This is a genomic window from Burkholderia sp. BCC0398, assembly GCF_902833245.1.
GTDB lineage: Bacteria > Pseudomonadota > Gammaproteobacteria > Burkholderiales > Burkholderiaceae > Burkholderia > Burkholderia sola.
The window spans coordinates 57672-115342 of record NZ_CADFEM010000004.1; the positions used below are offsets into that span (position 1 = coordinate 57672).

Annotated in this window: 52 protein-coding genes and 1 pseudogene (2 of these 53 cut by a window edge); 16 read left to right on the forward strand and 37 right to left on the reverse strand. The window is 65.6% G+C overall.

What is annotated here, in order from left to right:
* The 10 genes from HWX76_RS09575 to HWX76_RS09620 form a co-directional block, all read right to left on the reverse strand.
* Nucleotides 1-87: the beginning of a DUF1326 domain-containing protein gene (locus HWX76_RS09575; protein ID WP_050014102.1), read on the reverse strand. The gene continues 558 nt to the left of window position 1, outside the view; the window shows 87 of its 645 coding nt (coding positions 1-87); it begins with the start codon at nt 85-87; its stop codon lies beyond the left edge, outside the window.
* A 167-nt stretch (nt 88-254) separates the two neighbouring features.
* Nucleotides 255-554, reverse strand: coding sequence for a hypothetical protein (locus HWX76_RS09580; protein ID WP_050014103.1), 300 nt, complete (start codon nt 552-554; stop codon nt 255-257).
* A 219-nt stretch (nt 555-773) separates the two neighbouring features.
* Complete coding sequence (locus tag HWX76_RS09585; RefSeq protein WP_050014104.1) at nt 774-1022, reverse strand: hypothetical protein; 249 nt, start codon at nt 1020-1022, stop codon at nt 774-776.
* Between the two features lie 199 nt (nt 1023-1221).
* The gene (locus tag HWX76_RS09590; RefSeq protein ID WP_080334270.1) at nt 1222-2691 is read right to left on the reverse strand and encodes an efflux transporter outer membrane subunit; all 1470 of its coding nucleotides are present in this window, start codon (nt 2689-2691) and stop codon (nt 1222-1224) included.
* Nucleotides 2692-2697: 6 nt separating this feature from the next.
* Nucleotides 2698-3828, reverse strand: coding sequence for an ABC transporter permease (locus tag HWX76_RS09595; RefSeq protein ID WP_089489396.1), 1131 nt, complete (start codon nt 3826-3828; stop codon nt 2698-2700).
* A 2-nt stretch (nt 3829-3830) separates the two neighbouring features.
* Nucleotides 3831-4757, reverse strand: coding sequence for an ABC transporter ATP-binding protein (locus HWX76_RS09600; RefSeq protein ID WP_050014107.1), 927 nt, complete (start codon nt 4755-4757; stop codon nt 3831-3833).
* The gene (locus HWX76_RS09605; protein ID WP_050014108.1) at nt 4754-5719 is read right to left on the reverse strand and encodes an HlyD family efflux transporter periplasmic adaptor subunit; all 966 of its coding nucleotides are present in this window, start codon (nt 5717-5719) and stop codon (nt 4754-4756) included. Before HWX76_RS09605 ends, HWX76_RS09600 begins: the two co-directional genes overlap by 4 nt.
* A 42-nt stretch (nt 5720-5761) precedes the next feature.
* Complete coding sequence (locus HWX76_RS09610; RefSeq protein WP_176015736.1) at nt 5762-6976, reverse strand: alpha/beta fold hydrolase; 1215 nt, start codon at nt 6974-6976, stop codon at nt 5762-5764.
* The gene (locus HWX76_RS09615; RefSeq protein WP_050014110.1) at nt 6969-8180 is read right to left on the reverse strand and encodes a phosphoadenosine phosphosulfate reductase family protein; all 1212 of its coding nucleotides are present in this window, start codon (nt 8178-8180) and stop codon (nt 6969-6971) included. Before HWX76_RS09615 ends, HWX76_RS09610 begins: the two co-directional genes overlap by 8 nt.
* Nucleotides 8177-9430 (reverse strand): hypothetical protein, encoded by a 1254-nt coding sequence (locus HWX76_RS09620; protein ID WP_150123330.1) that lies wholly within the window; start codon nt 9428-9430, stop codon nt 8177-8179. The genes HWX76_RS09615 and HWX76_RS09620 overlap by 4 nt, the downstream gene beginning before the upstream one ends.
* Before the next feature lie 1068 nt (nt 9431-10498).
* On the opposite strand from HWX76_RS09620, the gene HWX76_RS09625 reads away from it, so the two are divergent.
* Entirely contained in the window at nt 10499-11878 is a 1380-nt protein-coding gene (locus HWX76_RS09625; protein WP_176015737.1) for an MFS transporter, read from the forward strand.
* Nucleotides 11879-12384: 506 nt separating this feature from the next.
* Here the strand turns inward: HWX76_RS09625 and infA are convergent.
* The 4 genes from infA to HWX76_RS09645 all read right to left on the reverse strand — a co-directional run bounded on the left by infA (nt 12385) and on the right by HWX76_RS09645 (nt 14353).
* Entirely contained in the window at nt 12385-12648 is a 264-nt protein-coding gene (gene infA, locus HWX76_RS09630; protein ID WP_006483034.1) for a translation initiation factor IF-1, read from the reverse strand.
* Between the two features lie 464 nt (nt 12649-13112).
* Nucleotides 13113-13316, reverse strand: coding sequence for a cold-shock protein (locus tag HWX76_RS09635; RefSeq protein WP_006483056.1), 204 nt, complete (start codon nt 13314-13316; stop codon nt 13113-13115).
* A gap of 397 nt (nt 13317-13713) precedes the next feature.
* Nucleotides 13714-14130, reverse strand: a complete 417-nt coding sequence (locus HWX76_RS09640) for a type II toxin-antitoxin system VapC family toxin (RefSeq protein ID WP_235356229.1) — start codon at nt 14128-14130, stop codon at nt 13714-13716.
* Nucleotides 14117-14353 (reverse strand): DNA-binding protein, encoded by a 237-nt coding sequence (locus tag HWX76_RS09645; protein ID WP_050014174.1) that lies wholly within the window; start codon nt 14351-14353, stop codon nt 14117-14119. Before HWX76_RS09645 ends, HWX76_RS09640 begins: the two co-directional genes overlap by 14 nt.
* Before the next feature lie 509 nt (nt 14354-14862).
* Here HWX76_RS09645 and HWX76_RS09650 point away from each other — a divergent pair.
* Together HWX76_RS09650 and HWX76_RS09655 are read left to right on the forward strand one after the other, a co-directional pair.
* Entirely contained in the window at nt 14863-16140 is a 1278-nt protein-coding gene (locus HWX76_RS09650; RefSeq protein ID WP_244137957.1) for an acyltransferase, read from the forward strand.
* Between the two features lie 91 nt (nt 16141-16231).
* Entirely contained in the window at nt 16232-17620 is a 1389-nt protein-coding gene (locus HWX76_RS09655; protein ID WP_124639833.1) for a DHA2 family efflux MFS transporter permease subunit, read from the forward strand.
* A gap of 9 nt (nt 17621-17629) precedes the next feature.
* Here HWX76_RS09655 and HWX76_RS09660 read toward each other — a convergent pair whose 3' ends face one another.
* Nucleotides 17630-18010: a DUF4377 domain-containing protein gene (locus HWX76_RS09660; protein WP_089489398.1), complete on the reverse strand. Its 381-nt coding sequence runs from the start codon at nt 18008-18010 to the stop codon at nt 17630-17632.
* Between the two features lie 296 nt (nt 18011-18306).
* On the opposite strand from HWX76_RS09660, the gene HWX76_RS09665 reads away from it, so the two are divergent.
* Complete coding sequence (locus HWX76_RS09665) at nt 18307-19503, forward strand: tyrosine-type recombinase/integrase (RefSeq protein WP_124630215.1); 1197 nt, start codon at nt 18307-18309, stop codon at nt 19501-19503.
* A 129-nt stretch (nt 19504-19632) separates the two neighbouring features.
* Here HWX76_RS09665 and HWX76_RS09670 read toward each other — a convergent pair whose 3' ends face one another.
* The 7 genes from HWX76_RS09670 to HWX76_RS09700 all read right to left on the reverse strand — a co-directional run bounded on the left by HWX76_RS09670 (nt 19633) and on the right by HWX76_RS09700 (nt 24942).
* A complete protein-coding gene (locus tag HWX76_RS09670; protein ID WP_050012702.1) occupies nt 19633-19851 on the reverse strand; it encodes a YXWGXW repeat-containing protein in 219 nt (72 codons plus the stop codon).
* Nucleotides 19852-19908: 57 nt separating this feature from the next.
* Complete coding sequence (locus HWX76_RS09675; protein WP_176015738.1) at nt 19909-21072, reverse strand: DUF1501 domain-containing protein; 1164 nt, start codon at nt 21070-21072, stop codon at nt 19909-19911.
* Nucleotides 21069-22463 (reverse strand): DUF1800 domain-containing protein, encoded by a 1395-nt coding sequence (locus HWX76_RS09680; RefSeq protein WP_124630214.1) that lies wholly within the window; start codon nt 22461-22463, stop codon nt 21069-21071. Before HWX76_RS09680 ends, HWX76_RS09675 begins: the two co-directional genes overlap by 4 nt.
* A 231-nt stretch (nt 22464-22694) precedes the next feature.
* A complete protein-coding gene (locus HWX76_RS09685; protein WP_050012705.1) occupies nt 22695-23198 on the reverse strand; it encodes a periplasmic heavy metal sensor in 504 nt (167 codons plus the stop codon).
* Nucleotides 23195-23614 carry a hypothetical protein gene (locus HWX76_RS09690; protein ID WP_176015739.1) on the reverse strand — a complete coding sequence of 140 codons (420 nt, stop codon included), beginning with the start codon at nt 23612-23614 and terminating at the stop codon, nt 23195-23197. The genes HWX76_RS09685 and HWX76_RS09690 overlap by 4 nt, the downstream gene beginning before the upstream one ends.
* Nucleotides 23611-24405: an RNA polymerase sigma factor gene (locus HWX76_RS09695; RefSeq protein WP_176015740.1), complete on the reverse strand. Its 795-nt coding sequence runs from the start codon at nt 24403-24405 to the stop codon at nt 23611-23613. The genes HWX76_RS09690 and HWX76_RS09695 overlap by 4 nt, the downstream gene beginning before the upstream one ends.
* Nucleotides 24406-24642: 237 nt before the next feature.
* Complete coding sequence (locus tag HWX76_RS09700) at nt 24643-24942, reverse strand: YXWGXW repeat-containing protein (RefSeq protein WP_050012707.1); 300 nt, start codon at nt 24940-24942, stop codon at nt 24643-24645.
* 293 nt (nt 24943-25235) lie between these two features.
* Here HWX76_RS09700 and HWX76_RS09705 point away from each other — a divergent pair, with 293 nt between their 5' ends.
* The 3 genes from HWX76_RS09705 to yddG all read left to right on the forward strand — a co-directional run bounded on the left by HWX76_RS09705 (nt 25236) and on the right by yddG (nt 28444).
* A complete protein-coding gene (locus HWX76_RS09705; protein ID WP_050012708.1) occupies nt 25236-26921 on the forward strand; it encodes a metallophosphoesterase family protein in 1686 nt (561 codons plus the stop codon).
* Nucleotides 26922-27027: 106 nt separating this feature from the next.
* Entirely contained in the window at nt 27028-27315 is a 288-nt protein-coding gene (locus HWX76_RS09710; RefSeq protein ID WP_124640311.1) for a hypothetical protein, read from the forward strand.
* A gap of 184 nt (nt 27316-27499) precedes the next feature.
* Entirely contained in the window at nt 27500-28444 is a 945-nt protein-coding gene (yddG, locus tag HWX76_RS09715; RefSeq protein WP_143328916.1) for an aromatic amino acid DMT transporter YddG, read from the forward strand.
* 76 nt (nt 28445-28520) lie between these two features.
* On the opposite strand, the gene HWX76_RS09720 is transcribed toward yddG, so the two are convergent.
* Nucleotides 28521-29147 carry a LysE family translocator gene (locus HWX76_RS09720; protein ID WP_124640309.1) on the reverse strand — a complete coding sequence of 209 codons (627 nt, stop codon included), beginning with the start codon at nt 29145-29147 and terminating at the stop codon, nt 28521-28523.
* 116 nt (nt 29148-29263) lie between these two features.
* Nucleotides 29264-30160, reverse strand: a complete 897-nt coding sequence (locus HWX76_RS09725; protein WP_050012712.1) for a LysR family transcriptional regulator — start codon at nt 30158-30160, stop codon at nt 29264-29266.
* A 222-nt stretch (nt 30161-30382) separates the two neighbouring features.
* Here HWX76_RS09725 and HWX76_RS09730 point away from each other — a divergent pair, with 222 nt between their 5' ends.
* Entirely contained in the window at nt 30383-30640 is a 258-nt protein-coding gene (locus HWX76_RS09730) for a hypothetical protein (RefSeq protein ID WP_006478949.1), read from the forward strand.
* 281 nt (nt 30641-30921) lie between these two features.
* The gene (locus HWX76_RS09735; RefSeq protein ID WP_050012713.1) at nt 30922-31221 is read left to right on the forward strand and encodes a DUF4148 domain-containing protein; all 300 of its coding nucleotides are present in this window, start codon (nt 30922-30924) and stop codon (nt 31219-31221) included.
* An 84-nt stretch (nt 31222-31305) separates the two neighbouring features.
* Here the strand turns inward: HWX76_RS09735 and HWX76_RS09740 are convergent, their stop codons facing one another.
* Nucleotides 31306-33078 carry a GGDEF domain-containing protein gene (locus HWX76_RS09740; protein WP_176015741.1) on the reverse strand — a complete coding sequence of 591 codons (1773 nt, stop codon included), beginning with the start codon at nt 33076-33078 and terminating at the stop codon, nt 31306-31308.
* A complete protein-coding gene (locus tag HWX76_RS09745; protein WP_050012715.1) occupies nt 33075-34202 on the reverse strand; it encodes an extracellular solute-binding protein in 1128 nt (375 codons plus the stop codon). Before HWX76_RS09745 ends, HWX76_RS09740 begins: the two co-directional genes overlap by 4 nt.
* 137 nt (nt 34203-34339) lie before the next feature.
* Between HWX76_RS09745 and HWX76_RS09750 the strand changes: the two are divergent.
* The 5 genes and pseudogenes from HWX76_RS09750 to HWX76_RS09770 form a co-directional block, all read left to right on the forward strand.
* A pseudogene (locus tag HWX76_RS09750) lies at nt 34340-34585 on the forward strand (MFS transporter); the annotation flags it as partial.
* Nucleotides 34586-34715: 130 nt separating this feature from the next.
* Nucleotides 34716-36149, forward strand: a complete 1434-nt coding sequence (locus tag HWX76_RS09755) for a PLP-dependent aminotransferase family protein (RefSeq protein WP_176015742.1) — start codon at nt 34716-34718, stop codon at nt 36147-36149.
* Nucleotides 36150-36244: 95 nt separating this feature from the next.
* A complete protein-coding gene (locus tag HWX76_RS09760) occupies nt 36245-36634 on the forward strand; it encodes a hypothetical protein (protein WP_050012718.1) in 390 nt (129 codons plus the stop codon).
* 195 nt (nt 36635-36829) lie between these two features.
* A complete protein-coding gene (locus HWX76_RS09765) occupies nt 36830-38614 on the forward strand; it encodes a nitrite/sulfite reductase (protein ID WP_050012719.1) in 1785 nt (594 codons plus the stop codon).
* Complete coding sequence (locus HWX76_RS09770; RefSeq protein ID WP_050012721.1) at nt 38611-39048, forward strand: DUF934 domain-containing protein; 438 nt, start codon at nt 38611-38613, stop codon at nt 39046-39048. Before HWX76_RS09765 ends, HWX76_RS09770 begins: the two co-directional genes overlap by 4 nt.
* Nucleotides 39049-39131: 83 nt before the next feature.
* Here the strand turns inward: HWX76_RS09770 and HWX76_RS09775 are convergent, their stop codons facing one another.
* The 4 genes from HWX76_RS09775 to HWX76_RS09790 form a co-directional block, all read right to left on the reverse strand.
* A complete protein-coding gene (locus HWX76_RS09775) occupies nt 39132-40412 on the reverse strand; it encodes a virulence factor family protein (protein ID WP_176015743.1) in 1281 nt (426 codons plus the stop codon).
* Nucleotides 40409-43003 (reverse strand): bifunctional lysylphosphatidylglycerol flippase/synthetase MprF, encoded by a 2595-nt coding sequence (gene mprF / locus HWX76_RS09780; RefSeq protein WP_050012723.1) that lies wholly within the window; start codon nt 43001-43003, stop codon nt 40409-40411. Before mprF ends, HWX76_RS09775 begins: the two co-directional genes overlap by 4 nt.
* A 425-nt stretch (nt 43004-43428) precedes the next feature.
* Complete coding sequence (locus tag HWX76_RS09785; RefSeq protein WP_176015744.1) at nt 43429-43863, reverse strand: hypothetical protein; 435 nt, start codon at nt 43861-43863, stop codon at nt 43429-43431.
* 79 nt (nt 43864-43942) lie between these two features.
* Nucleotides 43943-44857: a LysR family transcriptional regulator gene (locus HWX76_RS09790; protein WP_050012725.1), complete on the reverse strand. Its 915-nt coding sequence runs from the start codon at nt 44855-44857 to the stop codon at nt 43943-43945.
* 105 nt (nt 44858-44962) lie between these two features.
* Between HWX76_RS09790 and HWX76_RS09795 the strand changes: the two genes are divergently transcribed.
* Nucleotides 44963-45406, forward strand: a complete 444-nt coding sequence (locus tag HWX76_RS09795) for a heme-binding protein (RefSeq protein WP_050012726.1) — start codon at nt 44963-44965, stop codon at nt 45404-45406.
* 4 nt (nt 45407-45410) lie between these two features.
* Complete coding sequence (locus HWX76_RS09800) at nt 45411-46187, forward strand: SDR family oxidoreductase (RefSeq protein ID WP_050012727.1); 777 nt, start codon at nt 45411-45413, stop codon at nt 46185-46187.
* A 205-nt stretch (nt 46188-46392) separates the two neighbouring features.
* On the opposite strand, the gene icmH is transcribed toward HWX76_RS09800, so the two are convergent.
* The 7 genes in view from icmH to HWX76_RS09835 are tightly spaced (at most 53 nt apart) and all read right to left on the reverse strand, a layout consistent with a single transcriptional unit that may run on beyond the window.
* Nucleotides 46393-47607, reverse strand: a complete 1215-nt coding sequence (gene icmH / locus HWX76_RS09805; RefSeq protein WP_176015745.1) for a type IVB secretion system protein IcmH/DotU — start codon at nt 47605-47607, stop codon at nt 46393-46395.
* 18 nt (nt 47608-47625) lie between these two features.
* Complete coding sequence (tssM, locus tag HWX76_RS09810; RefSeq protein WP_176015746.1) at nt 47626-51735, reverse strand: type VI secretion system membrane subunit TssM; 4110 nt, start codon at nt 51733-51735, stop codon at nt 47626-47628.
* A gap of 25 nt (nt 51736-51760) precedes the next feature.
* The gene (gene tssL, locus HWX76_RS09815; RefSeq protein WP_089489409.1) at nt 51761-53023 is read right to left on the reverse strand and encodes a type VI secretion system protein TssL, long form; all 1263 of its coding nucleotides are present in this window, start codon (nt 53021-53023) and stop codon (nt 51761-51763) included.
* A gap of 53 nt (nt 53024-53076) precedes the next feature.
* On the reverse strand, nt 53077-53340 hold the full coding sequence (locus HWX76_RS09820) for a PAAR domain-containing protein (protein WP_080334197.1): 264 nt from the start codon (nt 53338-53340) through the stop codon (nt 53077-53079).
* A 16-nt stretch (nt 53341-53356) separates the two neighbouring features.
* A complete protein-coding gene (locus HWX76_RS09825; RefSeq protein WP_244137958.1) occupies nt 53357-54547 on the reverse strand; it encodes a DUF6396 domain-containing protein in 1191 nt (396 codons plus the stop codon).
* Complete coding sequence (locus HWX76_RS09830; RefSeq protein ID WP_244137959.1) at nt 54544-56205, reverse strand: DUF6396 domain-containing protein; 1662 nt, start codon at nt 56203-56205, stop codon at nt 54544-54546. The genes HWX76_RS09825 and HWX76_RS09830 overlap by 4 nt, the downstream gene beginning before the upstream one ends.
* Nucleotides 56202-57671 carry the 3' portion of a tetratricopeptide repeat protein gene (locus tag HWX76_RS09835; protein WP_176015747.1) on the reverse strand. 66 nt of this gene lie beyond the right edge of the window, so only the last 1470 of its 1536 coding nucleotides appear in the window; its start codon lies beyond the right edge, outside the window; its stop codon occupies nt 56202-56204. The genes HWX76_RS09830 and HWX76_RS09835 overlap by 4 nt, the downstream gene beginning before the upstream one ends.

The following is a 57671-nucleotide window of genomic DNA, read 5'->3' on the forward strand; positions in this document are numbered from 1 at the left end:
GGTCGGCAACGCATTGAACTGGCAAGGGCAACCGTATGAGCAATTGCAACTGATCATTTCGGTACCCTGAATCTCCCACGGCGTCATGGCTTCACCTCGCGCTCGGAAACGGACGAACGCTTCGAATCTAGTGCACGCGACCGGGGAAAGCAAAGCGATAACGACAGCATGAAAACCGCGGGTTTCGGCCTCACGTAAGACGTTTCGGGATGGGTTCGCGCGGTTGTGCCGGCAACCGTCCGGTCACCCCGTTCTCACACGAACAGCGACACGACGATTGCACACCACACCGCGCTCGCGCCGCACAGAAACACGCGTCGCGCGACGAACATTCGCGACTCGTCGTCGGGCGTTTTCATCGGCGACGTCGCGAGAAACGGCACGCTGGCGAGGCACGCGAACCCGGCCAGCGCGGGAACGATCACGACGTAGTCGCCGAACCGCCAGGGCAATGCTTCGTGCCATCCCCAGTAGCCGAGAAACAGCATGCCGATCGAGAACATCGTCGCCGCGGCCGAGCTGAGCGCGACCACCGATCCTGCTGGAAATTGCACGGGAACCTCCCCTCGCGCAGCGCGCGATGCAACGCCTGTCGCCGGAGATCAGCATGATCTCGTCCGCCGGCAGCGGAATCAGCGTTCGTTTGGGACGCGAATGCATCGAGCGCACCGTCTCCACTCGTCAGCGAATGCGCGTTGTCACGGATTGACGGATTCGATCCGGTCGAGCGGTATTTCGTGCCCGTTCAATCGGGCAGCACCTGCATGACGTGGCTAACCCGGTTTCTTCGTGCCCTGCGCAACGGAAATCCACCCGACCACCGCCGCGGCGACCCAGCAACAAGTGATCATCAAGTCCAGATCCATCCAGCCCTGGAAATTCGTGCTGTTTTCGAAGCTGCAGCGCTGATGGCCCCTGACCCACATGCAGCCGCTGATCAACTGCTGGACGTGCATGTAGATGCTGTACACGGCAACCGCCGACGCGATGACGGCGACCCGCAGGCTTAGGCTCTTTTTCATTGACGCTGAAGGCGTGGGATGGTCGTGGGATGGTCTCCCGACGATCTTAAGCCAATGGCGATGCGTGACGCAATCGATCCGGTGTCGACCCGATTGACCGGCACGCGTAAAGAGCGTCGATTCCGACAGCGGCGAGCGGATGCGGGACGGCGCGGGTCGGCGCTCGCCGACTCTGGCCCCCCGCCCGGCGTCCGGACTGTCAATCCGGACGAGACGCATCGCCACCGACGGCGGCAAAGAACGAAACCGTACTGGCCATTCTCGCCGCGCGAACGCGAGCGACCTCGATCCGCGTCAGGTCGTATGCATACTCGTCCCGTAGCACACGGAGCCGGTCCGAACTGCCGTTATCGAACTGGCGACGGGTCATCTCCAGAACGGTCCGTTGCCGTCGCGCGACCGCGCTACGGGCCTGCAGCGCGGTCGCATCGCGATCGATTTCGGTCATCGCATCGGCGACGCTCTGCAACGCGCCCAGCACGACCTTCCGGTAGTCTTCGAACGTGGCATGGTAAGCGGCAACCGCCGCATCCCGCGCCGCACGCAATTCTCCACCATGAAAAACCGGTGCGCTGAGCTGAGCACCGATATTCCAGATCGTCGTACCGCCGGCGAACAACTGACCGAGCACCAGCGGTGACGACCCAATGCGCGCATCCAATTCGATCCGCGGGTAAAGATTGGCCGTGGCAATGCCGGCCAGCTCGCCGGCTATATGCAGGCTCGCCTCCGCTGCGAGAATGTCGGGCCGTTGCCGCACAAGCTCCGACGGAACCACCGATGGCAGATCCTGCGGCAACTGCAAATCGTCCAAGCGAAACTGCGGCAGCGATACGGGCGATGGAACACCGGCATAGACCGCAAGTTGAAACCGAACCTGCAGCAGTTCCGCGCGCAATACCGCCAGTTCTGCCTCGATTCGATCAGCGTCCGAATCGCCATCGATCGTTTCCCGATACGCGACGCTGCCGATTTCATGCCGTTCGTGCAGCATCTGCCGAACGGCTTGCCGGTTCTGCAACACTGCGTCGGTCAATTCGATTTCGTCGCGCAGCCGCCCTTCCCGGACCACCGCAGCGATGATATTGCTGGCCAGTGTCAAGCGTGCAGCGTCTGCCTGATGCTGTCTCAGAGCCGCTTCGTACCGTTTCGCCGCGATCCGATGGCGCTGCGCACCGAAGAAATCGAAGTCGTATCGGACGTTCACGTTCGTGTTGTAGAGCATGAACGGGGACGGGTTCGGAATCATCGGCAAGCCGGCAGCTGCGGTATTCAACTGCTCCCTTTTGGCCGACGCGCCGAGGTCGATCTGCGGATAGCGACTGGCACCGTGTTGTCCCGCAAGATACTTCGTGGCCTCGATCAACCGCGACTCCGCGCTCTTTACGGACGGACTATCCTGCATCGCCTGCTCGACGAGTGCATCCAGCGCCGGCGAGCCAAAGCGCCGCCACCAACGCGGATCGGGTTCGCCACGCACACCCGCGTCATTGCGATCGATCGACCTGGCACTCATTCCCATGAAGGTGGAAGGCAATGCCAGCTCGCCCGCGGAGCGTGGGATAAACGCGGGATGGCTGCACCCCTGCACCGCGACGATGGCAACCGCGATCAACAGGACCGCAATCGCACGGCAGGCGCGGCGGCGTGGAGAGGTTCGTTGTGCCATCGTCGTTCAATCGAGCGTGGTTCGGTACGCGAGCAGGCCGACCGTCATCGCAACCAGCGCGAAAACGACCATTGTCGCGGCATCGGGCCATACTTCGTTCCATCCGCTCCCCTTCAGAAGGACACCTCGAATGGCCCGGTTGAAATAGGTCAACGGCAATCCGTTGCCGAGCAGACGCGCCCAGCCCGGCATGCCTGCAAACGGAAACATGAATCCGGAGAGCAGGACGCTCGGCAGGAAATAGAAGAACGTCATCTGCATCGCCTGCAACTGGTTGCGTGCGACCGACGAAATAGCGATGCCAACCATCAGGTTCGCGACGATCAGCAACGATGCGAGGCAATAGACCGTTACAGGATTGCCTTCAAACGGCACGCCGAACACGAACCGGGCCGCCAGCAGGATGATCGTGCATTGCAGGAGGCCAATCAGAATGTACGGCACGATTTTTCCGCAGATCACCTCGATCGAGGTTGCCGGTGACGCGAGGATGTTCTCGATCGTTCCGCGTTCACGTTCACGCGTGATGGCGAGGCTCGTCATCATGACCATCGTCATCGACAAGATGACGCCCATCAATCCGGGGATGATGTTGTACTGCGTAATGCCGGCCGGATTGTAGATCCGGTGCACGCGGGCCGAGAATATTTGCGGTGACGCAGTTGTCGCCAAGGCCCCCGTCAAATCCTTGTTCAACACCGTCTGCGTCATCGTATTGAACGCGGCGATCGCATTTCCCGTTGCCGCGGGATCGGTCGCATCCGCCTCGACCAGAATTTCCGGACGCTCGTTGCGCACCAGCCGGCGCGAGAAGTCGTGCGGCACGCTGACTACGAACTGCACGGTGCCCTTTTGCAGCGCGTCACGGGCCGCCCGTTCGGAAAACAGGCCGCCCCGGACATCGAAATATCCCGTGTTGCGCATACCGGCGACGAGCGATCGCGAAAATTCGCTTGTGTCGTCAGCGAGCACGATCGTCGGAAGATGCCGAGGGTCGCTGTTGATCGCAAAACCGAACAGCGCCAGCTGCACGATCGGCAACACGGCGATCATCCCGAGCGTCACGCGATCGCGACGGATCTGAAGGAATTCCTTCGTCACCATGCTCCACCAGCGGGAAATCGAGAATTCGATCATGATCAGCCGGGCTCCCCCGATGCGTCCTTCATCAAATGCAGGAAAACGTGCTCGATATTCGTCGCGATTCTGTGAACCTCGACACCATCGCCGCAGACGGCTGCGAGACTCGCCGCAAGCATGGCCTCGTCGCGTCCCGATACGTGCAGTGCACGACCGAACGCAATCACCTGTTCGATGCCCGGCCGGCCCTTGAGCCGGTCGTTCAGCCGGACGAGATCGCCCCCCGACACCGACCAGGTATGGAGCGCGTGCCTCCGTACGAGATCACCGGCCTCGCCGTGTGCCAGCAGCGTGCCGTACGAGATGTAGGCCAGCTTGTGGCAACGCTCGGCCTCGTCCATATAGTGCGTGCTGACGAGCACCGAAATACCGCGGGCCGCCAGACGGTGCAGTTCCTCCCAGAACACCCTGCGCACGCCCGGGTCGACACCGGCCGTCGGTTCGTCGAGCAGCAGTAGTTCCGGCGACTGCAACAGCGCAGCGGCAAGCGCCACCCGCTGCTTCCAGCCGCCCGACAACGAGCCGGTCAGCTGGCTCGCGCGCGACTCCAGACCCATCTCGGCGAGAATTCGCGCGACGCGTTGCTTTCGCGCGTCGATCGCATACAGCCGGGCGACGAAGTCGAGGTTCTCCCGCACCGTCAGATCGTCCCAGTACGAAAAACGCTGCGTCATGTAGCCGACTCGTCGCTTGATCTCCCGGCATTGCGTCAGGATGTCGAATCCGAGACAGGTTCCGCTGCCGGAATCCGGCGTCAGCAATCCGCACATCATGCGCAACGAGGTTGTCTTGCCACTCCCGTTCGGACCGAGAAAGCCGAATATCTCGCCGCGGCCGACCTGCAGGCTCAGGTTCTTGACGACGTGCCGGGTGCCGAAATGCTTGTTCAGATCGCGCACATCGATCAGCGGCATCGCACGGTTCATGGCGTCACCTCGATCGGCAGGCCGGGATGTAGACTCCGCGCGGCAACGGTATCGGGCCGCGCCTCGACGAGAAACACCAGCTTCGAACGCGCATCGTTGCTGTAGATGACCGGTGGCGTATATTCCGCGTCCGACGCGATATGGCTGATCGTCGCCGTATAGCCGCGTTCGCAGCCGTCGCATGCGATCCTCACGACACGACCGACGTGTAAATTGGCCAGCGCGGCCTCAGGCACGAAGAAGCGCACTTTCGTATTGCGATCGACCAGAATCTTGACTACCGGGTTGCCGGCGACGACCCACTCGCCCGGCGTGAAGAACGTATCGACGACGACGCCCTCGCCGGGGGCCTCCACGGACAGTTGCCGGTATTGCGTCTGCAACCGTTCGTATTCGGCCCGCTGTGCGTCCGCGCTCTGTCGTTGAGAATGCAGTTGACCGTCGCGTGCCGGCAAACGCGCCGTCCTCAGTTGACTGGCGAGCTCGCTGACTCGTGCTTTGTCCACCCGGGCTGCCGCACGTTCGCGTTCGAGCTGATCGCGCGAGATCGCCTGTATCCGGTAGTCGTCTTCTGCACGCGCGAGCCGTTGCGTTGAAAGGGCGGCGCTCGCCCGGGCCTGTTCGATCTGTGCCTTCACCGTATCGATTTCCGATGGGCGCTTGCCCTGCTGCAGGTCGCCAAGTACGTTCAGCGACGATTGCCACTGGTGATACTGACGCTTGATCGCCTGTTCCAGGTCCGGCGCGCCGATCTCGAAGACGACCGCGCCCGATTCGACACGATCGCCGCGCGCCGCGCGCAATGTCTTCAGGTTTCCCGCGTATGGCGCAGACAGATAGGAAAACTGCCCTTCGACATAGCCGTGATACGTTTCCGGCGACTTGGTACAGCCCGCGGCGAAGAAGCACGCGCAAACGAAGCCGTACCCGACCCACCGGGGCATGAGCGTGATGCGTTCCATAGTGAAAGAACCGAATGTGGCGCGGTTGTATGCGATGAACGCTTACGCGGTCGGCGCGCGATGGCCCGACTGGCATCGAGCGCCGATTCGCTGCCTGTAGGCATCGAAAAACTCCGCGGCTGCAGCTCGCCGGATTTCCGTCACGTATTGCGTGCAGCAATGGTCTCCATCGGCGAACAACGTCAGCTTGACGCCGTCGGTTCGCCCGAGCTCGTTCAGGGTATCGCGCAGCCATGTCTTGTCTGCGACCGACACCAGCGGATCGCGGCCGCCATGAACGATGTGGACACGGGCACGGATCTTTCCGAGCATCGTGACGTCGCGGATGGCGAAGTGGTCGACCGAATCCCGGGCGTCGTCGAGCGACGTAATGCCGAGAATCTGGCAAAACTTGCTTTTCAGGAAGAAAGGCAGCTTGTTGAATTGGCGCGCATCGACCGGGCCGCCCAGATCGAGAATCGCTCCAACACGCGAGTCGACTGCTGCAATCTTGTAAGCCCACATGCCGCCCCAACTGATACCGGCAATGGCATAGCCTTCCGTGTCAATTCCCGGATAGTCGGTCAACGCGTCGACGGCCGCGACGATCGCCTCGTCGAAGTTCTCCGGCCACGTCGCGCCATCGAGCAGAAATGTTTCGCCTTGCCCTGGGCCGTCGATGCACAACACGGCAAAACCCGCTTCGGAAAACAATAGCTCGCTCGCAAGATGCTCTTCCTTGACGTCGTCCATGCCGTGCACGATCACGACCAACGGAATCGGCCCCGACGATAAGCTCGGTTCCGGCAAATGCAGGTTCGCCCACATCGGTTTGCCTTGCCAGTCGATGCGCATACGGGCGAATCGCGCACCAAATGCCCGGCGTTCGGCCTCGATGTAGAAGTCTCGACAGTGCCGATAGGCCCTCGTCTTCGCCTCCGAAAGCGGCAGGCAGCCCCATTGGACCAGATGGGCGAGGAACGACAACCGCCGGTAGTGCGCAATGGCATCGTCGCCAGACATCCCAGGCAGCATCGCCTCGACCTGCCGAATCTCGGCTTGCAGGAAGTCCATGCCTTCCGTCGGCCAGTCGGAAAGACCGTCTATCGCCGCAAGGAAGCGATCGAGCGTGTTCTGGTCGAACAGCGCCGCCCGCCAGCGATTCCAGAACGGCCGCGTGATGTTCTTCACGCCCACGACGCGCGACAGCGCGAAGACGGCGCGACTCAGAATGTGATCGGCAAAGGAGTAGGTCTCGGTTTCGCTCAGGTTACGCATCGTGATTACCCTGCCTAATCTTCACGCCGAGTTCGGCGGCCTCCTGCTCGCTCAAGCCGAGCATGGTTGCGCCGAGGCGCACGATGGCCGGATCCGGCGAGCCCGCGGCCGCCTGATCCGGCGCGTACCCGAGCCGACGTTCGTTCGCGTCGATGACCTGATACAGATCGAAACCGAATCTCGAACGCATGACCGCCCGGCCCAACTCGTTGATCATGCAATTCGAGCTGCATGCGCCCGTATTTTTCGGGCGGATCCAGTCATATCGATCGATAAGCGCAATCTGGATCTCCCGCTCGGGCTTGCGCACGAGTTCGTAGTACGGCACGAGCACGGTCGGAAACCCGATCTTGTCGGGATCCGCATCGAGCGAAGCCGCGTGATCCGGGATCGCTTTGCGGAACGGCTGCACGAACCTGGCGACGAGATCGTTGACCTTCGGCAAGGCTTGCGCCGACAACACGCCCGCACCCTCCAGATTCAACCGGTTCTGCCCTTTCTGCGTGCCGATGAAGCACAGCGGAATGCGATGACGATTCGCAAAGGCGCTTGCGCTGACCGCGATCAGCGAAAAACACGGCCAGCACGCGGAGCCGTACGTCATGGCTCCCTTCTGTAGATCGACATCCGAGTTCCCGTCGATCGAAAATCCTGATCGGAACAGCGTATCCGCAAGCGCTTTATCCGGACGTTCGATCACAAGCGGAATACCGAGTTTGGCGGTGACGCGCCGTGCACTCTCGAGTGTTTGCGGCGACTGGTAACCGGGATCCAGCATCCACGCGCAAACATTCAATCCTTTCTCCGCCAGTTGAACCAGCATGTAGGTGCTGTCCTTGCCGCCGCTGTAGAGCACCATCGCGGAATACGTCGAACGCGGTTCGCGTGCCGGAATCGAATCGAGCATGGCGGCCGCCGTCCCGAGACCGCCGTCACCGACGATTGGCAAGCGTTTCGCGACCGACAGCGCCTTGTGACGCCAGGTTCGTTCGCCGTGGGCGCTGGAAATAATCGCATCGAGCAACCATTCGTGATCGGCGTCTCGTTCGTATTCGCGGCGGCGCCGATCGGATTGCATGCCCGAACAGTGTGCGCATAGCGCCGACGCTACGGTCTTGTCGACGTCGGTGCCGTTCATCAGCGCGTCGTAGTGCAACGGCATCCCGCAGCGATTGCATCCTCGATAGATCGGGATCGTCTTCACGAACGGCCTCCTCGCTCGCCGGACAATCCGTCCCCATCGCGCAGAAAACGGCGGAAAGCGGTCACATCAAGCACATGCTTTCCGCATTGGAGGGATGGAATTCCGAACTTCAGCTCATCGAACGCGCGCTCGTAGGCGAGCAGTTGTGCCACATCGGCCTCGCCGATATTGCTTGCGAGCTGCGGCAGACTGGCGCGTAATACCCCCTCGGCCAGGCACGACCATGAGACGACGCTGCCGTGTCCGACGTCATCGGCGAAATCGAACGGAAAGAACGACCGATATGCGGTCGCACCTGCATCGACGAGCCCTGCGTCGCACGGAAGGATGTCGCCACGTGCCCGCACGCGCGCCCACGCTGCGTTGCGATCCCAGCAATATGGCTGGCTGTCGTCGATCAGGATCGTGCCGGCGCGCACGAGGTCGATATCGAGGATGGATGGCGTGCTGACCGCACTGACGATTACGTTGGCATCGCGGTAGCACCGGCTGCCATCCGGCAACGCGTAACGCGTCGGAAGCACCTCTACCGATACCCGCATCGGTGAACATGCCATCACTTCGTCTGCAATCGCGCGAACCCTGTCCTGCTGTTGCAGCGTGTCGACGAGGATCAACTCCGCGGGTCGCGTGGCCCGGGGCGAGTGCGCCAGCAGCCTCGCTACTCCCGCGCCCACACTGCCAACGCCAAGGATGGCGAGGACCGCATCGCCACCGCTCAATCCCGACTCGGACAGTGCCTTGTCGATCTGCCGGACGATCGAGACCGACGTCACCGCATGGCCGGTCGTCAATTCGATACCGAGTTCCTTCGAACGTGCTTCGATGCGGCGGCCGTAATTCGTCAGCGCCCCCGTCAGGCCGCCCAGGCAGACATGTCGTGCGCCCATCGCGGCCGCCTTGGTCAACCCCTCCTTCTCCATGCGACTGCGACTCGATGCACGCTTTCTCGGATCGAGCATGTCTTCCGCGAGAATCGGCAAAAAAAGGATTCCGATGTTGATGCCTTTCGCCTCGATGATCTCGCCATAGACGGGTTGCAGACAGTCCAGCAGATCAGCGAGTGCGTCGCCGTCGAGCATGCCCGCCCACGGAAACATCCGCTCGACATCGGCTCTATCGCGCGGATGAGTCAGCAGAACGACGTCCACGTCGCGCGGCGCACCGCGTCTCAGCCATTTTCTCTGCGCGGAAGGACCAAAATAGACATTCGATGCCGTTGCGGCTCGGGATTCTTTTGTTTCATCCATTGATGCGCCTCCATCATTAAAATTCGAATAGACACGACAAATCCATACAGGATGGATTTAAATTCGATCAGATGTGGTAAACCGCAAACCCGAATGCGACTAGACCAAAGAAAAACCCGCAAGCGAAGCGAATCGCCATCGTCAGTTGGGACGCACGATGCAGGAAAGTAAAACTCGGGACGAAGCAAAAACCCCCTAGACTGGCGACGGATTCTATTTTTATGGAATCAATGCGTCAATGCATGACGATGCGCCTTTTCATTCTAATTTTGAGATTGAGGTGATAATTTTCAGTTTGAAACAAATTTATCACTAGGACACGTACTAAATAAAATCCGTCAGCCGAATAAACTCCGTGGCATGCTTCAGAAAATTGGCGACCCACGAGGCCGATCATCGCAATTCCGCATTGCCGATAGTGCCCTCAGTATGCCGATAGCGATAAAGCAAACCAATTCGTCAATCCGGTAGCTGAATGGTTTTCGGCATCGCAACGGCAACGTTCCGGCCTGTGGTCGTGCCGACCGCCTGCCCCCGCGACGGCCAATCCCGCCGTCCCGACAAAAAACGCGGAGGCTTGAGCTCCGCCGATGGCAGGCTTGCGTGCGATGGCGCCGCGAACCAGCCGCGCTGCACGCGCTGGTCCGTGACGCGCTGGCACGAAAGAACGTGACCGGCGCGGCATGCGGGGCGCCGCTCGCGCCGCCGGTGCCGATCAATCAGCAAGCGGGCCGCTCGGCCGCCGTTTTCCTGGGACGCGATTCCGATTGCCGGCCGCAGGTCTCGGACGACGCTGCAGGCCATGTTCAAGCTGACCCGCAGCAAAGCGTCGCTGGTGCTGCATCTCACGCAAAAAGGTTGTCGCTCCGGAATTCTGCCAAAACGACGGCGCCCCACCACAGCCCCGCGCGGTTAATTTGCCCCCGGTGTTGTGGGAAATGGGCGTGACGCGGCAGACCGAGCTGACGACTGGCATGCCGTTTGCGTCGCTGCCCTCGCCCTGCTGACACCATGCCGGCAGCAGGCGGCGCTTAAGCTCGCATGATCGCCCGCCCAGGAATGTCGCCCATGACTCGTCCCGGAGAAGTTTCTGCGCTCGTCGGCCGCATCGTCAAACGCCGCGGCGTGACCCTGCTCACGCTGTGCCTCGCCGTGCTCGTCGCCCAGATCGACACGGCCGTCGTCAATCTCGCCACACGCGCGATCGGCGCCTATTTCCATGCCGGTGTCGGCGCATTGCAATGGGTGGTCGACAGCTACAACCTCACGTACGCGGTGCTGTTGCTGACCGGCGGACTGCTCGCCGACCTGTACGGCCGCCGCCGCGTCTTCCTGGCGGGCACGGCCGTCTTCACCATCGCGTCGCTGCTGTGCGCACTCGCGCCGTCGGTGTCGGTGCTGATCGCCGCACGCGCGCTGGCCGGCGTCGGCGCGGCGTTGTTGCTGCCGGCGTCGCTCGCGATCGTGCGGGTCGTGTGGCGCGACCCGGTGGAACGCGGCCGCGCGCGCGGCATCTGGGCCGCGTGCAACGGCGTGGCGATGGCGATCGGGCCGACGCTCGGCGGCGTGCTGATCCGGCACTTCGGCTGGCGCAGCATCTTTTTCGTCGTCGTGCCGCTGAGCATCGCCGCGATGCTGCTCGCGATCCCGGCCGTGCCCGAGTCGTCCGATCCGCACGGCCGGCATTTCGACGGCGCGGCGCAAGTCACGGGCGCACTCGCGCTCGGCGCGCTCGCGTATGCGGCGATCGTGTTCCGCGAGGCGCCGGTCGCATGTTCGATCGCCGGTTGCGTCGCGGTTGCGTCGTTCGTTGCGTTCGTCGCGATCGAGCGCCGCCACGGCGAATCCGCGCTGGTGCCGCTCGACATTTTCCGGATCAGCGCGTTTCGCGGCGCGATCGCGGCGACCACCGGCATGACGTTCGGGATGTATGGCGTGCTGTTCCTGCTGCCGCTGACGTGGCAGAGCACCGGCCGCCTCGATTCGACCGGCGCGGGCCTCGCATTGCTGCCGATGGCGCTCCTGTTCGTCGCCGTGTCGCCGTGCTCCGGGCGGTTGTCGGAGCGCGTCGGCACGCGGGCGGCGACGGCCGGCGGCGTCGCGGTGATCGCGAGCGGACTCGTCGCGATCGGCGCATCGGCCGGTTCGTCGAGTCTGCTCGGCGCGGAGATCGGGCTCGCATTGACGGGGCTCGGGATGGGGGTCGCGACGGGTCCTTTGATGACCGTCGCGGTGGGCGCGGTCGACGCCGCGCGCTCGGGCACCGCGAGCGCACTCGTCAACGTCGCACGCATGACCGGCGCGACGCTCGGGATCGCGGTGCTCGGCACGGCGTTCGCAGCCGCGCACGGCGGCGCGGCCAGCCTGCGCGTGGCGATGTTCGCCGGCGCGGTGGTTCAACTGACGGGCGCAATGGTATCGGCAGTCAGCGTGCAGCGGGCCGCATGACGCGTCAACTGCATGCTCGCCCTTCGCTCGACGATGCTTCCCGCCACACTTGCGCGTCCGGTGCTCGGCGCGTCTCTGCAGCAGCGCCGGCATCAGTTCCTCGATGTACTGCCACGCCAGCCCGCGCGTAAAGCCGCGGGCGAACGGCGTCGCAGCGTGCACGGTCGGTCGTCGGCCCGTGCGGTTTCAGCGATGCAGGCGACGTTTGTCGCATGCGATCCGAACGCGCGGCTCGTGACGATACCGAATGGCGGGCAGTAACCGATGCCGGAATGTTCGCTGTATTTCGCGATGGCGATCGAGGATTGCCTGCGGGACGCGGCCGCCTGAGCGAGGAACACGCGCGGCGCCGGCAAAGGCGGGAGAGGTAGAAGTAGCCGCCGCGGCGCGATGGCGCCGCTGGCGACCGACGAACGGCGCACCGTGCGCCGTTCATCCGGTTCGTCCGGCCACGGGGCCGGACAGTTGGCGATCGGTGCGCGTTGCTGCGCACCGGTCCTGGCCGCTTAGCGGCGCGGCTGCCCGCTTCGCGGCGGACGCGGGGAATTCGCGTCCTTGTGCCGGAAGTTGATGCGGCCCTTGGTGAGGTCGTACACCGACAGTTCCAGCGTCACGCGATCGCCCGCGAGAATGCGGATGTGGTTCTTGCGCATGCGGCCCGACGCGTACGCGCCGACCACGACGCCGTTTTCCAGCGTGACACGGTATTTGCTGTCCGGCAGCACTTCGTCGACGATTCCGTCCAGTTCCAGCAGTTCTTCTTTTGCCAAACCAATTCCTCCAGACAAGGTGATTGACCGCGGCCGCGGCAACTGCCCGGCGCCGCTCCCGCAAACGGGACGGCGGCCGGCAGGCAGCCGGGATCGGTTCGTTCAGACGGGCCTCGGGCCTGTCTTGCGATCGGAGCCCGGCGCGTTGCGACGTTCGGGCGGTCGGTGGCTGCGGCGCCAGCAGCGCCGCGCAAGTCGGGACCGCGCCAGCTACGGCATGGCGGCGGTCTGCTCGGGTTGATGCGTTGAAGCGGTGATGCGCTCGCGAAACGACGTGCGCTTCGCGAGGGCGTTGCGTCGCATGCGGTTCACGCATGCGATGAGGGAGGCGTCACGACCGATGCATCGTGAATGTCGCGATGCATCGGTCGTGCGCATCGGAACGCACAGGCCGCCGTCATGCGGCGCCCGCGCGATACTCCATTCGGCATCGGCCGCCGCTTGGCGACCGCTGCCGATGCGGCTTACTGCGGCGTGATGTTCGACGCTTGCAGACCCTTCGGGCCGCGCTTCACTTCGAAGCTGACCTTCTGGCCTTCGGCCAGGGTCTTGAAGCCCGTGCCGCGAATTTCGGAGAAATGGGCGAACAGATCGTCGCCGCCGTTGTCCGGGGAAATGAAACCAAAGCCCTTGGTTTCGTTGAACCACTTGACGGTACCGGTATCCACAAATACTTCCTTAATACAAATAATTGAACATGCGCCCGCGACGGGCACAGAAAGAATCAAAGAGGGAGAGACCAACGACTGCCGCACGGTGTACGGCCAATGATGAGCAATCGGACTTCTTGATGACTTCGGTCTCGGACACTACGCGGTACCGGACGTTTCGTCAAGTTATTTTGATGCGGCGCACAAGCACGAGCGCTTCGGACGCGTTCCATGACGGAGGTTTTGAGTCGACACAGCCCGTTTGAATGCATCCCTCGTTCTTTGCTGACCGCCCGCTTTTACTGCGGCTCCGATTCGTGTCACCACCACAAACCCAGCATGTCGGTCTACAGCGCCATGGTGCCCGGCGCGAACAGCGAATGCGTCGCACGCGGCATCGAGCCCGCCCCCGGCGCTAGTCGAACGGATTCAACAACCGAACGCCGGTGCGAGCGAAATCGTCGACGTTACGCGTGACGACCGTCAGATCATTGATCAGTGCGGTGGCCGCGATCAGCTTGTCGAGTTCGTGCGTCGGATCGGGCACGCGCAAATGCCCCCACATCTGGCTGATCTCGATATCGACCGGTAGGATGTTCGGCGCATAGCCGGACACGATCATCGCCATCCAGGCCTCGAGCGCCGACGCCTGCGGGTGATCGCCGCGATGACGGATCAGGTCGACGCCGCGCCGCAGCTCGGCCACCGTCACGACGGACAGGTAAAGCGGGCTCGCTTCGGCTTCGGCCTGCCTGAAGAACGCCCGCACGCCGCGGTTGGTTCGCCTGCCCTTCCTGATTTCGCTGATGACGTTCGTATCAATCAAAAACACGCGTGACCTCGCCTGAATCCTGAACACGTTGGAAATCCGCGTCTTCGCCCACCTCCGGCATGCTCATCAGCACTTGCGCGAATGTGCGCCGCTTCGGTCGGCCGAGCGCTTCGGCCAGAATGGCTCGATGTTCGGCCTCGGCGCTCCTGCCATTAGCCGCGGCCTGCTCGCGCAGGCTTTGAACGATAGTGTCATCCACGTTACGCACCAGAAGATTTGCCATGAGTACCTCCATCCAGATTTGCTATCAATGATAGCACCATGAAGGTAAATTGCAAGCATTGCTATCACCTTCAGGACCGGACGGATCCCGGGTCGGCGTAGACCAGCGGCAACGGACGGCAGGAATCCGCCCTTCTTCCGCCGCTGGCCCGACGCATCGAACTGCTGTCGCTCAAGGTAAGCCCGCGCCGGACGACGGGGAAGCCGGCCGAATGGCCAGTCGCGTGCCATTGACGACGACGAATGTCCGACCGGCGAGGAACAGGATTTGCGAGGCGAGCCCCGCAGGCGACCAGCACGACGAGTACGCGCCCGCATCGATTCGCCCTGAAACATCGTGTTGCACAACGGGCCGCCACATCGCCCGCGACGCTCGCAATCGTTTGATACCATCGGATCACAAGACCGGTGATCGAAAGCCGTGCGAAGCGCGCAGAAGACCTTGCATCGACGCGGACCATCCGACCATCCGTGCCTGACATCCCGATCCAAGACACGAGACGCTCTTCAGTGGACTTTGTTACGCCCTCTCTGGAAACCCTGTTCTCCCCGACACCCGACAAACTCTACTTCCCGGCATGCGTTGCGGCCGTGGCGATCATCGCGTGGCTCGTCGCGCGACACGTGCCGTTCTACCGGTCGGCCGTCGACAAGTCGCTGTCGATGCGCTATCGCAATCTCGACGGTTTCCGCGGCCTGCTGGCCGTCTCCGTGGTCTTCCATCATTTCGCGTGCAACCAGGCGTTGCTGTCGACCGGCGTCTGGGGTGCCGGCACCGATTTCCTGCGCAATCTCGGCACGATTCCCGTCGCGATGTTCTTCATGGTCACCGGGCTATTGTTCTGGGAACGCGCATGCCGAGGCGCGCTCGACGTGCGGACCTTCTTCGTCGGACGCGTGCGACGCGTCGCGCCGCTCTATCTGTTTTACGCGGCCGTCATCGTCGTCTGCACGCTTTACTGGTTTCCCCGCAACGCCGTCGGCGCACCGACGCAGTTGCTGGCCGACCTGCTCAAGACCGTTTCGCTCGGCTGGTTCGGCGCGTTCCCGATCAACGGAGCGGAGCGGACGCCGTATCTGAGCGGCGTCTGGTGGACGCTCGCCTACGAATGGCGGTTCTACGTCGCCGTTCCGTTTCTCGCCTGGTTCGTCGCCACACGTGCGTGGCGCAAGCTGCTCGCGCTCGCGATCGTCACGGCGTGCGCGGCGCTGTTCGGGCCGCCCGGCGGCATGGCGCTGCTGTTCGCGCTCGGCGCGGTGGCCTACGAGGTGTCGCGGCACCCCGCGATCCGCGCACGGCTCGCGACGAAACCGGCGGCAACCGTCGCGGTGCTGATCCTCGCGATGTCGCCGTCCCCGGCCGAACGCTATTCGATCGAAGGCGCGCTGCCGCTGCTCCCGGTGTTTCTCTGCATCGCCAGCGGGAACACGTTCTACGGCCTGCTCGACACCCGGCCGCTCGCGCTGCTCGGCACCGCCAGTTTCAGTATCTACATGATCCACATGGTGATCGTGTACATGATCATTCATGCGTTCAACAAGTTCGTTTTCCCGATCAATTCGGCTGGCGATTCCGGCATCTGGGCGCTCGCGCTCGCATGCGCGCTGGTTGCCGTCCTGTGTTCGCTGCTGACTTACCGCTATGTCGAGCATCCGTTCATCGCCAAGCGCCACGACGCACGCGCGGCACGCCGCGCGACCGCGCAAACGCGCCTGCGCCACGTCGAGCAGCGTCCCGCCGACGACGAACATGCCCTCGATGCGGTCGGCGAGACCGCTTCCCGATGACCGGCGGAATCGGTACCATCGAGCGCTTGAGGCCCGGCGGCCGCCGCGCGACCCCGCGCCGGCGCCCGTCTTCCGTACCACCGATTTCACCATGTCCCGCGAACCCACACATTCCGCGCTGCTCTGGATCGTCGCCGCGGCGTTCTTCATGCAGTCGCTCGATACGACGATCGTCAACACCGCACTACCGTCGATCGCCCAAAGCCTGCATGCGTCGCCGCTCGCGATGCAGCCCGTCGTGGTCGTCTACACGCTGACGATGGCGATGCTCACGCCGGCCTCCGGCTGGCTCGCCGACCGGTTCGGCACGCGCCGCGTGTTCTCGGTCGCGATCCTCGTGTTCGTGGTCGCGTCGATCGGCTGCGCGGCGTCGCACACGCTCGGCCAGCTCGTCGTCGCGCGCGCCGTGCAGGGCATCGGCGGCTCGATGCTGCTGCCGATCGGGCGGCTCGCCGTGCTGCGCCGCGTGCCGGGCGAGCAGTACGTCGCGGCGATCGCGTTCGTGTCGATCGCCGGCCAACTCGGCCCGATCGTCGGGCCGACGCTCGGCGGCTGGCTCACGCAGGCGATTTCGTGGCACTGGGTGTTCATCGTCAACGTGCCGGTCGGCGTGATCGGCTTCATCGCGGTGCAACGCTACCTGCCGCACGACCAGGCGACGCAGCCGCCGCCGTTCGACTTCGTCGGCTGTGCGCTGCTGTCGGCCGCGATGATCGCGCTGTCGCTCGCGATCGACCCGCCGATGTCCGCGCACCGCACCGCGTGGGCGACCGGGCTCGCCGGGCTCGGGCTGGCGAGCGCGCTGGCGTACCTGCCCCACGCGCGGCGCCGCACTCAGCCGCTGTTCCGGCTGGGGCTGTTCCGCGAGCCGAACTTCGGCTCGGGGCTGCTCGGCAACCTGCTGTGCCGGATCGGCACGAGTTCGGTGCCGTTCCTGCTGCCGCTGCTGATGCAGGTGCAGCTCGGCTATACGCCGCTGCAATCCGGGCTGATGATGCTGCCGGCCGCGATCGCGGGCGTCGTCGCGAAACGCTGGATCGCGCCGCTCGTGAAGCGCTTCGGCTATGCGGCGTTTCTGGTCGTGAATACGGGGATCGTCGGCTTCGCGATCGCCGGGTTCGCGCTGGTGTCGGCGCGGCCCGCGCCTGTTCTGGAAGGCGTGCTGCTGATGGTGTTCGGCGCGGCGAATTCGATGCAGTTCGCCGCGATGAACGGCGTGACGCTCAAGGGGCTGTCGCATGCCGATGCCGGCAGCGGCAACAGCCTGTTCACGATGATGCAGATGCTCGCGATGGGGCTGGGCGTGTCGATCGGCGGCGGGCTCGTCAACCTGTTCGCTGCCTATCGGGGCTCGATGGCGCACGGGTTCATGCTGTCGTTCGCGTGCATGGGCGCGGTGACGCTGCTGTCGTCGGTCGTGTTCCGGCGGATCGATACGGCCGCGCCGCCGGCCGGTGCGGCGGCGCGCCCTTCCGCGTGATCGCGGCCGTCAGTTCACCTGGCTGCGCTCGACGACGCGCTTGAGCACCCAGCGGATCGACGAACCGTCGGCCGGCGGCCGCGCGACGCGGTATTCGTCGACTTCGAGCGTGTACAGGTAGCCGGGCTGGTACGCGAACCCTTCGATTCCCGCATACCACAGGCTCCACGGCTCGCTCGGGCTGCTGCGCACCTGCAGGCACTCCATCGGCGCGACGCCCGTGCAGCGCGCGGACTGCGGCGCGACATAGACCGTCTTCGTCACGGGCGTGCCGTCGGCCGGGCGCGCCGCGCTCGGCGCGATGGCAGCGGCGTCGGTCTGGCATCCGGCGACGAGCGTGCTGCCGGCAATGACGGCCGCGCCGAGCAGCGTTCGAATCTTGTGAATCATCTGGTATGCCTCTGCGAGCGTTGGAGGGCCAATTAGACGAACCGCCCGGTGAGAAGGTTCACAAACACCTTACTGAACGTGCTCGACTGCCGTCGTTTATCGGATGTCGCGTGCGAGCCGATACGTTACCGTGTTCCGGTTCCGCCGCGCGCTTCGTCACCGGCCGGGCGATCGCCGTCGACGGCGGCTTCACCGTATGGTGATCGTGTACCATCGGCGCTTCCCGATACGCTTTCGTGCGCTGCGGTCGTGCGCCCGGCCACGCCCGTGCGATTCGCGCAGCGCGTTTCCTTCGCATGACCGCATCCGCTTCGCCCGACACTGCACTCCGCCCGCTGCCGATCGATACGCTGACCGTGCCGGCCGCGCTCGACGGACGCTCAGGCACCAATCGGTCGGGCAGCGCGCATCCGCAGATCGCCGCGACCAACGACCTCGACGCCGTGCGTGCGTGGCTCGCGCGCTTCGTCGATACGCCGACCACGTTCCAGAACTACCGCAAGGAAGCCGAACGCCTGCTGCTGTGGGCCGTGATCGCATGCGGCAAGCCGCTGTCGTCGCTCACGCACGAGGATCTCGTCGTGTACCGGCAGTTCCTGCTCGCGCCCGCGCCGGCCGAGCTATGGTGCGCGAACGGCGGCCGCAAGCATCCGCGCGACGATCCGCGCTGGCGGCCGTTCTACGGGCCGCTGTCGGCAGCGAGCCAGCGGCAGGCGCTGGTGATCCTGAACGTGATGTTCTCGTGGCTCGTGCAGGCCGGCTATCTGGCCGGCAACCCGCTCGCGTTGTCGCGTCAGCGGCAGCGCCGGCCCGCGCCGCGCGTCACGCGCCATCTCGGGCAGCCGTTGTGGCAATCGGTGAAGGATGCAATCGCCGCGATGCCGCGCGACGATGCACGCGCATGCTTCCATGCGGATCGCGCGCGGTGGCTCTTCACGCTGCTGTATCTCGGCGGGCTGCGCATCACCGAAGCGGCCGATACGACGATGGGGCAATTTTTCTGCCGGCGCGACGCGAACGGGCACGCGCGCTGGTGGCTCGACGTGACGGGCAAAGGCGGCCGGCGGCGGCTCGTGCCGGCCACCGACGAGATGATGGCCGAGCTGTCGCGCTACCGGCGTGCGCACGGCCTGCCCGCGCTGCCGCTCGACGGCGAACCGACGCCGCTCGTGCTGCCGGTCGGCCAGACGCGCAAGCCGCTCACGCGTGCGGCGCTGCACCGGATCGTGAAGCAGGTGTTCCGGCACGCGGCCGACCGGCTACGTGCGAATGGCGAGGCCGGCGAGCAGGCGGCGCGCGTGCTCGAACAGGCATCCGCGCACTGGTTGCGTCACAGCGCGGGCTCGCACATGGCCGACGGCCGCGTCGACCTGCGGCTCGTGCGCGACAACCTCGGCCATGTATCGCTCACGACGACGAGCCAGTATCTTCACGCGGACGACGACTGGCGCCATCGCGAGACGGAGGAGAAGCACCGGATCGGGTGGGACTAGGCTGCGTTGCGCCGCTCAGCGTACGAGGTCGAGCCCGCCGAGACCGCCGTTGCTGCGGCACTTCGCACGATCGCTTGTGGCCGGCACGTCGATCTCGCCGCACAGCAGCACGTCGATGCGCTTGCCGTGTCAGTACACGGCCACCCAATGCCCCGGCACCCACGCCCAGTGATTGCCGGCCCACCGGTAATGCCCCTTCGCCCAGCGATAGCCGGGTGCGGGCGACGGCGGCGCCACCTCGACGACGGGCGCGGGCTGCGGCGGCCGCACGGGCTCGACTACGCAGGCGGACATCAGCATGGCGCTCGCACTCACCAGCACGGCCAGCGAAACGGATTGGATCTTCAATGTCGATTCTCCCTGTTGGGTAATAGGTTGATCGGGCCGCGCGCGGCATGCGCCACGTTACGCGACCCCACGAATCAGGCCGCTCATCGGCCGTGTCGCGCCGCTTTCCGCAAATAACGCGGACGCGGTGCGGCGCGGATCGAGCCGCAGGCTGTCGGCGGCCGCGCCCGCGATCAGCGCGTCGAGCGACGCGGTCGGCTTCAGGTCACGCCCTTCGTACAGGTCGCCCGGCCGCAGCCCCGGCCAGTCCGCGATCACGCGCCCGCCGGCAACCGCGCCGCCCGCGAGCATCGCGACCGACGCCTGCCCGTGGTCGGTGCCCCCCGTGCCGTTCACCGCGGCCGTGCGGCCGAACTCGGTCGCGACCAGCACCGTGGTCTGCTGCCACGCAGGTCCAAGGCCGTCGCGCAGCGCGGCGAGCATCGTGTCGAGCGCCTTCAACTGATTCGCGAGCCGCGCGTTCTGCGCGCTATGGGTATCCCAGCCGCCCGTCTCGATCATCGCGATCCGCGGCCCGTCGTCGCGCGCGAGAAACGTCGCGGCGAGCTTGCCGACGCCGGCCGGGTCCTGCCGTGCATGCGCGTCGCCGGCGAGGCCGCGTGCTTCCATCGCGGATTGCCACAACGGGCCGAGCTGCGCGTCGGCTTCGTAGAGCGCCGACACGCGGGTGAGCAGATCGTCCGGCGCGGCCGGCAAACCGGACGGCGCATACGACGCGGCCTGCACCGTGCCGCGCAGCGCGAGCGGCACGGTGGGCGCGAATGCGATCGCGTTGTCGCGCGTCGCCGGCAGCAGCGCGGCGAGCCGGTTCAGCCAGCCGTCCTTCACCTGGTACGGTGCGCGGCCGCCCGTTTCGAGCACGTTCTGGCCGTCGAAATGCGAGCGGTCGCGATACGGCGACGCAATCGCATGGACGAACAGCGCCTGCCCGTCTCGGTACAACTGCGCGGTCCGCGCGAGCGACGGATGCAGCGCGAACGTGCCGTCGAGTCGCGTCGCGGCCGCCGCGTCGATCGCGAGCGGGCCGCGCAGCGACGCATACGCGGGCTCCGCATACGGGACGACGATGTTCAGGCCGTCGGCTGCGCCGCGCTGGATCACGAACACGAAGCGCCGGTCGGTCTCGACGTTCGCGAACACGATCCGCGGCGCGACGAGGATCGCGCCCGCGCCGGCGGCGGCCACGCGGAGGAATTGTCGGCGGGACAGTGTCATGGTCATCTCCGTTGGAAATCGGGCGACACGAGCAGCAGCGCGAGCGAGGTCGTCGCGCTTTCGGCGCGCGCGACCGCGGTCGCGGTCGGCGCGCTCATCGAACCGGCGAGCAGCGTGTTGCCCAGCGTGCGCGGATCGAGCCGGTCGCCCGTACGCGCGGCCAGACGCTGCGCGATCTCGACGCGGCGCACGAGCGCGTCGGGCGCCGCCCAGCTCGCGGCGACGTCGTCGTAGCCGGCCGGCGAGCCCGGGCGCCACACCGGCTGGCCGAGCTGCGCGAGCAGCGGCGCGGCCTTGAGATCAGCGGTGTCGCGCCAGCCGAGCCCGCGCAGCGTCGATACGGCCCATTCCCACGGCGTCTTGAACTTGCGGTTGACCGGCGACCACGCGTCGGGCGCGTCGACCAGCGCGCGATAGACGGTCGGCAGGTCGCCGCCGCTCGCGTCGAATGCGCGCGCGAGCCGGTCGGTCAGCGCGGGCGGCGGCGTGTCGGCGACGAAATGACGGGCGAGCTGGAACGCGATGTGCCGGCCCGTCGCCTCCGATCGCGCGAGGTCGTGCAGGACCGCGCGCCCCTGCGCTTCGCCCGGTTGATCGTAGGTGCGGCCCATCACCGTGCGTGAACCCGGTTCGTGCAGATTCGCGCGAAACACGAATGCGCCGGGCGCCGCATCGCCCGGTTGCGGCCCGCGGCCGCCGGCGATGCTCCAGCCGGTCAGCGCACGCGCGAATTCCGTCACGTCGGCTTGCGTGTAACCGGTGCGCACGCCGAGCGTATGCAGTTCCATGATCTCGCGGGCGAGGTTTTCGTTGAGCCCGCGCTTCGCCGACGGATTGCGTGCCTGCGCGCGCAGCGCGGCCGGGCTGTCGGGGCCAACCGAGCGCGCCTGATCGAGGAACACCTGCATCGCGGGATGCTGCTCGACGGCGACGAGCATGTCCTCGAAACGGCCGAGCACGTGCGGGCGGATCGCGTCGCGCTCGAACGCGCCCGCGTACGCGGCCACCTGCCCCTTGTCGACCGATACCGCGAAATGGTTCGCCCAGAAATGCACGAGACGCTCGACAAAAGGCGCGGACGTAGTCAGCGCGCTGTTCATGCGCGCGGCGACGGCGCTGCGATACGCGTCGTAGCCGTCGCGGCGAATCGATTGCTCGGTTGCGCGCTTGGCGGCCGGGTCGTCGCTCGTCATCGCGTTGCGGGTGTTCGCGAAGCGCGTGGCGAGCATGATCGCGTCCGGCTCGCTCGCCCATGGGGCGGGCCCTGCGTCGTAGCGGTCGAACTGGGCGAGCAATGCGGCCTTCGGGTCGGCGGGCGGGGCTTCGTCGGCGCGCGCGCCGAGACCGAAGCGGTTCAGCGCGATCGCGGCCGGTGTGGCGTCGTTCGGGTGGTCCATGACGGGCTCTCTTGCGGTGCATACTCACGTTCAACGCAAGCACACCAAGAAATCCGTCGCGGGAAGGGAAATATTTTTTGTGATCGGGGAAACGCCGGGCGAAAGTCTCGCAGCGCGGCGGCGTGCGTCGTCGATGGATAACGACCGCGCGATTCATCGGAAGCGGCACACGCATGACGCGCGAGCAACACGCAGATTGCATGCCGCCCGCGCGCGCGGTGTTTATTCGGCTTACTCGCTCGCCGATGCGTCCGGCTTCTTCTGCAGCCTCGGCGGCAGACGCCAGTTTCCGCTGTGCTGCAAGCCGTCGACGAACTTCACGCGCTCGTCGGGCGTCAGCGTCGCCGCGAAATCGACGACGCTGCGCTCGATCTGCGCCCGCATCGCGGTGTCGGCCGCGCGCGTGCGGTCGAGCGCCGCATCGATCGCCGCCCGATCGAGTTGCGGCGCCGCGAGCAGGTCGAGCACGGTGATCCGGCCGTCGCGCCCTTCCCGCGCGAAATCGCGGCCGCTCTTGCGCGCCGCCTTCAGCGCGGCGGCGAACTCGCGCTGCCGCGCATCGGGCAATTCATCCGCGGCGAAACGCAACGCGGTGCGCGATGCGGGCGTGCCGGCCGCGTGCAGGTCGCGATGGGTCGAGAACCACTGATACGCGCCGCCGCCGATCGCACCGAGCATGAACACGTTCAGCACGACCGAGCCGATGAGGGTGAATTTCCAGCCGCGTTCGGTCATTCGTCGGCTCCGTCGATGCTCGGGCCGCCGAACGTCGTCGTCAGGTAGCCCGGTTCGTGTTGCGCGATCGGCGCGCTGCCGAGCATCAGCATCGACACGGCCACCGCACCGGCCAGCGCGCCGGCCAGCCCGACGCCTGCGAACGCGGCGCCCGACCACCACACGCGGCCGCGGCGGCGCGCGCGTTGCGGCGGCGGCGCCGTCGCGACGATACGTTCGACCAGCGCCGGCGCGGGCGGCGCCACCGCATCCTGCATCAGCCACGCGTCGAGCTCGGCGGCCTCGTCGAGCGCGTTCAGTGCGTCGCGCGGATGCGCGTGCGCCCACGCTTCGGCCGCCGCGCGTTCGGCTTGCGGCCAGCGCCGCGCGTCCGAGCCATACGCGGCGACGATGGTACGAAATCGTTCGGGTGTCATCGCTTGTCCTCGCTAGGTGGGTCGCCGGCCAGTTGCGCGCGCAGGTTGCGCCGCGCACGGGCGAGCAGGCTTTCCAGCGCATCGACGGTGATGCCCATCAGGTTGGCCGCTTCCCCATTCGACATTTCCTGATAGTACTGGAGCACCAGCGCTTCCCGCTGCCTCGGCGGCAACGCGGCCAGCGCCTGCCGCACGCGCGCGTCGCGCGAACGCAGTTCCGCATGCACGGCCGGGGACGGCTGCGTGTCGGGCACGTCGGGCAGCGTGTCGCCGGGCTCCTCGCGCCGGCTGCGCAACCGGTCGTAGCACAGGTTCAGCACGACGCGATGCAGCCACGTGTCGAAGCGGGCTTCGCCTTCACGCCAGCGCGGCGCCTGGTTCCAGATTCGCAAGAACGTCTCCTGCGCGACGTCCTCGGCTTCGTTCCGGTCGCCGAGCATGCGCGTCGCCAATGCGAGCAGCCGCGGCAGCTTGCGTGCGACAAGCACGCGCACCGCCGATGCATCGCGTGCGCCGACGCGCGCGACGAGTTCCGCGTCCGGATCGCGGTCGCCGCGATCGTTCAACGCCGCCTGCTCCGTTGCGCGGCGCGCGGGCGCCGCATTGTCACGGCAGAAGGACCCGCCGCCCGGCTGAAGCTCATCGTCGTGCTCTCCTTGCATGCGTCGGGCCATCGCCGGACGGCGCCATGCCGACGGTTCCGATGGTTCGGGATCTCCGCGCGCGTCGCGCCAGGCGTCGCACACGGCATCGGCCGTGCCGGTTTCATCGACATCCGGTTCGCGCCGCATGTCGATCCTGTCTGCCGGCCGCGCGACCGTCGGCCGGCGCGCTCAATATACGACGACCGGCGCGGGCCGGTAATACACCGGACGGGCCGGCACCACGACGCAGCCGGCCAGCACGAGGGCCGCGGCCGCCAGTATCACGATGGTTCGAAAAAGCATCGCTTCGACTCATGAGGTTGCATGAAGAATCCGCCGCGCGCGCATCGCTTCGACGCGCGGCGGCGTGCACGTCAGGGCCCGTCAGGCCCAGTGGCCCGGCACCCAGCGCCAGGCCGGGCCGCGCGCCGCCCAATGCCCGGGCACCCAGTGGTAACCGACCCGCACGATCTGCCAGTGGCCCGGAATCCACACGTAACGGCCCTGCCGCCAGTGCCAGTGCCCTTGGTCCCAGACGTAGCCCGCCCGGGGCGCCGGCATCACTTCGACGCGCGGCGGCGGCGGCGCAAAAGGCGCGACGATGACGGCCTGCGCGAATACGGCGGACGTCGCGAACGCAGCCATGCAGCCGGCAGCCCATCGCAATGGAACAGAAAGTTTCATGAAAGACTCCGAAGTAATGGCATTGACCGGAAGCGGTCGTTCATGCGTTAAACGGAGCAGGCGGGAGAAATCCGTCGCGACATCGGCGAATAATTTTCACGGAGGCCGCGCGGCGCGGGGCCCTATGTATCGGCCAGCGCACACGCCGGGTTGCGAACTGTCACAACGCGGCAAAACTGCCCTTCGACAATGCATGCGACCGGGATCCCGCTCGTTTCCGGCCCACGCCCCGGCCGCGCTCGCGCATGGCCGTGCGGCTCCCCTCTCGCGTCCCATCAACGAACACACCGACCATGTCGAACCAGGACACCTCCCCTGATCAGCCGAACGAGCCGGCCGCTTCCGTGTCGCGTCGCGGCTTCCTGAAACTCGCGGGCGTCTCCGGCCTCGCCACCGCCGCCGGCGGGCTCGCGGCCGCCCGCGCTGCCGCGTCGAATCCGGACGGCACGCCCGAACAGGTTCACCTGACGTGGGGCAACGACCCGACGTCCGAAGTCGTGATCTCGTGGGCATCGCTCGCCGCGGCCGTCAATCCGCGCGCGCGCATCGTCGCCGACGGCGAGCCGCCGCGCACCGTGCACGGCGTCCAGCGCCTGTACACCGACGGCCTGAACGGCGAGACCGTGTTTGCGTATCACGCGCGCGTGCACGGGCTGAAGCCCGACACACGCTACCGCTACGAAATCACGGCCGACAACGACAGCAACGCCGCACAGCCGTTCTCCGCGAATTTTTCGACCGCGCCGCGCGGCCGGGCGCCGTTCCGTTTCACGAGCTACGGCGATCTCGCGACGCCGAACGGTGCGTGGGTCCTGTCGTCGCCGCAGAGCCGCTTCGCGGTGCAGGCCGTCGAGCAGTTCCAGCCGCTGTTTCACCTGCTGAACGGCGACCTCTGCTACGCGAACCTGAACCCCGCGCACCAGCCCGAGGTGTGGCGCGATTTCGGCAACAACAACCAGACGTCGGCCGCGAATCGCCCGTGGATGCCGTGCCCCGGCAATCACGAGATCGAGTTCAACAACGGCCCGCAAGGGCTCGACTCGTACCTCGCACGCTATACGCTGCCGGAAAACGGCACGCATTTCCCGGGCCGCTGGTACAGCTTCCGCGTGAGCTCCGTGCTGTTCGTGTCGCTCGACGCAGACGACGTCGTGTACCAGGATGCCGCCGCGTTCGTCGGCGGCCCCGCGCCGCTCGTGCCGGCCGCGAGCACCGGCCGACCGCCGATCGAGCCCGGCACGTCGTTCTACGTGCGCGGCTACAGCAACGGCGAGCAGACGCGCTGGCTCGAACGCACGCTGCGCCATGCCGCGCATGACGACGACATCGACTGGATCGTCGTGCAGATGCACCAGGACGCGCTCAGTTCGTCGAAGACGGGCAACGGGTCTGACAAGGGCATTCGCGAAGCGTGGCTGCCACTGTTCGACCGTTACGGCGTCGATCTCGTGCTGTGCGGCCACGATCACGACTACGAGCGCAGCTACCCGGTGCGCGGCTGCAATCACCGCGCGGGCGTCGACGCGAAGACCGGCGAAGTGGTCGAGACGCTGCAGCCGCGCCCGGTCGGCTCGAACGATCCCGACCGCACGAAGTTCGACACGAGCCACGGCACGATCCACCTGATCCTCGGCGGCGGCGGCACCAGCGCGCCGCTCGACGTGTACGGCGAAAACCCGTCGACCGGCTTTGCGCAGGCGAAGGTATTCACGAAGCCGAACCGGCCGGTGCCGGGCACCGCGCCGAACACGTTCGTGCGCCAGCCGGCCGATGCGCTCGAGGATGCGATCTGGTCCGCGCGCCGCGATACGGGCACCGGCTACGGGATCGCGGTGTTCGATCACGATCCGGGCAAGCCGGGCGGCCACACGACGATCACGATGCGCTACTACCACGCGCCGGGCGCCGACCAGCACCCGACCGCGCAATACGAGCTGTTCGAGACGATCGAGCTGAGCAAGAAGCGGCGCGAGCGGTGATCGACGCATCGGGCGCCCGCTGCGGTGGGCGCCCGATGCGTTACAGTCGACGGACGGGAGGCACGGCGCGGGTTAGACTGCCCGCCTCGCACACCGGTCCGCGCAGATGAGTTTCGAATACCGCATTCACACGCCCCCTTCGGCCGACGCATTCGACGCCATCGCCAATGTGCTGCGACAAGCGCATGGCGACGTCGACATCGACGTCGATCCACACGAACGACGGCTTGAAATTCGCGATGCGGCCAACGGCTGGCCGCTCATCGATCTGTCGATCGAAGCAGCCGGTTTCCTCCTTGTCACGACGCTGGGCCCGACGCGGAACGCGATGCTCGATTCGATCGGACGTGCGCTGTCGGAAATCGGTGCACCGTGGCGTATCGACGACGCGTGATCGGCTCGCACGACCGAATCGACCGGACACGCCGGTCCGGCTGAATCGCCGCGACGGCTGCGCCCCCGTAAAATGCGCGCTTCCGGCGAAATCTCCGTTTTGTATCGCTGCTCGCGATGACGGCATGCGCGAGCCGACCCGAATCATCCGAAATCGAATCAGCATGTTGAAACAGGCAGCAAACATCAAACGCAAGAACAACGCAACGCTCGTCGGGCTCGGCGCGGTGCTGTTATGGGCGTCGGTGGTCGCGCTCGTGCGCGGGGTCAGCGAAAACCTCGGCGCGACCGGCGGCGCGGCGATGATCTATACGGTGGCGTCCGTGCTTCTGCTGTTTTCGATCGGCTTCCCCGACCTGAGCCGGTTCCCGAAAAACTATCTGCTGTGGGGCGGGCTGCTGTTCGTGTCGTACGAGGTGTGCCTGTCGTTGTCGATCGGCTATGCGAGCAACGCTCGACAAGCGGTCGAAGTCGCGATGGTCAACTATCTGTGGCCGAGCCTCACGCTCGTCGCCGCCATCGTGTTCAACAAGCAGCGCGCGAACCTGCTGGTCGTGCCCGGCGTCCTGCTGTCGATGCTCGGCATCTGCTGGGTGCTCGGCGGCGACCAGGGGCTCGATCCGGCCGGCATGCTGCGCAACGTCGCGGACAATCCGCTGAGCTACGGGCTGGCGTTCTTCGGCGCGCTGATCTGGGCCGCCTATTGCACGGTGACCGCGCGCATCGCCGACGGCAAGAACGGCGTGACGCCGTTCTTCATGCTGGTCGCCGCGGTGCTCTGGATCAAGTTCGCGATCGAAGGCGGTGGCGGCATGACGTTCAGTTTGCGTGCGGTCGCGTATCTCGTGCTGGCGGCGTCGGCACTCGGCTTCGGCTATGCGGCCTGGAACACCGGCATCATGCACGGCAACGTGACGGTCATCGTCGGCGCATCGTACTTCACGCCGGTGCTCGCCGCCGCCCTCGCCGCGACGCTGCTGCACGCGCCGCTGTCGGCGGAATTCTGGCAAGGCGCGTCGATGGTGTGCGGCGGCTCGATCCTTTGCTGGCTCGCGACGCGCGGACGGCGTCGCGACACGACCGAGCCCGTGCCGATCGCCAAGGGAGCGAAGAGCAATTGCCAAGGGTGACGATGCCGGGTGCCGTCGACACAACGCCGGATCGCTGCCGGCGATTCCCGGAACCATTGATCGACGCGCGCTAGCTTCACGATTCCAGCGCGATCCGCACGGCCAGCCCGGCCAGCACCGTGCCCATCAGCCAGCGCTGAACCGCCGCCCAGCGCGGCCGTCCCGCGAGAAAACCCGCGATCGAACCGGCCGCGCACGCGATCAGCGCGTTGACGCTGACGCTCACCGCGATCTGCACGCAGCCGAGCGCCAGCGATTGCGCGAGCACGCTGCCGTGCCCCCGCACGATGAACTGCGGCAGCAACGACAGATACATCACCGCGATCTTCGGGTTCGCGAGGTTCGTGACGAAACCCATGATGAACAGCCTGACGCGACTGTCGTGCGGCAACTGCCGGACCTGGAACGCGGAGCGCCCGCCCGGCTTCAGCGCCTGCCATGCGAGGTAGGCCAGATACAGCGCGCCGGCCGCGCGCAGCGCATCGTACGCATACGGCACGGTCATCAGCAGCGCGGCGATGCCCACTGCCGCGCACACCATGTAGAACACGAATCCCAGCGCGACACCGCCGAGCGAGACCAGCCCGGCGCGGCGGCCCTGGCAGATCGAGCGCGACACCAGATAGATCATGTTCGGTCCGGGCGTCAGCGCCATGCCGAGCGACACGAGTCCGAACGCAAACAGGATGGGCAGGGCCGGCACGGCACACTCCTTCGGGATCGATGACGAGGTAGGAACAATGTATTGCATCCCGGCCATCGTCAGCATGAATAAACTGCACGTCGCCCATGAGCGCCGTTCATCGCGTTCGCCGCTCGCTATTTGCCCTTTTTCGCGCGCGTCCGGATCGTCTTTTCGGCCTTCGGACGCTGCGCGTCGACGAGCCGCACGAACTCATCGGCAACCGCATTGCCGGCGGTATTCCACGCCAGTCGCACGGAGCGATGCAGCCGTGGCGACAGCGCCAGCACGCGGCCGCCGAACGGCGTGTACGTGAGCGTGATGCGCGGCACGATCGACACGCCCATGCCGGCCTCCGCCATCGACAGGATCGTGCGCATCTCGACGACGTTGAACGCGGCCCGAAGCGGCACGCCGCCGCGCGCGAAGTAATCCGCGATCACCGGCCCGCACCCCGCCTTCGAGAAAATGAACGGCGCCGCGGCCAGTTGCCTGGCCGACACGCTCTTGCGGCTCGCGAACAGATCGTCTGCCGCGACCGCGACGAAATCCTCGTCGAGCAGCGGCAGGTGGTGCGCGAACGTCTTCGTGCCGGCCACCACGCCGACGTCGGCCGTCCCGTCGTCGATCCACCCTTCGACTTCGCTATCCGTACCTTCGAGCAGCACCGCCGATACGCCCGGGTGCATGTCCTTCAACGCCTCGAGCGCGGGCACGACGAACGCCAGCGACACGCTGGGCAGCGATGCGACCACCAGTTTCCCTTCGAGCTTGCCGCGCGACAGGCTGAACTGCTGGCGCAGCAACTGCGCTTCCCGCACCACGCTCTGGACATACGGCCACAGGCGTTCGCCGGCCGCCGTCAGGACGACCGGTTGCCGGTCGCGCCAGAGCAGCTTGACCTGCGTGATGTCCTCCAGCTCCGTCAGTGCGTGGCTGATCGCGGATTGACTGCGGCTGAGCCGGTCTGCCGCGGCCGTCAGCGAGCCGAGTTCGACCACGGCGGCCAGGGCCTGCAACTGGGCAAGCGTCATCGGATTTCCTTTCGTTCGGGGATATGCACGCCGCGCATCAGGCGGCCAGTTCTGTTGAATTATATTGAACCGGTTCGACGGTCATGCGTGGGGCGCGAGCGGGATCGCGCACGGGTTCCGAAAGCTGCGACGCGCCTGTACCGCGGGCCGTCGACCGCCCAGCGCGTCATCCGTCCGGCGCCACGCCCTGCTCCATTCCCGAAGACGCGTTAGACTATTCGGATGGAACAATGTCGTTATTGCCAGAGAATCCGCGATGAATGGGATTGCCACGGCGACGAATGCCGCCGCGCAATCGCGAAGGCGCTGCGCCGACAGCGCGCGGGCCTGCCGATGGTGCCCGATCGCATCCGCAACGAGTTGCCGTCCGGCGCGCCGACCCAGCAGGTAATCGCCGTCCTGTCGCGCCAGCGCCTGCGCGCGCGCCGCGGTAACGAGGAACGTCGCGAGCGCAAGGAAATCGACGACGACGGGGTCTGATCCGGCAGCGCTGTCGCCCTGCGGTTCCACCGTGAGGTCTTCGCCCCGTCGTTTACCGTCCGGCGCGGGCCCCAGCCGCCGCCCCCACTTCTCCCGCGATTGCTTGCCATCCTCGCAATACAGCATGGGGACGGATCGCGTTTGCGTCGAATTATTACCCGTAAAGCAACGATCTTTCGCTGAAAGTCACGTTTACCCTAGGTGAGCCGACGCCTACGATGTAATCAACCGCTGACGACATGGTGTCGAACGCGGAAAGCCAATAAACATCGGAGGTCATCATGAAATCGCTCGTTTCCGCAGTCGTTGCCGCCGTCGCCCTGTCCGCCTCGTTCGGCGCATTCGCGCAAAGCACCGTGACCCGCGCCCAAGTGCGCAACGAACTGGTCCAGCTCGAAAAGGCCGGCTACAAGCCCAGCCAGGCGAGCCCGCACTACCCGGCCGACCTCGAGGCCGCGCAAGCCCGCGTGCAGGGCATCGACAACAGCGGCTTCGGTGCGCAACCGGCCGCGACCGTCGAAGGCGGCGCACCGGTCGGCCGCGCACACAGCCCGCGCGACTCGGTCTACTTCGGCCACTAAGCGTGCCGCTGCGCGCCTTGCGCGTGCAGCCCGCACCCATGGCGAGCCCGTCCCGCGACGGGCTCGTCGCGTTTTGCCCCGCCGTCAGCCGCTGCTGCTCGATGCGGCACGGTCGGTCCCGTCGGGCACGCCGCCGCGGACCAGATCCTGATAGCGCACGCACACGCACTGCGTGGAGGCCTTCGCCGCGTACATCGCCGCGTCGGCCTTGACGAGCAGCTCCTCGGCCGATGCGCCGTCCGCGGGAAACTCGCTGACGCCGATGCTCGCGCCGACGGCCATGCGCCCTTCGTCGAACTCCAGCTCCTCGGCCATCACGATCTGGATGCGCGTCGCGACATCGCCGATCACCGCCGGTGAACGCACGTCCGAAATCAGCACGATGAATTCGTCGCCGCCGAGCCGTGCAGCCATGTCGTCGCCGCGCAGCACCTGGCTCAACCGCTTCGCGACCGCGACGAGCGTGCGATCGCCGGCCGAGTGGCCGTGCTGGTCGTTGATCTGCTTGAAGCGATCGAGATCGACGAACATCACCGCCAGCCCCTCGCGCGCCGCGGCCGCATGCCGGATCGCCGCATCGAGATGCTCCATGAACAGCAGGCGGTTCGGCAGGCCGGTCAGCGGGTCGTGACCGGCGAGATGCGTGAGCTCCTGCTGCTTCGCGCGCAGCATCGCCATTTGCGTGCGGATCTCGACGCGCATGCTGTCGAAACAACGCGCGAGCACGCCAATCTCGTCGGCCCGCGCGACCGGCAGCCGTTCGGCAGCCGAATCGTCGAACACGTGCGTCGCCGCGCGCGCGAGCGCCTGCAGCGGCCGCGTGATCGCACGCGCGAACAGGATCGCGAGAATCACCGCCAGCACGCTCGACACGAGCACCATCCTGACGATCCGTTCGCCCAGCATGCCGTCCGGCGCGAGCACGTCGGCCAGCGGGCGCGCCATCCCGAGCACGACGAAGCGGCTGCCCTCGTCGTGCCCGAACGGCGTGCGCACGAACGCGAACATCTGGCCCGGCGCCTGATCGGGCTGCGCGAGTCCATTGAGCGTCACGTTCGTGCGCCCGCCGTCGAACAGCGCGCGCGTGACGGCAAAACGGTCCTGCATCAGCACGCGCCGGCCGCGATCGAAACCGAACGCCTGTTCCGGATCGGGATGCACGAGAAAATCACCCCACTCGTTCGCGAGATAGACCGCATAGTCGTCCGGCAGATCGCGTTCGATCCGGTCGAACACCCGGGAAAGTTCGACATCGACGACGAGCGCGCCGACCGTCTGGCCCGACGCGTCGACCACCGGCGTCCCGACGCGCAGGATCGGCAGCCCTTGCGCCGCATGAGATCCCGTCTCGTGATTGATCACGATCGGCGACAGGTAGATATGACCGGGCGCCGTCGCGAGCGTATCGAATACGTAGGAGAACTGCCCTTTCTCCTGAAACGCGCTTTCGGGCAGCACGACGATGCCGCGCGCATCGCGATCCACGTGAATGCGTTCGATCCCGAAATGCCCGCTTGCGATCAGGCGGATCTGCAGGTATTCCGCATGATTTCTCATGAAACTGTAATACACCTGCTCGAGCCGCATGCGTCGCGCGTTGTCCGCATTGTCGCCGCCCGCGACGGCCGCGGACGACGGCAACTGCGCGAGCACGAGCGCGTCGTCCGCAACGTCGGCGAGCGCGGTCGTGAAGCGCTGCCCGAGCAGTTGCGTCGACATCAGCAGACTGTGCTGCGCTTCCTGCACGAGCATCGCGCGGTTGGCGCGATACGCGTAGTAGCCGGTCGTGCCCGACGCGATCACGCCGATGCACGCGAACAGCACCGACAGCTTCGACGTGAGCCCGAGCCGGATCATTTTGCGAACCGCTCCGGCCGATCGCCCGACACGATGCGGCTCCACAGCGACTCGCGGCGCGCGATGTCCTCCACGGGCTGAAGCCACACGAGATGCTGGCGCCCGGTATCCAGGCCGCGCGGCTCGAGCGTGTTCGCGAGCCCCTGACGCTCGGTCAGCAGCGTGCCGATCGCCGGTTCGAGCATGTAGTTGATCCACGCGAAGGCAAGCTCCGGCCGTCGCGCGCCTCGCGTGACGGCCCAGCAATCGAGCCACGCGAGCGCGCCTTCGTCCGGGATCACGTAGCCGACGTCCGCGCCGGCGCGACGCAACTGCTCGACCTGCTGCGTGCCGTAGTTGCCGAACATCAGCGCCGCGCGATGCTGGATGAACAGCGCGGTCGCTTCCTCGGGAAGCGTGTAGTACGTCAGCAGGTTGCGGCGCAAGTCGATCAGCTTGCGGGCCACGGCAAGCGTCTGCGCGGGCGACAGGCGGAACGGATCGGGATAGCCGAGCGCCAGCGCCGTGAACGAGAAATTGTGCTGCGCGCTGTTGAAGTCGAGCACCTTGCCGCGATAGCGCGGGTTCCACAACTCGCGCATCGAGCGCGGCGCGGCCGGCACCTGCTTGCGGTCGTAGATCAGCCCCATCGACGAATACGTGAACGGGATCGCGTAGGACGCGCCGTCCTGCACGAGGCCGCCGATCGTCGCGAGCTGCTGGAAATTCGGCAATTGCCGCCGCCGGTTCGGGATATGCGTCAGGTCGATCGGCGCGAGCAGGCGTTCATGCGCATAGCGCTGGATCTCGGCCGTGTTCGCGGCCAGCACGTCGTATGGCGGCGGCGACGCGCTGTGCATCCGCGTCCACAGCGCTTCGTCGGAATCGACCAGCGTCACTTCGACACGCACATGAAACTGCGTCTCGAATGCGCTGACGATATCGCTATCCGCGTAACCGGGCCAGGCCAGCACGCGCAGCACGTTGTCGTTGACGGTTTCGGGAGAGACGGCGAAGGCCGGCAGAGCGGGCGCGAGCCAGCCCAGCATCGATATGACGAGCAGCATGCGCACGGCGCCGCGGGCGCGCGCGCATGCGCCGATTCCCCTGATCAATCGGACCCCGCGTGAATCGCCCGCCTGCATCCGACTGTCCTTTTTTGAGTCGATGCGATATCCCGCAACGAGACCATAAAACGCAGGGTCACGCAATCGGAACAAGCCGCACATCGCGCATATTCGCGGGCCTCACGGCCGAACGTCCCCCAATTACAGGGGCCCGTGTGGGGGTCGCGCCGACGCCCGCGCACGTCGCATCGCGCGGCGGCATCCGGAACTGCGCGGGCAATTTCGCGGGCATCTTCATCACGACCTTCACCGACGTGATGCTGTCGATCGCGACAGGCTCGTTCGTGGCGCCGCTCGCGGTGGCCGGCGGGCTGTGCGTCGTCGTGGTCGGCAAGGTCGAGCCGGTGCCGCCGCCGCCGCGCGGCAGCGGCGGGCCGATTGCCGAGCCGAACGCGGCCTGACGCAGCGGGACGGCGCGGCCGACACACCCGCGCCTTTCCTTTTCAGGCCGCGCATCGGACAATGTGCCGCGCCCGCCGGCGCGGCGCCGCTCCGGCCCGCGCACGGCGACGACGCGCTCCGCCCACGCCGATGAAACGCTACGAAACCCTCGCCCATACGATCGCCGACGACATCCGCAACGGCAACCTTGCAGTCGGCACGCGCCTGCCGTCGCTGCGGCAGATCATCGCGCAGCATGGCGTCAGCCAGTCGACGGTGTTTCGCGCGTACTACCTGCTCGAACAGTGGGGACTGATCCGCGCGCGCGAACGCTCGGGCTACTACGTCGCGCCGGGCGCCCAGCCGGCCGCGAGCCCGACGACGAAACGCCGCGCGAGCCGCGCCGGCGTCACGCGCAAGGTCGACATCAGCTGCCTCGTGTTCTCCGTGCTCGATGCGGCCACGCAGCCCGGCATCGTGCCGCTCGGCTCCGCATTCCCGGCGCCGCAGCTGTTTCCGCTGCCGCGCCTGGCGAAGTCGCTCGCGCAGGCCACGCGGCTCGTGAGCCCGTGGAGCACGGTCGTCGACCTGCCGCCCGGCAACGAGGCGCTGCGCCAGCAGATCGCGCGGCGCTATCTCGCGACCGGCATCTCGCAACCGATCGACGAAATCGTCGTCACGAACGGCGCGCTCGAAGCACTGAACCTGTGCCTGATGGCGGTGACGCGCCCCGGCGACGTCGTCGCCGTCGAAGCACCGGGCTTCTATGCGGCGCTGCAGGCGATCGAGCGGCTCGACCTGCGCGCGGTCGAGATTCCCGTCGATCCGCGCACGGGCCTCGATCTCGATGCGCTCGCGAACGCGCTCGACCGGCACGACATCCGCGCGTGCTGGTTCATGACCAATTTCCAGAACCCGACCGGCGTCACGCTGACCGCCGAAAAAAAGCGCGCGCTCGTCGAATTGCTCGCGGCGCGCAACGTGCCGCTGATCGAGGACGACGTGTACGGCGAACTGCATTTCGGCCCGGACTATCCGCTGCCCGCCCGCGCGTTCGACCGTCATGGCCTCGTGATGCACTGCAGTTCGTTCTCGAAAACGCTCGCGCCCGGCTACCGGATCGGCTGGGCCGCCGCGGGCCGGTTCGCGGAGAAGGTGCAGCGGCTCAAGCTGATGACGACGCTGTCGGCCAGCATTCCCGCGCAGGCCGGCATCGCGAACTATCTGGAGCACGGCGGCTACGACCGGCACCTGCGCAAGCTGCGCGGCGCGCTGCACACGCAGCTCGACCGGATGGACGACGCGCTGCGGCGCTGGCTGCCGGCCGGCGTCGAATGGGTGCGGCCCGACGGCGGGTATTTCCTGTGGCTCGCGTTTCCCGACGCGATCGACGCGATGGAGCTGCATCGCCAGGCGATCGCACGCGGTATCAGCTTCGCACCGGGCCCGCTGTTTTCGGCCGCGCACGGCTTCGAGCGCTGCGTGCGCGTGAATTTCGGCCATCCGTGGAGCCGCGACATCGAGCGCGCGATCCGCGTGCTCGGCGAACTGGTCGCGCAGCCGTCGGTCCGCAAGGCAGGCTGATCGCGCAACGCGCGCTGCGCCGGCCGCGTCACGGCCATGCAGACGATCCGTACGCGGGTTACATTGCAGGTCCCGCCGCCCTTTCCCGATTGCCCATGAGCCAATTGCCTTACCTCGATCACGACGCGCTGCTGAAACTGACGGCCGAAGCGGCGCACGTCACGCTGCCGTGCACGTGCACGAAGACCTCGCTCGCCGGCTGGACGACCCTGCCGCTGTCGCTGCCGGACACCCAACTGATCGAAGTGGCCACGCTCATCCCGCCGGGCGAACCCGAGCCGACCTACGCGGAATATCATCCGGCCGGCACGCGCTACGCGTCGGACGACGCGCCGATCGCGCCGCGCCATTTCCCGTACAACCGCTGCGCCGTCAGCCGCTGTCGCGCGTGCGGCCGCCTGTTCCTGCGCTACCAGGAAGGCGGCGGCTACTTCATCGACCAGCGCATTCGCGCGCTCGATCCGGCGCTCGTCGTCGACGCGTGACCTCGGCCACGGGCATGCGCGCATGCCCGGCCCACGCCGGCGCCCCGCCGGCCATCTGCTGCGCCTTTTTCGTTCCGATCTGCTGCTTGTCGCGCCGCATCGCGTTCCCTACGCTGTCTTCCGTTGCCTGACATCCGTCGCAACGCCTTCCCGCGCCGCGCGCCATTCGCCGTGGCGCCTCTCGCGTATCACGTCATGTATCGATATACCGATTTCGACCGGGCGCTCGTGCACAGCCGCGCCGCCCAGTTCCGCGACCAGCTCGAACGCTGGCAGCAAGGCACGCTCGGCGAAGACGCGTTCCGGCCGCTGCGCCTGCAGAACGGCTGGTACGTGCAGCGCCACGCGCCGATGCTGCGCGTCGCGGTGCCGTACGGCGAGTTGTCGAGCGCGCAGCTTCGCATGCTCGCGCGGATCGCGCGCGACTACGACGTACCCGACGACGCCACCTACCGCGCCGCGTGCGACGCCCAGGCGTTGCTCGGCACGTTACGCCTGCCGACCCGCAGCGCGCACTTCACGACGCGCACCAACGTGCAGTTCAACTGGATTCCGCTTGCGAAGGCGGCCGACGTGATGGACCTGCTCGCGACCGTCGACATGCACGGCATCCAGACGAGCGGCAATTGCATCCGCAACATTTCGTGCGACGAACGCGCGGGCGTCGCGCCGGACGAGATCGCCGATCCGCGCCCGTTCGCAGAAGTGATGCGCCAGTGGACGACGCTGCATCCGGAATTCGCGTTCCTGCCGCGCAAGTTCAAGATCGCGATCACGGGCGCGACCGAAGACCGCGCGGCGACCGACTGGCACGACGTCGGGCTGAAGCTCGTGCGCGACGACGCGGGCGCGCTCGGCTTTCGCGTGAGCGTGGGCGGCGGGATGGGCCGCACGCCGACGATCGCGATGCTGCTGCGCGCGTTCCTGCCGTGGGAGCACGTGATGAACTACATCGAGGCGATCGTCCGCGTGTACAACCGCTACGGGCGGCGCGACAACAAGTACAAGGCGCGGATCAAGATCCTCGTGAAGACCGAAGGGCAACGCTACATCGACGACGTCGAGGAAGAGTTCCGCCAGATCGTCGTCCACGACGGCGGCCCGCACACGATCCCGCAGGCCGAATTCGATCGCGTCGCCGCGTCGTTCGTCCCGCCGCGGTTGAAGCCGCGCACGCTCGACCTCGCGGACGCCAACGCGCGCGTGTCCGCGCAGGCGAGCCGTCATCCGGCGTTCGCGCGCTGGCTCGCCCGCAATGTCGCCGATCATCGCGACCCGGCACTGCGCATCGTCACGCTGTCGTTCAAGCGCCGCCTGCAGGCGCCCGGCGACGCGTCGCCGGACCAGCTCGATGCGCTCGCCGATCTCGCCGACCGCTTCTCGGCCGGCGAGGCGCGCGTCACGCACACGCAGAACGTCGTGCTGCCGTGGGTACACGTCGACGACCTGTTCCTGCTGTGGGAAAACGCCCGCGCGATCGGGCTCGCGAGCGCGAATGTCGGGCTGCTGACCGACATGATCGCGTGTCCGGGCGGCGATTTCTGCGCGCTCGCGAACGCCCGCTCGATTCCGGTCGCCGACGCGATCGCCGAGCGCTTCGACGATCTCGACCTGCTGCACGACATCGGCGACATCGACCTGCACATCAGCGGCTGCATCAACTCGTGCGGCCATCATCACAGCGGCCACCTCGGCATCCTCGGCGTCGACAAGGACGGCGCGGAGTGGTACCAGGTCACGCTCGGCGGGTCGGACGGCTCGATCGCAAGCGGCCCCGCGCGGCCGGGCAAGGTGATCGGCCCGTCGTTTTCGGCGGACGAGATCGTCGACGTCGTCGACGCGATCGTCAACGCGTATCTCGACGCGCGCGTCGACGCGAACGGCCGCTGCGAACGATTCATCGACACGGTGCGCCGCGTCGGAACGGAGCCGTTCAAGGCCGCCGCGAACGCCGCGCGTCATCAGGAAGAACCCGTATGAACCACGAGATCGCGAACGCAAACGAACGCATCCGGCTGCTGACGCCGGCCGACCATGCCGACGATACAGAGCAGCACGGCGCGACGACGCTGACGATCGGCAACGACGAGGCACTGCCGCCGCTCGCCGCGCGCATCGCGCAGGCCGAGCGCATCGACCTGCAGTTTCCGTCGTTCACCGACGGCCGCGCATACAGCCAGGCCTACCTGCTGCGCAAGCGCTACGGCTTCGCCGGCGACCTGCGCGCAACCGGCGACGTCCTGGTCGACCAGTTGCTGCTGATGGAACGCACGGGGTTTTCGAGCGCGGTGCTCGGCGACGACACCGACCTCACGGCCGCACGGCGGCAGCTCGACCGGTTTCCGGGCTTCTATCAGCGCGATGCGAGAACGACGATGCCGCCGCAGGACGCGGCAGCGCAGCCCGGAAAATGAAACGGGCGGCTCGCTGGCCGCCCGTACGATGAACCGGAAGCAAAACCGGCCGGCGCCCGCCGTCACGCGGGCGCCGCCGGCGTTCAGCGCGCCGCCGCCGGCTTGCCGAACCCGCCGAGGATCTTCTTCTCGAGCGCGATGTAATCGCGGCCGAAGTGGTGATCGCCCTGCGTCTTGATCACGTCGGCACCCGTGTTCGCGAGCGCCGGGCACATCGTGTCCGTCTCTTCCGCGCCATAGAAGCACTGCACGAGCGCCGGCGGCACCTTCGCGATTTCCGGCGCAACCTTCAGCGCCTTGTCGCTCGCGGGCATGCCGAGCCAGCCGGTCACGCGGATCTGGAAATCGGCCGACGGCGCGAAGCCGAGCAGCGACATCACCACGACCTTGTCGCGCAGGTCGGCGGGCAGCCGGTTGTACGCGAACGGCATCACGTCGGCACCGAACGAATAGCCGACCAGCGCCACGCGGTTCGCATGCCAGCGTGCCGTGTAGGTGCGCATCACGCGGGCCAGATCGCGGCTCACCTGCGCGGGCGGCTTTTCGCTCCAGAAGTAACGCAGCGCGTCGATGCCGACCACCGACACGCCGTCGCGCTGCAGCGCCTCGGCGATCGTCTTGTCGAGATCGCGCCAGCCGCCGTCGCCCGAGATCACGATCGCGAGCCGGTCGCTGCCGCCCTTGGCGGGCAGTTCGACGAGCGGCAGGTCCGACACGTCGAGTTCGTCGCTGCTGCTGGTGTCGCGCAGGTGCGACGTGACGAGCGATACGAGCTTCGCGGTGTCGCCCGCGGCAGCCGTTTCGACGAAACCCGGCATCGCGCGGCGCACGATCGTCGAATCGGGCGGGCACGGCTTGAAGCGCGGATCGAGCTTCGCGGCCGGACCGACCGCGACGACGCCGGCGATCGTGTTCTCCGGCGCCATCGACAGGATCTGCTTCGCGATCGCGCCGCCCTGGCCCACGCCCGCGACGATCGGCGTGAAATAGCGCGACGACTGCGCAAGCCGTTCGAGTTGATGGCTGACCGCCTCGGCGTCGCCGTCGAGGTGGTGGCAGGCCTCCTGCTTCGCGGCGAGATTCGCCGCGTAACGCCCGGAATCGACGCCGACCGTCATCGCGCCGGCTTTCGCGAGCGCGTCGGCCGCCTGCTGATCGGCGGCATGCCAGCCGGCCTCACGCGAGAACAGCACGACGAAACCGCGCAGCGGCCCGCTCGGCCGGGTCACGGTCACGGGCCCGTAGCGGCCGCCGGAGACGGTTTCGGCTTTCACTGCGGCCGGCTGCGCGGCGCACGCGGCGCCGGCCAGCATCATTCCCGCGCAGGCGGCTGCCGCCCGCGCGATTAACTTCTTCGACATCATGAACGCCGACCTCCAGCCAGCAATGACAGATCCGCGAGCGTGACGAACACGCCGACCGAGCCCGAGGCCGCGAGATAACGCGGCTCCCAGTGCGGTTCGAACTTGCTCTTGAAAGCGCGCAAGCCGCGGAAGTTGTAGAAGCGGCCGCCGAAGCGCCAGACCATCAGGCCGAGCCGGTGAAACGGCGACGGCATCTTCGCCGCCCCCATCCCCGAGAACGGCGCGATGCCCAGGCTCAGCTTGCGGAACCCCGCTTCCTTCAGGTGCAGCGCGAGCTGCGTAAACAGATACTCCATCGCGTACGGCGATGCGTCGGGCAGATGGCGCATCACGCCGACCGTCGCCTCGGTGTTGAGGTCGGTCGTCATGAACGTGACGAACGCGATCGGCTTGTCGGCCTGACGCACCAGCATCACCGACTGCGTCGACAGATAGCCGTCGTGGAACGCGGCCACCGAGAAGCTCTTCTCGCGCGCATCGCGGCTGTCGAGCCAGCCGTCGGAGATGTCGCGCAGCGCCGGCAGCGCGGCCGGCACGTCGCCCGGCGCGATCACCTCGACCGTCAGCGCATCCTTGTCGCCGCGGCGCAGCGCGTAGCGCAGGTGCGACCGGTTCGATCCCTTCAGGTCGAACTGGTCGAGCGCGATATGCGCTTCCTCGCCGAGCTTCATCAGCGTGAGCCCCGCGTCGAGATACAGCGGCAACGCGTTCGCGCGCACCTGGTAGAACGCCGCGCGGCCGCTGTGCGCGTGTGCGAGCGCGATGAACTTGCTGATCAGCGCCGGCCACTCTTCACGCGGGCCGACCGGGTCGTGCAGCGCGGCCCACGTGCGGCCGTTCTTCGCGTACATCAGGAACGCGCGACGCGATTCGGAAAACAGGAACGACTTGTCGCCCATCAGCGCGAGGCCCGCGTCGCTGCACTCCTGCGCGCGAATGATCTGCTCCGCGTCGATCAGGTCCTGCTCCGCGGGTTTCACGAAACGCCCGGGTGCCGGGCGCAGCAGTTGCCACAGCGCGAACAGCGCGACGAACACGCCGGACGCGAGCGTCGCGCGCAGCGCCCGCGGCGCGCGCGCATCGAACGAGAAATGCGACCACAGATCGCGCGTGTACGGCACGTCGCGAAACGCGAAGAACAGCACCCACACGGCCAGCATCAGCACCATCGCCACCGACACGAACCAGCTCACCGTGAAGCGCTCGGCGAGCAGCGACGAATGACGGTTGAACCGGCGACGGCTGACGAGCAGCAGCACGAGCAGCGTGCCGAGGACGCCGGCCTCGACGAACGCGAGGCCCTTGGCCAGCGACAGCGCGAGGCTCGCGAGCGTCAACGCGAAGGTCATCCACCACGCGCCGTCGAGCCGGCGCAGCAGCCCGCGCGCGACGAACAGCAGCGCGACGCCGAGCACGCTGCAGATCACCTGCGAGCCTTCGAGCACCCACAGCGGCACGATGTGGCGCAGGATCGCGATCCGGTGCCAGAACGCGGGCGTCGCGCTCGAGATCACCAGCATCCCGCCGACCGCGAACGTCACGAGGCTCAGGAACACCGGCGCGAGCTGCGACACGCGCACGGCCTGCCGCGTCACGAGCCGGCGCCGCAGCGCGCGGCCCTCGAAACCGGCCAGCAGGCCGGCCGACAGCACGAGCGGCACGCCGAAGTAGATCGCGCGATACGCGATCAACGCGGCGACCATCGCGTGCGCGGGCACTTCGCGACCGAGCGTGAAGACCATCGCCGCCTCGAACACGCCGATCCCGCCCGGCGTATGGCCGATCATCCCGAGCAGCAACGCGGCCGCGTAAACGGTAATGAAGGTCGGGAAGCCGACGGGCGCCGCCGGCAGCAGCACCCACAGCGTGAGGCCTGCGGCAACGACGTCGAGCACCGCGTAGACGACCTGCGCGACGAGATCGCGCCGCGCCGGCACGTCGAACGACAGCCATTTGAAGCGCGTGACGACCGGGCGTGCGGTGTTGCCGCACAGCACGACCAGCGCGGCGAGCGCGACGAGCAACGCGGCGCCCGTCCACGTGAGCACGCCGGGCGCGACGTGCAGCATCGCGGCGAGCGCCTCCGGCACGCAGACCATGCCGACCGCCGTCATCAGCACCATCGCGAGCGCCAGCGTGCCGCTCGTGAACACCGTCATCCGGCCGATCTGGGCGGGCGTGACGCCCGACACGCCGTACACGCGGGCGCGCACCGCACCGCCCGTCAGCGCGCCGAAGCCGGTCGCGTTGCCGAGCGCGGAACCGGCGATCGCGCCGATCCACAACGCGACGCGCGGCACCTTGGCCGCGACATAGCGCAGGCCAACGGCATCGCGGGCGACGAGCGCGAGGTAGCTGAGGGCCGTCGCGGCGAGCGACGCGCCCCACTCGCCGACGGACATGTGACGCAACTGGCGGATCACCGAGCGGTAGTCGACGGATTCCGACAGATGCTGGAAAACCACGATCAGCAGCAGGCCGATGCCGAGCGCGAGCAGCGGCGACAGCACGCGCTCGTGGCGGATCAGCGCCCGGGCACGGGCGATCACCGCCTCGGCACGGCCGGGCGAACCAGGGTGGCGGGAAGACATAACGTGTTCAGTGGTGGTGCATAGCGTGTCGCGGCGCGGGTTGGCCGGGCGGCGACCTGTCTGGTTGTTCTGCATGGGCGGCCGGCCGAAGACGAGCGTGGCGCCTGGATCAGAACTTACGAGTATACGGAACTTATATTACAGAATCTTTCACGTCGCCTTTGTGCGGATTTGTGGTTTCTCGCGCATCGAAACGCATAAAGAAACCGTGCGTCCCACGAACGCAAGGTGCGCATCATACCGGCAACGGAGGTCGTTTTTTCATCGGATGAATGACTTGTGATGCATTTCGGTGGAATTTACCGCGCCGAGCCCGCCGGGTGAGGACGAAAACGCGAGGGCGCGGCGCGGTGCGGAATGGCGGCGGGCCGATTCGCTGCGCCCCTCCGCGGCGCACCGCCGGTACGGACATACGCCACCGCGCGTTACTTCGCCCGCTCATGCTCCCCCATCCCGATCGCCTTGTAGTCGTATGTCGGGTAGAACTCCGTGCGGTACGCGCCCCAGGCCGTATCCTCGAGCACACGATTGACCTCGCGCACCCGCGACGCCGGCAGCCGCAGCACGACGATCTGCCCGACTCCCATCGTCACCGTCCAGCTCACCACCTCGACGCCCGGCGGCGGAAACGCCTTGTAGAACCCCTGCTTCGCAAGCTGCGCATTCAACTCGGCGAGCGGGCGCGACTGGTCGTGTTTCAGGAACACGGTCAGCAGCACCGCGTTGTCGGGCGTTGCGACAGCCGTGCCGGCCGGCACCGTCGACGTCTGGCCGATGGCCGCTGCGCTGCACACCGCGGCGGTCGCCAGCGCGGCGGCAATCACGAACGTTCGAATCGGAAAATGCGGGAATACGGTCATCACGCGACTCCATGGCTTCGTGGGGGGAGCCGCCATCATGCGCCGCCGGGTCCATTGCTGCAGCGAGCGGCCGACGTGCTTACGCCGCACCCGCGCCTTCGCGCTCGCGCAGCACGTCGATGAACGCGCGCAGCTTGGCCGGCATGTGCTTGCGATTCACGTAGTACAGCCACATCGGCGGCAGCGTGCGGCACGCGCCCGGCAGCACCTCGACGAGCGTGCCGTCGCGCAGGTCCTGCTCGATCCGCTCGCGCACGAACGCGAACGCGATGCCGACACCGGCGCGCGCCGCGTCGATCACCGCATCGTCGTCGTTCGTCACGAACACGCCGTCCGGATCGAGATCGACGTCGCGTCGCCCGTCGCGCAGCAGCCATTTATGCAGGCGTCCGCTTTCCGAGAACCGGAAACGGACGCACGCATGATGCTCGAGCTGCGCAATCGATTCCGGCGCACCGTACCGCGCCAGATAGCCGGGCGACGCGACCAGTGCACACGTCAGCGCAGGCGCGATCCGCACGCCGATCATGCCCGGCTGCAATCGATCGGCCAGGCGAATCCCCGCGTCGAAGCCGTCCTTCGCGATGTCGACGAGTTCGTTCTCGTAGCGAATTTCGAGCCGGACTTTCGGATAGCGCTCGCGGAACGTGGCGAGCACCGGCGCGATCACGAGCAAGCGCGCGAGCGGCAGCGCGGTCACGCGCAATAGCCCGTTCGGCTCGCTGCGCGCATCCTTCAGTTCGTCCCGTGCCTGCATGACCTGCCGGTATGCCGGCTCGGTCTGCCGCCGGTAGCGTTGGCCGGCTTCGGTGAGGCTCACGCCGCGCGTGCTGCGGTTGAACAGCTTCACGTTCAGCTCGCCCTCGAGCTGCCCGATCGCCAGGCTGACGGCCGCCGGCGTCAGGCCGAGCGCGGCGGCGGCCCGCGTGAAGTTGCCGGCCGTCGCGACGGTCATGAACACGTGCAGGCCGGCCATCGGATCGCGTCTGCTCATCGTCTGTTCATCATTAGAAAAACTTGAAACTGCTTCGAGCGGAATACGGATTCTCCCATATACCGCAAGTGCCTACACTGGCGCTGTCGTTCCTCGGAGCCTCGCATGAACCCGCTCACTGCCTCACTTCCGCTGCCGCTCGCCGTCGCCCGCCGCACGATTGACGCTGCGCTCGCGCATGCCGCGTCGCTGCAGGTGGCCGGCGTCGCGATCGCCGTCGTCGATGCCGGCGCGAACCTGCTCGCGTTCGTGCGCACCGACGACTGTTTTCTCGGCGCGATCGACCTCGCGCAGCGCAAGGCGCTGACGTCCGTCCGCTTTCGCACGTCGACCGGTGCGCTGGGTGCGATGTCGGGCGACGGTCCGCTGCGCGGCATCGAACACAGTCACGGCGGGCTGGTCACGTTCGGCGGCGGCGAGCCGCTCGTCGACGGCGACGGGCGCTGCGTCGGCGCGATCGGCATCTCGGGCGGCAGCGTCGACGAAGACGCCGCGATCGCGCAGCACTGCCGCGACCTTTTTCAGGCAACCCTTCACTCCACGAGGTAAGCACATGACACGGAAACGCATCTTCATCACCGGCGCGGGCACCGGCTTCGGCCGCGAAGTCGCGCTGCGGCTCGCCGAACGCGGCCACGACGTGACGGCCGGCGTGCGCACGGCCGTCGAGATCGACGCCCTGACGGACGCCGCCGCGCAGCGCGACACCGCGTTGCGCGCGGTGAAGCTCGACGTCACGTCGGCCTACGATCGCGCGCGCGCCGCCGAACTCGACATCGACGTGCTCGTGAACAACGCGGGCGTCGGCGAAGCCGGCGCGCTCGTCGACCTGCCGATCGAGATCGTGCGCGAGCTGTTCGACGTGAACGTGTTCGGGCCGCTCGAACTCACGCAGCAGATCGCACGCGGGATGCTCGCGCGCAAACGCGGCAAGATCGTGTTCGTGTCGTCGATCGCGGGGTTGATCACGGGGCCGTTCACCGGCGCGTACTGCGCGTCGAAGCACGCGGTCGAATCGGTGGCCGAGGCGATGCACGCGGAGCTGGCGCCGCACGGCATCCGCGTCGCTGTCGTGAACCCGGGCCCGTATCGCACCGGCTTCAACGACCGGATGATGGAAACGACGCGGCGCTGGCACGATCCGGCCGTGCATACCGTGACGCCCGAGCGGTTGACGTTCCCGCTCGAACAGCACGACCCGGAGGAAATGATCGCGAAGATGGTCGACGTGATCGACAGCGACGGCGGCGCGTTCCGCAACCTGCTGCCGGCCTCGTCGGAAGCGTTCGTACGCGCCGAGCAGGCGCGTGCGTGGGAACGGCAGCAATAAGAAACGCCAATGAGATGAAAGGCCGGGGGCTGTTTGAATGTGTCAGGGTCCTCAAACAGCTCCCACTACATGAGCCCCTGACTTCTCCCTCCCTCGGCGAGAAGGTAGTCGGTGACTGGGCCCGCGAACACGGCTGTGCCCGTGATCTTGCTGGACATGCACTCGTCGCCTGCTCAGGGCTGAAATTGTCGCTCGCAATCGAACGTCAATTCGTAATGGTCACTTCGACACGACGATTTCTCGCCCTTCCGGACGCGGTAACGTTGTCCGCCAGCGAATCGGCATCGCCATTTCCCTCGACGATGATGCGCGGCGCCGGCACGCCTGCCGCAGCGAGAATCTGGGCGACGTGCCGGGCACGTGCTTCGGAAAGCGCGTAGTTGGATGCTTGACGTGCCGAACTGATCGGTGTGCTGTCCGCATATCCTGCCACTCGGACGGTCGCGTCCTTGGTCACGGTCGCGATTTCCCGGCCTGCCGAAGCCGCGACCGAAGCGCCCCACGGCGCGACCGTTGCGTCGCCGGGCCCAAACATTCCGCTGAATCGGAGCGTCACCGCATGGCGCCCGGCGTCGCGAATCAGTTCGACATTCCCTGCCGCGACTTCATCGCGCAGCCGCAGTTCCAGATTGCGAACCAGTGCATCGAGCGTCGACGCCGGTCGCCTCGATTTCGCGTGAACCCACCGGTCCACCGCGGCGTAGCCCCCGGCCCCCAGCAATAACGCGACGGCGAGACCTCCGGCGAACCTCGCTCGCGATCGACGCACCGAAACGGGACGTACCCACGGATCGACCGTCTGTCGCTGACGTTTCGGCGGCTTGCTGACGCGATTCACGCCGTGTCCCCCCGTCGTGACCACGTCGTGTACGTGTTCGCGAATGACCTGCAGGCGCTTTTGCCCCCCGGCTTCAAACCGGTAGCGCCCACGAAAGCCGAGATCGAGTACGTTCTGGTATAGCTCGATCAGATCGAGGTTCGCACGCGGATCGCGCATTGTCTCGTCGATCAGTCGGAAAACACGGTCGCCGCCCTGACGATCATGTCCGAACGCACTCGCCAGGCAGTTGTCCTGCCATTCGACGCCGGTTGCTTCGCCCTTTCCCCAAGACGTCTGCATCGCCGCCTCGTCGAGCGCGGAGCACAGACAATAGCTTGCGGAACGGACATGCTCGGGTCGGACCGGGAGCGCATTGCAGATCCAGGTAAAGAGGCGAACTTCGTGCCCCAGCCATCGACGCCGCGGTGCGATCGCATCGGCATCGAGCGTTTCCGGCGTATCGGCCAACGCCTGCAACAGGACGCGCGACGCTTCGAGTAGCGGGTTGATCGCTTGCCGGGCAGCCTCGAGACGTGCGGCAACAGGCAGCGACGCCACAGCCCTTGCGTCACCCTGCGGGCAAGATGTCGAAAGAGTCATCGATCGAGTCCTTCCGATTCAGCGGGAGGCGCTTTCCGTGCTCGCCGGCAACATGCCTCGCGGCAACCCCGGCGGCGGGCCGCTGTCCGGCAGGTTGAACGTCGACATCGTGCTGGGACACCGGAAGGTCTTCAGCACGTCGCTCGTGAGCGGATTCGCGACGCTCCCGGCGCTCACGACGTCGAGCGCCGCTTGTCGACCGTCGAAACTGAACGCGATGCGCGTACGGCCCGGCGTCGCCGTGTCCACCACGCGACCTTTCTGGAGCAGGCGCATCAACGCCCACGGTCCGTCCGCTGCGATCGTCGACGTGTCCGGCCGAATCCGCGGGCTGGCCGTGATTTCCGTGTGGACGCCACCGCGCGGCCCCGGCCACGTGACCGTGAAAGGCGCGACCGGACCGTGTTGATAGAGCGCAGTCTGTCCGTCGATGTCGAGCGACAGACTCATGATCGTCGGGTCAAGCTCGGGAATCCGGATGTCGGCCTTCCATGTCAGTTGCTTGTGGCCGGGATCGTTGAAAAAGACATCGCGAATGGCCTTCGCATGCTCGAACGGCTCCAGGTCCGGCCCCCGCATGGGTTCGGTTGCGCCAGGCAGCGTCCGGTAGCGCCACGGCTTCGCGGCCGTGTCGACGAACGGGGCAAGCGTTTTCGTGAAGAAGTCGTCGATCAAGCCGCCCTGCGCAAATACCCGCGTGAAATCGTCGATGCCGACGTCCCGCGTGCTGTCCGGTGAAAACGGATAGTTGCCCTCGACGATCAGCCGGCACGTATCGCCGACCACCGCCTGCATCTGGCGCGACAGCAGTTGGCCGATCCCCTGATTGACTTCGCGCGAGCCGTCGGCAGAGAGCTGCAGCAATACCGCGCGGAACGGCGCGGGCATCGTGTCGGCCGTCATTTTCAATTTCGCGGCGACGTCGCTCGCCGGCGGCATGCTGTTGTTCGACAACGCATTGTCGGCGACGGTGAGCGCCGTGTAATAGTCGTTCAGCAGGTTGGTGACGCCATCCAGCCCCGTCTTGTCCGCCCGCGCGGCGACAGGCTGCGTATCGGACTGCGCATCCACGCTCCCCGTCACGACCTCGCGCAGCGCCGCGAAGTGATTGTCGACGAGTTCCCGTTCAACGCGCTCCGACGCCCGAATACCCGACGCCTTGTCCGCCTTCTGATTGAGCTGGTCGGCGGCCCGCTGCAGCAGCGAACCGTCCGACGCAGCGAGCGGCTGCGTGAGCGTCGTCTCGCGCACGGCCGCGCGGGCCAGCCGCACGAGCGGCGAATCGGGCGCCGCGAAGCTGCGCAGCACCTTCAGATTGAACGCAAGGCTCGTACCGCTCACGGTGCGGATGTCGTCGAGAAACGCGTCCCATTGCTGCGCATATTCCATCAGGTATTCGCGGCGGACCGCGTCGGTCAACGCATCGTCCGCGCCGGTCGCGCTGCTCACGATCTCAGCCGTTTTTTTTTGAGCCGAATCCGACGAACCCGCCAGATACGAGCGCCCCATCACCCACGCATCGTCGTCTCGCGCGATTTGCACGAATTCCGGCAATCGCTTGTCGAACAGATTCCGATAGCCTTCGAACGTAAAGAGCCCCGACACGCCGCGCGACAACGGTGCGTCGCTCGCTCGCGTGAACACCGTGCCGGCCTGCGGGCCGATCGCGCGCAGCAACGTAAATTCGTCGGGCGCCTCCTTGAGCATGGCTGCCTTCGCGCGCTGGTAAAGGCGATCGGTTGCGTTGCTGCCGTCGAGAAACGCGCGCGCCTGCTGCACCAGCGCATCGTTGCGGATCAGCGGCGACTGCACCACGCGCGCTCCGGAGAAAAGCTGCTGCACGTGGTCGATCATCGACGCACGTCCACCGAAAACCGCCGCGCTGTCGGTCTTCGCCCAGTCGTCGAGCACCCATGCCTTGACGTCATCCGCGTTGAACTTCGCCTTGTCGTACAGCATCAGGTAGACGCGCAGCGCATCGTAGGCGGCCTTCGGGTCCTTGCTGGCGATCGCCCGGGACACGACGTCTTCCAGGCGGTGCACGATCTGCGGCAGCAACAGGTTGTCCTCCAGCACGTCATACGCATGGCGGCTTTCGGTGGCAATGTCCGCCGACGTGTAGAGACCGTAGCGCCACGTGCTGTCCGGATTCGACAGGTCCAGACCGGGGAAGGTCGGCAGATCGCGCGCGTCGGTCAGCGTGTCCGGCACGGCCTCCGGTTTGGGTGCCTTGTAGAGCTGGGTGACGCGCGCCGCAAGCGCCTGCACCTTGCGGTCAACTGCATCGAGATAGTCGCTGTTGTGGCCGAAGCTCGCGCGGAGTCCGATTGCCAGCCACACGAACAACACCAGCGCCAATGTGTGGCCGATCAGGCGCGAGAGGCGGTAACGATATTCCCAGCGCAGGTTGGGGCTCACCAGATGCGCTTCAGGGAACACGACGCGAGTCAGGAGATCGTGCAAGAAGAAACCCTGATTGCCCTCGGCGCGCGCGGGTGAAACGGGCGCGTGTTTCTGAGTCGACAGAAGACGTTGAACGACTGTGTTGCGCTTCGCAACGAGCTCGCCATCCCGTTGCCGCGCACTCGTGAAATACACGCCGCGCAACGTCGAATGGAGCTGGGTGTCGTCGTAACGCGAATCGAGGAACACGCGGTCGATCATCTCGAGCAGCGGTCCGAGCAGCGCGGCGAACTCCTCGGGCAACGCGGCAAGCGATCGGCGCTTGTGCGATTCGTATTCGTCCTGCAAATGCGTATCGATCGAAGCGCTGAGCCGTTGCGCAAGTTCGGCGAGTTCCGTATGGCAGCGCGCGCGCAGCCCTTGCTTCGCAACGGTTTCCTTGCCATACGGAAGCGCGAAGCCCCATGCCTGCGCCCGCCCCTCGGCTGTCAGCGCGCCGAAATACTCGGCGAAGCCTGTCAGACGATCCATCTTCGTGACGACCACATAAACAGGAAAACGAATACCCAGCTCCTGCCTCAGTTCCGCCAGCCGCGCGCGCAACGCGGCAGCCTCCGCCACGCGCGCCTGTTCGTCGGCGCTTGCCAACGTCGCAAGATCGATCGTCAGCAACGCGCCGTTGATCGGTGCGCGAGGACGATGCCGGCGCAGCATGCCCAGAAATCCGAGCCACTCCGCACGATCCACCTTCTGTCGGCGTTCGCCCGTACCCGGGCCAGGCGACACGACATGGCCGCTGGCCATCGACGTTGCAGCGGCTTTCGAGTGCGACGCCTCGTTCTGCTTCTCATCTTCTCCAGCACCATCCGCAGCCGGCTCGGCATCGGCGCCGGCCTTGCCCGGAACGCGGGTTGCGGGCTTTCCCGTTTCCTCAGAGGGCGCGCCGACGTCATCAGCCGTCGACGTGCCATGACGCGCGTAGTAGCCGGCCGTGTCGATCAATACAGCCTCGTTGGTCAACCACCAGTCCACCGCGGCAGCGTCGCCGACAGGCGTCCCGGCCGCGCGCTGCATCTGCTCGGCAACGGGAAACGCCAACCCACCGCTCATCAGTACGCTCGTCTTGCCGGCCCCTTGCGAGCCGAGCGTGATGTACCAAGGCAGCTCGTACAAATAGCGCTTGCCCTGGAACAGCTTGCCAAGACCACGCGCGCCGGTACGCATCGATTGCAGGCGCACGAGCGCGCTCGTCACGATCCCTTCGATTTTCCGCAGGCGGGCTGCAGCAGGCGACTCATTCTTGCGGCGATCCATGCGCAGCATCTTCTTCATGAACGCATCGTCTTCGCGCATTTTTTGCCACACGCGGACGATCCAGAAGAGGACAAAAGCCGCCACGATCAGTGCGATCGCGGTGAGTCGGGCCGACACGGGCTCGAACGGCGTTGCATGGCCAAGCGACAGCAGCGGCGCCGCATACCAGATCAGCAGGCACAGCAACGCGATGAACACGATGCTCGTCGACACGCCCACGAGCCAGAGCAGCACACCGGCGAGCAACAGCGCGATCAGCAGCACGCGGATGCCGGCGCCGGCGAGCGGCTTGAGCCCGCCGAACGCGAAAAACGGGCCGACGAACCAGATCACGAGCGAAACGACGATCAGTGCGAGGAACGCGAGGAACTGGCGCGAGGCCAGAAACGACAGGAACTGGAACTTCTTCATGTGTTATTCCGGAAACGGATCTGGCTTAGCGTGCGACGTCGATCTCGACGCGCCGGTTTTGCGCGCGCCCCTGCGCGGTGCGGTTGTCGCCGACCGGATCGGCATCGCCCTTGCCGACGGCTTCGAGCCGGTTCGCCGGCACGCCGGCAGTTTGCAGCATCTGCATGACCTGGGTGGCGCGTTCTTCCGACAGCATCTGATTCGATGCGAAATGTCGGCTGCGAATCGGCACGTTGTCCGTGTAGCCGATGATCGTGACCTTGCCCGGCACCTTGGCGATCTCTGTGGCGATCTTCGAAATCAGCGGATTCATCGATGCCTGAACCGAAGCGCCACCGGGCTTGAACATGGCGTCGCCGCGGAACGTGACGGCGCTGTGGCGGGCATCCTCGACGACGCTTACCGTGCCTGCCGCGATTTCGTCCTCGAGCAACTGTTTGAGATGCAGTTGTGGAGGCGGTGCAGGCGGCGGCGTCATGCGGGCGATGTCGGCAATCTGCTTCTGGACGTCCGCGCTGCGGCTGAACAGTTCGTACTTGAACCATCCGAACAGGCCGAGCAGGATGACCGACAGGATCGTGACGGTGATCCATACCGGAAAATCGGTGAACGACAAGCGTTTGCCTGTCGCGGGCGATTGCCAGTGGGGCGATAGCGTCAGCGGCACGGGTTCGCGCTGAGACGTGATCACGTTGTAGAGCCGTTGACGAATCGCGTCGTGCTTGCGCTTGCCGTCGGTCATGTCCCGGTATCGGCCTTGGAAACCGAGGCTGAGAATGCGGTAGATCACTTGAAGGAGGTCCCGGTGCTCATCCGGATCTTCCAGCAAGCGCCCAATCAGAAGATAGACCTTGTCGCCGCCCTTGAGATCTCCGTGGAAAGTGGTTGCAAGCCCATCGTGGATCCATTCGATTGCCGCCGAACCCTCCTGGCCCCATGCGGTTTGTGTTGCGGCTTCGTCCAGTGCCGTGCACAGACAGTAGCTCGCGCCGATCATGTGATCTCGCCGGATGTTTGCCTGTTCGCAGAGTTTCTCGAATACGCGCACTTCCTGATCGAGGAGCATGTGTAGTGCAAGTATCTGCTCAGGTTCAAGATGTTCCGGCATATCCGCCTGCGCACGCAGGAGTGCACTTGCTGCTTCAAGCAACGGGTTTTGTGCGCTCTGGACGGCCAACAGCCTTTTCGGCAACGGGATGGCCATGGCTCCCGGAGCTTCTTGCCGATTATCCGGTGATGGCTTTTGATCGACGAGGGGCGCCACGGCCTCGCTTGATTGGTTAGTCATAAAGAAACATCGATTTTTAATAACTCTTACATAACAATACGAATTTATTTAATTCAAGATACCGATATGGTTTTCAATCGACTCACCAGCACACATCCGCAACCAGCATGATGTGCTTCGAGAGCAACCGGCACTCCATCGACCAGGAAAGTTTCGTCCCCTTCCTCGATTCGATTCACGCCGTGCTCTGCGCAACGGACGAGGTCGAATTTACGAACAATGGCTTTTCCTTCAATACTATCCGTACTACTTCCCGTTAATATCTCGCCGCCGTGAGGTGCCAGCGTGTCACTGACCACAATGATCTGTCGGGACATGTTTTCTCCATTGAAGTCAATTATGGACAAGAAATCGATCGACTGCGGAAATTAAATAAATCGTTGATATGGCATCAAGACCGTGATCGAACGGTAATGCGTCGACGTCCCGCGATATATGTCCTCGACCGTCAGGCGGCGGCACCGCGTTCTTCGTGGACGATGGTGTCGTCGCCTTGGCCGCATCGATCAGTGTCTTGGCGTCGCCATCCCATTTCGGCAACGGCGCCGGCGGGAGCGGAAGAACCTTGTCTAGGTTCGGGAGCTTAAGACGACCCCGGTAATGCTCCAAGACTCGGGCAATCTTGCTATACCGCTGGGCGCGGGCTTGATCGATGTAACCGACAAGATTGCTACCGTCGGTCAAATCAAATCCATCGAATTCGGTAAAGATATTGCTAGCACATTTGGAACTTCCAAGCCTCACCCCCTCGTGCAGCACCTCTAGTGCACGTCGCTTCGCCGATGGCGTCATCGATCGGGCATAAATGTAGCTGAGTTTATTGGCGGCATCCCCATGCCCTTGCGCCAAAGCACACTCAAGCATCTGCGTCGCAATGGGTTCATTCCCCCAGAACTCGCCCCCCGGATCGTCATATGTCCCGGCTAGCTTGCTGGCTAGGAACGTCATGGCCGACGGGCTTCCCATATCAGCTGCTCTTTGGAAGAACGCATAAGCACTGGTGGCGTTTCCGCCTTTGACCAGCCCCCTCTGGTGGTACACACCCATCTGATCGTACGCATCCGCCACGCCTAGCGTCATCGCCTTCTCCACCCAACGAATCGCTACTTCCGAATTACGCTCAGGCACGCCCGGATAGCTGCTCAAAATCAATCCCGCGAGATTGAGCATTGCCTTCCAGTGATCGTGTTCGGCCGCCTGCTCGTATAGTCGATAAATCTTCGCGTAGTCGCGCCGCTTGTAGTACACGTCCGGATCGTCGAGCGCCAACGCCTGCTGGAACCACTGCTCTGCCTGTGGATCGATCGGCCGCACGTGCTGATCCTGATATACGCACTTGAATTCCATGCGGTGCGGATTAAACAGCGGAAGTTTCTCGTAGCGGGGCTGGTCAGACATCGCGGCAGTCAATTTGTTGGTCACGGTAGTTAGCGGCCCCGCCTGCACGCTGACCGCGAACAAGCAAAGGCTCATGACCACAACGCACAAGCTCTGCCCGACCACACTCGTTCCGGATTTGCTCACAGCGCAATCCTTTCGAAACCGTCGTCCGTCCGTGCATTGGGGCTACCCATGAAGACCCACCGCACATGCACTGGGTCAATCTCCAAGTGACGATCAACTGGTTTCGGAAACGGCTGCCCCTCCGGCACGAATGCTTGCTGATCCCAGCGGTTGTACAAGGCCGCGAGCGGATGATCCGCTCCGACGTTTGCCTTCCAAATACCCGTTTGCGGGCATCGCTCCGATCCGTGGCACGACAACTTCTCAGGCTGCGTCTCAAGTTGACGCAAAAATCCGGCATCACGCAGTTGCGCCAGAAATACCGATCGACTCGGCGGCACTGGTCGAGATTCGCCCAGGTAATGCCACTGCACCTGTTCGGCTTCCAGCCAGTTGACGTGCGGCGGGTCGAAACGCTCACCGGCCCGATAGCGCTCGGGGTGACCACCGCGGGCAAATTTCAGTTGGTCCTTACGCATGGTCGACAAGCCGTAGAGCGCCATCCAGTAGCCACTTTCCGGCACCACCTTGTCACCGTTCACGGCATACGGACTTTGCGCTAGCGACATGACACCCTGCCCCTCAGGCATGCGGGCTCGACCTTCCAATTTGGATGCCGGGTCTTTTTTCGGAGGTGGTGTCACTGCCTTGGCTGCATCGATCAGTGTCTTAACGTCACCGTCCCATTTCGGCAATGGTGCCGGGGGAAGCGGTAGAACTTTGTCGAGGTTTGGCAACTTCAAACGGCCTTGGTAGTGCTCAAGCGCATTACCGATCACTTTGTATCGTCGAGCACGAAACTGATCAACATATCCGATTAAATTTTCACCATCAGCCAATCCAAATCCGCGAAATTCTGATGCGATATTATTAGCGCATTTTGCACACCCCAATTTCACACCCTCGTGGAAGGTTCTCAACGCTTGCACTTTCGCCTCAACAGAATAGCCACTTTGCTGATAGAAACCTAACTCATAAGCGGCATTTCCGTACCCTTGGGCCACCGCGCATTGCAACATCTCTATGGCGATTGGCCGATTTCCCCAAAAATCGCCGTCCGGCGAATCATAGGTACCGCCCAGCTTGTCGCCAAGGAAAGTCATAGCCGATGGACTTCCCATATCTGCCGCTCTCTGGAAGAACGCATAGGCACTGGTGGCGTTTCCGCCTTTGACCAGCCCCCTCTGGTGGTACACACCCATCTGATCGTACGCATCCGCCACGCCTAGCGTCATCGCCTTCTCCACCCAACGAATCGCTACTTCCGAATTACGCTCAGGCACGCCCGGATAGCTGCTCAAAATCAATCCCGCGAGATTGAGCATTGCCTTCCAGTGATCGTGTTCGGCCGCCTGCTCGTATAGTCGATAAATCTTCGCGTAGTCGCGCCGCTTGTAGTACACGTCCGGATCGTCGAGCGCCAATGCCTGCTGGAACCATTGCTCTGCCTGCGGATCGATCGGCGGCACGTGCTGATCCTGATATACGCACTTGAATTCCTTGCGGTGCGAATTAAACAACGGAAGTTTCTCGTAGCGGGGCTGGTCAGACATCGCGGCAGTCAATTTGTTGGTCACGGTAGTTAGCGGCCCCGCCTGCACGCTGACCGCGAACAAGCAAAGGCTCATGACCACAACGCACAAGCGCCGCCCGACCACACTCGTTCCGGATTTGCTCACAGCGCAATCCTTTCGAAACCGTCGTCCGTCCGTGCATTGGGGCTACCCATGAAGACCCACTGCACATGCACGGGATCAATCTCCAGGTGACGATCAACTGGTTTCGGAAACGGCTGCCCCTCCGGCACGAATGCTTGCTGATCCCAGCGGTTGTACAAGGCCGCGAGCGGATGATCCACTCCGACGCTTGCCTCCCAAATACCCGTTTGCGGGCATCGCTCCGATCCGTGGCACGACAACTTCTCAGGCTGCGTCTCAAGTTGACGCAAAAATCCGGCATCACGCAGTTGCGCCAGAAATACCGATCGACTCGGCGGCACTGGTCGAGATTCGCCCAGGTAATGCCACTGCACCTGTTCGGCTTCCAGCCAGTTGACGTGCGGCGGGTCGAAACGCTCACCGGCCCGATAGCGCTCGGGGTGACCACCGCGGGCAAATTTCAGTTGGTCCTTACGCATGGTCGACAAGCCGTAGAGCGCCATCCAGTAGCCACTTTCCGGCACCACCTTGTCACCGCTCACGGCATAGGGACTTTGCGCGAGCGACATGACACCCTGCCCCTCAGGCATGCGAGCTCGACCTTCCAATTTGGATGCCGGGTCTTTTTTGGGATGAGGTGTCACCGCCTTGGCTGCATCGATCAGTGTCTTAACGTCGCCATCCCATTTCGGCAACGGTGCCGGGGGAAGCGGTAGAACTTTGTCGAGGTTTGGCAACTTCAAACGGCCTTGGAAGTGCTCCAGGGCATCGCCAATCTTGCTATAACGTTCCGCGCGGTCTCTGTCGACACGTTCTGCAAGACTTTTCCCATTTTTTAGGTACGTTCCATTGAACTCGACGGATAGTTTATTTGAACATTTCGCACTACCAAGCCTTACACCATTATGGAATATTTTCAGTGCGAGTTTTTTTGCCTCGTCAGAGTATCCACTCGATTGCAAAAATCCTAACTCATAGGCAGCATCACCATATCCCTGCGAAACCGCACACTGCAACATTTGCATAGCGATTGGCCGATTTCCCCAAAAATCGCCGTCCGGCGAATCATAGGTACCGCCCAGCTTGTCGCCAAGGAAAGTCATAGCCGATGGACTTCCCATATCTGCCGCTCTCTGGAAGAACGCATAGGCACTGGTAGCATTTCCGCCTTTGACCAGCCCCCTCTGGTGGTACACGCCCATCTGATCGTACGCATCCGGCACACCTAGCGTCATCGCCTTCTCCACCCAACGAATCGCTACTTCCGGATTACGCTCAGGCACCCCCGGATAGCTGCTCAAAATCAATCCCGCGAGATTGAGCATTGCCTTCCAGTGATCGTGTTCGGCCGCCTGCTCGTATAGTCGATAAATCTTCGCGTAGTCGCGCCGCTTGTAGTACACGTCCGGATCGTCGAGCGCCAACGCCTGCTGGAACCACTGCTCTGCCTGTGGATCGATCGGCCGCACGTGCTGATCCTGATATAC

Coding starts and splice junctions, on each gene's coding strand:
- HWX76_RS09690 (WP_176015739.1), bottom strand. CDS start 23,614: ATGACACCCGAACGATTTCGTACCATCGTCGCCGCGTATGGCTCGGAC.
- icmH (WP_176015745.1), bottom strand. CDS start 47,607: ATGACTCTTTCGACATCTTGCCCGCAGGGTGACGCAAGGGCTGTGGCG.
- HWX76_RS09660 (WP_089489398.1), bottom strand. CDS start 18,010: ATGATTCACAAGATTCGAACGCTGCTCGGCGCGGCCGTCATTGCCGGC.
- HWX76_RS09820 (WP_080334197.1), bottom strand. CDS start 53,340: ATGTCCCGACAGATCATTGTGGTCAGTGACACGCTGGCACCTCACGGC.
- HWX76_RS09685 (WP_050012705.1), bottom strand. CDS start 23,198: ATGACCGAACGCGGCTGGAAATTCACCCTCATCGGCTCGGTCGTGCTG.
- HWX76_RS09610 (WP_176015736.1), bottom strand. CDS start 6,976: ATGCGTAACCTGAGCGAAACCGAGACCTACTCCTTTGCCGATCACATT.
- HWX76_RS09645 (WP_050014174.1), bottom strand. CDS start 14,353: ATGGCAAATCTTCTGGTGCGTAACGTGGATGACACTATCGTTCAAAGC.
- HWX76_RS09755 (WP_176015742.1), top strand. CDS start 34,716: ATGAAACGCTACGAAACCCTCGCCCATACGATCGCCGACGACATCCGC.
- mprF (WP_050012723.1), bottom strand. CDS start 43,003: ATGTCTTCCCGCCACCCTGGTTCGCCCGGCCGTGCCGAGGCGGTGATC.
- HWX76_RS09725 (WP_050012712.1), bottom strand. CDS start 30,160: ATGACGCTTGCCCAGTTGCAGGCCCTGGCCGCCGTGGTCGAACTCGGC.
- HWX76_RS09800 (WP_050012727.1), top strand. CDS start 45,411: ATGACACGGAAACGCATCTTCATCACCGGCGCGGGCACCGGCTTCGGC.
- HWX76_RS09705 (WP_050012708.1), top strand. CDS start 25,236: ATGTCGAACCAGGACACCTCCCCTGATCAGCCGAACGAGCCGGCCGCT.
- HWX76_RS09595 (WP_089489396.1), bottom strand. CDS start 3,828: ATGATCGAATTCTCGATTTCCCGCTGGTGGAGCATGGTGACGAAGGAA.
- HWX76_RS09675 (WP_176015738.1), bottom strand. CDS start 21,072: ATGACCATGACACTGTCCCGCCGACAATTCCTCCGCGTGGCCGCCGCC.
- HWX76_RS09735 (WP_050012713.1), top strand. CDS start 30,922: ATGAAATCGCTCGTTTCCGCAGTCGTTGCCGCCGTCGCCCTGTCCGCC.
- HWX76_RS09695 (WP_176015740.1), bottom strand. CDS start 24,405: ATGCGGCGCGAACCGGATGTCGATGAAACCGGCACGGCCGATGCCGTG.
- HWX76_RS09770 (WP_050012721.1), top strand. CDS start 38,611: ATGAACCACGAGATCGCGAACGCAAACGAACGCATCCGGCTGCTGACG.
- HWX76_RS09680 (WP_124630214.1), bottom strand. CDS start 22,463: ATGGACCACCCGAACGACGCCACACCGGCCGCGATCGCGCTGAACCGC.
- HWX76_RS09590 (WP_080334270.1), bottom strand. CDS start 2,691: ATGGCACAACGAACCTCTCCACGCCGCCGCGCCTGCCGTGCGATTGCG.
- HWX76_RS09605 (WP_050014108.1), bottom strand. CDS start 5,719: ATGGAACGCATCACGCTCATGCCCCGGTGGGTCGGGTACGGCTTCGTT.
- HWX76_RS09620 (WP_150123330.1), bottom strand. CDS start 9,430: ATGGATGAAACAAAAGAATCCCGAGCCGCAACGGCATCGAATGTCTAT.
- HWX76_RS09710 (WP_124640311.1), top strand. CDS start 27,028: ATGAGTTTCGAATACCGCATTCACACGCCCCCTTCGGCCGACGCATTC.
- tssM (WP_176015746.1), bottom strand. CDS start 51,735: ATGAAGAAGTTCCAGTTCCTGTCGTTTCTGGCCTCGCGCCAGTTCCTC.
- HWX76_RS09585 (WP_050014104.1), bottom strand. CDS start 1,022: ATGAAAAAGAGCCTAAGCCTGCGGGTCGCCGTCATCGCGTCGGCGGTT.
- HWX76_RS09765 (WP_050012719.1), top strand. CDS start 36,830: ATGTATCGATATACCGATTTCGACCGGGCGCTCGTGCACAGCCGCGCC.
- HWX76_RS09600 (WP_050014107.1), bottom strand. CDS start 4,757: ATGAACCGTGCGATGCCGCTGATCGATGTGCGCGATCTGAACAAGCAT.
- HWX76_RS09745 (WP_050012715.1), bottom strand. CDS start 34,202: ATGCAGGCGGGCGATTCACGCGGGGTCCGATTGATCAGGGGAATCGGC.
- HWX76_RS09790 (WP_050012725.1), bottom strand. CDS start 44,857: ATGAGCAGACGCGATCCGATGGCCGGCCTGCACGTGTTCATGACCGTC.
- HWX76_RS09730 (WP_006478949.1), top strand. CDS start 30,383: ATGGAACAATGTCGTTATTGCCAGAGAATCCGCGATGAATGGGATTGC.
- HWX76_RS09740 (WP_176015741.1), bottom strand. CDS start 33,078: ATGATCCGGCTCGGGCTCACGTCGAAGCTGTCGGTGCTGTTCGCGTGC.
- HWX76_RS09655 (WP_124639833.1), top strand. CDS start 16,232: ATGTCCCGCGAACCCACACATTCCGCGCTGCTCTGGATCGTCGCCGCG.
- HWX76_RS09665 (WP_124630215.1), top strand. CDS start 18,307: ATGACCGCATCCGCTTCGCCCGACACTGCACTCCGCCCGCTGCCGATC.
- HWX76_RS09760 (WP_050012718.1), top strand. CDS start 36,245: ATGAGCCAATTGCCTTACCTCGATCACGACGCGCTGCTGAAACTGACG.
- HWX76_RS09775 (WP_176015743.1), bottom strand. CDS start 40,412: ATGATGTCGAAGAAGTTAATCGCGCGGGCGGCAGCCGCCTGCGCGGGA.
- tssL (WP_089489409.1), bottom strand. CDS start 53,023: ATGACTAACCAATCAAGCGAGGCCGTGGCGCCCCTCGTCGATCAAAAG.
- HWX76_RS09795 (WP_050012726.1), top strand. CDS start 44,963: ATGAACCCGCTCACTGCCTCACTTCCGCTGCCGCTCGCCGTCGCCCGC.
- HWX76_RS09625 (WP_176015737.1), top strand. CDS start 10,499: ATGACTCGTCCCGGAGAAGTTTCTGCGCTCGTCGGCCGCATCGTCAAA.
- HWX76_RS09785 (WP_176015744.1), bottom strand. CDS start 43,863: ATGACCGTATTCCCGCATTTTCCGATTCGAACGTTCGTGATTGCCGCC.
- HWX76_RS09700 (WP_050012707.1), bottom strand. CDS start 24,942: ATGAAACTTTCTGTTCCATTGCGATGGGCTGCCGGCTGCATGGCTGCG.